The 48,914-nt window shown below is 65.2% G+C and carries 49 protein-coding genes; 31 read left to right on the top strand and 18 right to left on the bottom strand.

Translation table 11 applies throughout. The features are described from left to right. Window positions 1-94 precede the first annotated feature (94 nt). Complete coding sequence (locus OXC99_09535; GenBank protein MCY4625223.1) at window positions 95-454, bottom strand: MmcQ/YjbR family DNA-binding protein; 360 nt, start codon at window positions 452-454, stop codon at window positions 95-97. Window positions 455-631: 177 nt separating this feature from the next. Here OXC99_09535 and OXC99_09530 point away from each other — a divergent pair, with 177 nt between their 5' ends. Beyond that, complete coding sequence (locus OXC99_09530) at window positions 632-1,114, top strand: VOC family protein (protein ID MCY4625222.1); 483 nt, start codon at window positions 632-634, stop codon at window positions 1,112-1,114. 145 nt (window positions 1,115-1,259) lie between these two features. Continuing rightward, the gene (locus OXC99_09525; protein ID MCY4625221.1) at window positions 1,260-1,988 is read left to right on the top strand and encodes a M48 family metalloprotease; all 729 of its coding nucleotides are present in this window, start codon (window positions 1,260-1,262) and stop codon (window positions 1,986-1,988) included. 7 nt (window positions 1,989-1,995) lie between these two features. Here the strand turns inward: OXC99_09525 and OXC99_09520 are convergent, their stop codons facing one another. The 3 genes from OXC99_09520 to OXC99_09510 form a co-directional block, all read right to left on the bottom strand. Beyond that, window positions 1,996-3,741: a DNA methyltransferase gene (locus OXC99_09520; GenBank protein ID MCY4625220.1), complete on the bottom strand. Its 1,746-nt coding sequence runs from the start codon at window positions 3,739-3,741 to the stop codon at window positions 1,996-1,998. An 82-nt stretch (window positions 3,742-3,823) separates the two neighbouring features. Beyond that, on the bottom strand, window positions 3,824-4,087 hold the full coding sequence (locus OXC99_09515; protein ID MCY4625219.1) for a hypothetical protein: 264 nt from the start codon (window positions 4,085-4,087) through the stop codon (window positions 3,824-3,826). Window positions 4,088-4,104: 17 nt separating this feature from the next. Continuing rightward, window positions 4,105-5,409, bottom strand: coding sequence for an MFS transporter (locus tag OXC99_09510; GenBank protein ID MCY4625218.1), 1,305 nt, complete (start codon window positions 5,407-5,409; stop codon window positions 4,105-4,107). Window positions 5,410-5,605: 196 nt separating this feature from the next. On the opposite strand from OXC99_09510, the gene OXC99_09505 reads away from it, so the two are divergent. The 15 genes from OXC99_09505 to OXC99_09435 all read left to right on the top strand — a co-directional run bounded on the left by OXC99_09505 (window position 5,606) and on the right by OXC99_09435 (window position 19,830). Continuing rightward, a complete protein-coding gene (locus OXC99_09505) occupies window positions 5,606-6,343 on the top strand; it encodes a helix-turn-helix transcriptional regulator (GenBank protein ID MCY4625217.1) in 738 nt (245 codons plus the stop codon). A gap of 125 nt (window positions 6,344-6,468) precedes the next feature. Continuing rightward, window positions 6,469-6,837 carry an NADH-quinone oxidoreductase subunit A gene (locus OXC99_09500; protein MCY4625216.1) on the top strand — a complete coding sequence of 123 codons (369 nt, stop codon included), beginning with the start codon at window positions 6,469-6,471 and terminating at the stop codon, window positions 6,835-6,837. 80 nt (window positions 6,838-6,917) lie between these two features. After that, window positions 6,918-7,514 (top strand): NADH-quinone oxidoreductase subunit B, encoded by a 597-nt coding sequence (locus OXC99_09495; GenBank protein MCY4625215.1) that lies wholly within the window; start codon window positions 6,918-6,920, stop codon window positions 7,512-7,514. Then, window positions 7,426-8,004, top strand: a complete 579-nt coding sequence (locus tag OXC99_09490; GenBank protein MCY4625214.1) for an NADH-quinone oxidoreductase subunit C — start codon at window positions 7,426-7,428, stop codon at window positions 8,002-8,004. Before OXC99_09495 ends, OXC99_09490 begins: the two co-directional genes overlap by 89 nt. A gap of 211 nt (window positions 8,005-8,215) precedes the next feature. Continuing rightward, window positions 8,216-9,991, top strand: coding sequence for a 2-oxoacid:acceptor oxidoreductase subunit alpha (locus OXC99_09485; protein MCY4625213.1), 1,776 nt, complete (start codon window positions 8,216-8,218; stop codon window positions 9,989-9,991). A 12-nt stretch (window positions 9,992-10,003) separates the two neighbouring features. Further along, window positions 10,004-10,891, top strand: coding sequence for a thiamine pyrophosphate-dependent enzyme (locus OXC99_09480; protein MCY4625212.1), 888 nt, complete (start codon window positions 10,004-10,006; stop codon window positions 10,889-10,891). A gap of 137 nt (window positions 10,892-11,028) precedes the next feature. Continuing rightward, window positions 11,029-12,144 (top strand): NADH-quinone oxidoreductase subunit D, encoded by a 1,116-nt coding sequence (locus OXC99_09475; protein MCY4625211.1) that lies wholly within the window; start codon window positions 11,029-11,031, stop codon window positions 12,142-12,144. Then, window positions 12,141-13,301, top strand: coding sequence for an NADH-quinone oxidoreductase subunit NuoH (gene nuoH / locus OXC99_09470; protein ID MCY4625210.1), 1,161 nt, complete (start codon window positions 12,141-12,143; stop codon window positions 13,299-13,301). The genes OXC99_09475 and nuoH overlap by 4 nt, the downstream gene beginning before the upstream one ends. Next, a complete protein-coding gene (locus OXC99_09465; GenBank protein ID MCY4625209.1) occupies window positions 13,294-13,872 on the top strand; it encodes a 4Fe-4S dicluster domain-containing protein in 579 nt (192 codons plus the stop codon). The genes nuoH and OXC99_09465 overlap by 8 nt, the downstream gene beginning before the upstream one ends. Beyond that, window positions 13,872-14,381 (top strand): NADH-quinone oxidoreductase subunit J, encoded by a 510-nt coding sequence (locus tag OXC99_09460; GenBank protein MCY4625208.1) that lies wholly within the window; start codon window positions 13,872-13,874, stop codon window positions 14,379-14,381. Before OXC99_09465 ends, OXC99_09460 begins: the two co-directional genes overlap by 1 nt. Before the next feature lie 2 nt (window positions 14,382-14,383). Next, window positions 14,384-14,689, top strand: a complete 306-nt coding sequence (nuoK, locus tag OXC99_09455; GenBank protein MCY4625207.1) for an NADH-quinone oxidoreductase subunit NuoK — start codon at window positions 14,384-14,386, stop codon at window positions 14,687-14,689. A gap of 98 nt (window positions 14,690-14,787) precedes the next feature. Beyond that, on the top strand, window positions 14,788-16,665 hold the full coding sequence (gene nuoL, locus OXC99_09450; protein MCY4625206.1) for an NADH-quinone oxidoreductase subunit L: 1,878 nt from the start codon (window positions 14,788-14,790) through the stop codon (window positions 16,663-16,665). Beyond that, complete coding sequence (locus tag OXC99_09445) at window positions 16,662-16,790, top strand: hypothetical protein (GenBank protein ID MCY4625205.1); 129 nt, start codon at window positions 16,662-16,664, stop codon at window positions 16,788-16,790. Before nuoL ends, OXC99_09445 begins: the two co-directional genes overlap by 4 nt. Then, a complete protein-coding gene (locus OXC99_09440) occupies window positions 16,787-18,340 on the top strand; it encodes an NADH-quinone oxidoreductase subunit M (protein ID MCY4625204.1) in 1,554 nt (517 codons plus the stop codon). The genes OXC99_09445 and OXC99_09440 overlap by 4 nt, the downstream gene beginning before the upstream one ends. Continuing rightward, a complete protein-coding gene (locus OXC99_09435; GenBank protein ID MCY4625203.1) occupies window positions 18,337-19,830 on the top strand; it encodes an NADH-quinone oxidoreductase subunit N in 1,494 nt (497 codons plus the stop codon). Before OXC99_09440 ends, OXC99_09435 begins: the two co-directional genes overlap by 4 nt. A 185-nt stretch (window positions 19,831-20,015) precedes the next feature. Here the strand turns inward: OXC99_09435 and OXC99_09430 are convergent, their stop codons facing one another. Then, window positions 20,016-20,471: an aspartyl protease family protein gene (locus OXC99_09430; GenBank protein MCY4625202.1), complete on the bottom strand. Its 456-nt coding sequence runs from the start codon at window positions 20,469-20,471 to the stop codon at window positions 20,016-20,018. A gap of 2 nt (window positions 20,472-20,473) precedes the next feature. Beyond that, entirely contained in the window at window positions 20,474-20,746 is a 273-nt protein-coding gene (locus tag OXC99_09425; GenBank protein ID MCY4625201.1) for a hypothetical protein, read from the bottom strand. 630 nt (window positions 20,747-21,376) lie between these two features. Between OXC99_09425 and OXC99_09420 the strand changes: the two genes are divergently transcribed. Next, complete coding sequence (locus tag OXC99_09420) at window positions 21,377-21,973, top strand: thioredoxin family protein (GenBank protein MCY4625200.1); 597 nt, start codon at window positions 21,377-21,379, stop codon at window positions 21,971-21,973. A 181-nt stretch (window positions 21,974-22,154) separates the two neighbouring features. Here OXC99_09420 and OXC99_09415 read toward each other — a convergent pair whose 3' ends face one another. The 3 genes from OXC99_09415 to OXC99_09405 form a co-directional block, all read right to left on the bottom strand. Beyond that, window positions 22,155-22,586 (bottom strand): hypothetical protein, encoded by a 432-nt coding sequence (locus OXC99_09415; protein ID MCY4625199.1) that lies wholly within the window; start codon window positions 22,584-22,586, stop codon window positions 22,155-22,157. Window positions 22,587-22,671: 85 nt separating this feature from the next. After that, entirely contained in the window at window positions 22,672-23,157 is a 486-nt protein-coding gene (locus OXC99_09410) for a hypothetical protein (protein MCY4625198.1), read from the bottom strand. 81 nt (window positions 23,158-23,238) lie between these two features. Then, window positions 23,239-24,291 (bottom strand): phosphotriesterase-related protein, encoded by a 1,053-nt coding sequence (locus tag OXC99_09405; protein MCY4625197.1) that lies wholly within the window; start codon window positions 24,289-24,291, stop codon window positions 23,239-23,241. 133 nt (window positions 24,292-24,424) lie between these two features. Between OXC99_09405 and OXC99_09400 the strand changes: the two genes are divergently transcribed. After that, window positions 24,425-25,558: an LLM class flavin-dependent oxidoreductase gene (locus tag OXC99_09400; GenBank protein ID MCY4625196.1), complete on the top strand. Its 1,134-nt coding sequence runs from the start codon at window positions 24,425-24,427 to the stop codon at window positions 25,556-25,558. A 156-nt stretch (window positions 25,559-25,714) separates the two neighbouring features. Here OXC99_09400 and OXC99_09395 read toward each other — a convergent pair whose 3' ends face one another. Beyond that, window positions 25,715-26,464 carry a glycosyltransferase family 2 protein gene (locus OXC99_09395; GenBank protein MCY4625195.1) on the bottom strand — a complete coding sequence of 250 codons (750 nt, stop codon included), beginning with the start codon at window positions 26,462-26,464 and terminating at the stop codon, window positions 25,715-25,717. Between the two features lie 162 nt (window positions 26,465-26,626). Between OXC99_09395 and OXC99_09390 the strand changes: the two genes are divergently transcribed. Both OXC99_09390 and OXC99_09385 read left to right on the top strand, forming a co-directional pair. Continuing rightward, the gene (locus OXC99_09390) at window positions 26,627-27,034 is read left to right on the top strand and encodes a CoA-binding protein (GenBank protein MCY4625194.1); all 408 of its coding nucleotides are present in this window, start codon (window positions 26,627-26,629) and stop codon (window positions 27,032-27,034) included. 53 nt (window positions 27,035-27,087) lie between these two features. Next, window positions 27,088-27,957 (top strand): tetratricopeptide repeat protein, encoded by an 870-nt coding sequence (locus tag OXC99_09385; GenBank protein ID MCY4625193.1) that lies wholly within the window; start codon window positions 27,088-27,090, stop codon window positions 27,955-27,957. An 84-nt stretch (window positions 27,958-28,041) separates the two neighbouring features. Here the strand turns inward: OXC99_09385 and OXC99_09380 are convergent, their stop codons facing one another. After that, window positions 28,042-28,377, bottom strand: a complete 336-nt coding sequence (locus OXC99_09380) for an iron-sulfur cluster assembly accessory protein (GenBank protein ID MCY4625192.1) — start codon at window positions 28,375-28,377, stop codon at window positions 28,042-28,044. A gap of 125 nt (window positions 28,378-28,502) precedes the next feature. On the opposite strand from OXC99_09380, the gene OXC99_09375 reads away from it, so the two are divergent. Beyond that, a complete protein-coding gene (locus OXC99_09375; GenBank protein ID MCY4625191.1) occupies window positions 28,503-29,219 on the top strand; it encodes an HAD family hydrolase in 717 nt (238 codons plus the stop codon). Here OXC99_09375 and mfd read toward each other — a convergent pair. Continuing rightward, window positions 29,216-32,857 carry a transcription-repair coupling factor gene (mfd, locus tag OXC99_09370; GenBank protein ID MCY4625190.1) on the bottom strand — a complete coding sequence of 1,214 codons (3,642 nt, stop codon included), beginning with the start codon at window positions 32,855-32,857 and terminating at the stop codon, window positions 29,216-29,218. The genes OXC99_09375 and mfd overlap by 4 nt on opposite strands. 52 nt (window positions 32,858-32,909) lie before the next feature. Between mfd and proB the strand changes: the two genes are divergently transcribed. From proB to OXC99_09340, 6 genes are all read left to right on the top strand, one after another. After that, entirely contained in the window at window positions 32,910-33,779 is an 870-nt protein-coding gene (proB, locus tag OXC99_09365; GenBank protein ID MCY4625189.1) for a glutamate 5-kinase, read from the top strand. 10 nt (window positions 33,780-33,789) lie between these two features. Continuing rightward, a complete protein-coding gene (locus tag OXC99_09360) occupies window positions 33,790-35,067 on the top strand; it encodes a glutamate-5-semialdehyde dehydrogenase (protein MCY4625188.1) in 1,278 nt (425 codons plus the stop codon). Between the two features lie 140 nt (window positions 35,068-35,207). Then, the gene (locus tag OXC99_09355; GenBank protein MCY4625187.1) at window positions 35,208-35,516 is read left to right on the top strand and encodes a hypothetical protein; all 309 of its coding nucleotides are present in this window, start codon (window positions 35,208-35,210) and stop codon (window positions 35,514-35,516) included. Window positions 35,517-35,562: 46 nt separating this feature from the next. Then, window positions 35,563-36,351 carry an SDR family oxidoreductase gene (locus tag OXC99_09350; protein ID MCY4625186.1) on the top strand — a complete coding sequence of 263 codons (789 nt, stop codon included), beginning with the start codon at window positions 35,563-35,565 and terminating at the stop codon, window positions 36,349-36,351. A 92-nt stretch (window positions 36,352-36,443) separates the two neighbouring features. Continuing rightward, the gene (locus tag OXC99_09345; GenBank protein MCY4625185.1) at window positions 36,444-36,890 is read left to right on the top strand and encodes a DUF2177 family protein; all 447 of its coding nucleotides are present in this window, start codon (window positions 36,444-36,446) and stop codon (window positions 36,888-36,890) included. A gap of 67 nt (window positions 36,891-36,957) precedes the next feature. Next, window positions 36,958-37,941 carry a hypothetical protein gene (locus OXC99_09340; protein MCY4625184.1) on the top strand — a complete coding sequence of 328 codons (984 nt, stop codon included), beginning with the start codon at window positions 36,958-36,960 and terminating at the stop codon, window positions 37,939-37,941. A gap of 24 nt (window positions 37,942-37,965) precedes the next feature. Here the strand turns inward: OXC99_09340 and OXC99_09335 are convergent, their stop codons facing one another. Both OXC99_09335 and OXC99_09330 read right to left on the bottom strand, forming a co-directional pair. Then, a complete protein-coding gene (locus tag OXC99_09335; protein ID MCY4625183.1) occupies window positions 37,966-39,078 on the bottom strand; it encodes a PQQ-binding-like beta-propeller repeat protein in 1,113 nt (370 codons plus the stop codon). Further along, complete coding sequence (locus tag OXC99_09330; GenBank protein MCY4625182.1) at window positions 39,066-40,412, bottom strand: GTP-binding protein; 1,347 nt, start codon at window positions 40,410-40,412, stop codon at window positions 39,066-39,068. The genes OXC99_09335 and OXC99_09330 overlap by 13 nt, the downstream gene beginning before the upstream one ends. A 251-nt stretch (window positions 40,413-40,663) precedes the next feature. Here OXC99_09330 and OXC99_09325 point away from each other — a divergent pair, with 251 nt between their 5' ends. Next, a complete protein-coding gene (locus OXC99_09325; protein ID MCY4625181.1) occupies window positions 40,664-40,945 on the top strand; it encodes a hypothetical protein in 282 nt (93 codons plus the stop codon). Between the two features lie 23 nt (window positions 40,946-40,968). Here the strand turns inward: OXC99_09325 and OXC99_09320 are convergent, their stop codons facing one another. After that, the gene (locus OXC99_09320; protein MCY4625180.1) at window positions 40,969-41,115 is read right to left on the bottom strand and encodes a hypothetical protein; all 147 of its coding nucleotides are present in this window, start codon (window positions 41,113-41,115) and stop codon (window positions 40,969-40,971) included. A gap of 123 nt (window positions 41,116-41,238) precedes the next feature. On the opposite strand from OXC99_09320, the gene OXC99_09315 reads away from it, so the two are divergent. Further along, complete coding sequence (locus OXC99_09315) at window positions 41,239-42,114, top strand: hypothetical protein (protein MCY4625179.1); 876 nt, start codon at window positions 41,239-41,241, stop codon at window positions 42,112-42,114. 42 nt (window positions 42,115-42,156) lie between these two features. Here OXC99_09315 and OXC99_09310 read toward each other — a convergent pair whose 3' ends face one another. After that, on the bottom strand, window positions 42,157-42,684 hold the full coding sequence (locus OXC99_09310; protein MCY4625178.1) for a VOC family protein: 528 nt from the start codon (window positions 42,682-42,684) through the stop codon (window positions 42,157-42,159). Between the two features lie 147 nt (window positions 42,685-42,831). Here OXC99_09310 and OXC99_09305 point away from each other — a divergent pair, with 147 nt between their 5' ends. Further along, window positions 42,832-46,476 (top strand): NHL repeat-containing protein, encoded by a 3,645-nt coding sequence (locus OXC99_09305; protein ID MCY4625177.1) that lies wholly within the window; start codon window positions 42,832-42,834, stop codon window positions 46,474-46,476. A gap of 85 nt (window positions 46,477-46,561) precedes the next feature. On the opposite strand, the gene OXC99_09300 is transcribed toward OXC99_09305, so the two are convergent. Then, window positions 46,562-48,082 (bottom strand): 4-hydroxyphenylacetate 3-hydroxylase, encoded by a 1,521-nt coding sequence (locus OXC99_09300; protein MCY4625176.1) that lies wholly within the window; start codon window positions 48,080-48,082, stop codon window positions 46,562-46,564. A 55-nt stretch (window positions 48,083-48,137) separates the two neighbouring features. After that, entirely contained in the window at window positions 48,138-48,638 is a 501-nt protein-coding gene (locus OXC99_09295; protein ID MCY4625175.1) for a flavin reductase family protein, read from the bottom strand. Window positions 48,639-48,914 lie beyond the last annotated feature (276 nt).

Below are 48,914 nucleotides of genomic sequence, written 5' to 3'. Positions count from 1 at the left end.
TTTGAGATGTTGGCTACCTCTCCCGCCCTGTTCTCCCCCTGGCCGCGCGGCGGGGGCGAGGGAGGAGGGGGGGGGGGGGGGTCACGATCCTACCCTACGCCTCCCTCGCGTCCAGCTCTCGCACGAGGGTCTTGGGCGCGATGGCGCGGTAGCTCTCCTCGACGCAGTCGAGCAGCAGGTCGATTGGCGGGGCGTCGTCGTCGGTGAAGTGCATCTCGACCCAGCCGCTCTTGCCGAGGTTGTAGCCGGCGGGTCGGGCGAAGGGCATCGTGAGGAGGGCCTCGGAGGACTGGGGCAGCTTGACCGACATGCCGAAGCCCGTGCCGGGCACGCCGAAGAAGGCGAAGACCTTCACCCCCACCTTCGCGGCGCTTTCGCCCCAGGGGTGGTCCTCCCACGCGCCGGGCAGCGAGAGGGCGAAGTCGCGGAGCTGGTCCTTCAGGCCGTCGGCCACGGGGTGCGCCTCCGTATTGGGGTGTTGCGTTTCGGGAGGATAGCACTGGACTCGGCGGGCAGCCAATCACGGCTGCCGTTGACGACGGGCGTCGTCGAGGCTACGTTACACCCATCGCCATATATCATCGTCGACACTGAGCCAACGCGCCGACAGTGCGCGGCAGAGGAGGGCACAATGCCAAAGGTGACATCGCTGGGCCACATCGGCCTGCACTGCTACGACTACCCGAAGATGCTGGACTTCTACACGCGCGTGCTGGGGTTTACGGTGACGGATGCCTTCCCCAACGGCAACGCGTGCTTCCTCTCGGCGCGGCCGGCGGAGGAGCACCACGAGATCCTGCTGACCAGCGGCCGGACGGCGCCCGATGACGTCAAGCTGGTGCAGCAGATCTCGATGCACGTGGGGAGCCTGGAGGACATCAGGGCGTTCCACAAGCTCTTCCAGGAGGAGGGCGTCAAGGAGGAGCGGATCATCACCCACGGGAACACGGCGAGCATCTACTTCCGCGACCCGGAGAACAACTACCTGGAGGTCTACTACTCCATCCCCGTCGAGTTCCCGCAGCCCTTCGGCGAGCCCATCGACCTGGAGCTGGACGACGAGGCGCTGCTGGCGCAGATAGCGGAGATACGGGCGGCGAGCGGGAAGGGGTAGTGGGTGAGTCAGGCAGATTCCCGTAACGGTTCTCCCGCCTTGCCTTCGACTGTCAATGCAAGCATAGGGTTGATGATGAATTAGTTGAATTCAAGTCTATTTCCCTGCTAGAATTTGTATTGCGAGACTCTAGCAGGAATTAGTTGTGACCTACTCGGGATTGCTGACATTAAGGATTAGTGCTTTGGTAGGGCTTGTGGCCCTTACCATAGCCATTGCATTCGGCCTGGCATGGCTAGCGTCCATAAGCGGCCCTGTTTGGATCTTGCTATTGCCCTTCACCATTACCCAATACGCACTTCAGTTCATTCCCAAAGACCTCCGCAATATGTTGAGACTCGTTCGGCCAAAAGAGGTGCGAGTTCCTTCGGCAGTGGTTGAAGTTGCACAACGCCTCAACGTGCGTCCCCCCAAAGTAATGAAGGTAGTGGAGGGGGGGCACATCAATGCATGGGTGGGCAGCCAAGGGCTCTACATCACTGAAGGCCTAAACTCGTGCCTCTGGACCCGGGCGGGCAACGCGGTAATAGCACATGAAATGGCGCACTTGGCATGTAAACACAATCTTAAGAGCGTGGTTGTAATGATGACAGCACTTTTCGGCGCTATGACTATTGCCGCTGTTATGGGAGACCCCATTTTGCTAATGCTCGTGGCCGCTGCCCTCACGATCGTTCCGGTGGCAAATCCACTTTTGTCTCGCCATTTTGAGTTCGAGGCTGATAGGCGCGCAGCGTCCGTTGTGGGGATAGAGAGCATGTCCCACGCCCTTCAGGTAGTGGCTGAAAGGTCGGAATGGGGAGAGGAAAGAGACACCCATCCGAGTATTGAAAGAAGACTAGAGAGGCTTCTTTCGTCGAGGGGGAAGAGTTGATAGGGGGTTATGACGACTCCCCAAAAGACGCTTGGCGTCCCTGTTTGCGACGCACCCGCTGCGCTGGCTGGTACATAGACGGAAGCTGTGGAGGGAGTTCAAAGCCCTGACCTGTCAGGAGCTGTTGAACGGTACGAATCTGAATCTTCGGGTAATCCTTCTGCCAGAGTTCCGAGTGGAAGAAACCGGCGGCTATGGCCTCCGTTTGCATGACACTGGTGGGCTCTTCAAGGGTGATGAACAGACCTAGGGATGCCTTCTCCCGTTCAACGACACCCTTGAGGTCTCTTATTTGCGGGGCCGAAACGTGGCCGCTCTTCACCTGCACGATTGCTTTGTTCTGCGTGCGCTGCTTGCCATCAATGAAACTAAGAACACCGTCAATGCCGCCGTCCGGCCCCTTCTTGCCCTCCTCGCGTGGGAATGCCTCCAATAGCGATAGTGCCCAGAACTGGAATTGAAAACGGTCCTGCTCCGCTAAGGCTTGGGCGCTGCCGACGTCTACTGGCTCCCCGATCACTGTGTAGTCCTTGCCAGCTTCCAAATTGAAGGCTGTACGTAGGCGATTCTTCATCAAAGCTACTGCAAGATGCGTGATGTCAATGCCTATCCACTGGCGACCCAAGGCCTGCGCAGCTGCAATCGCGGTGCCGCATCCACAGAATGGGTCTAGCACCATTTGGCCTTGGCTGGTACTTGCCTTTATCACTCGTTCAAGGAGAGCCTGGGGCTTTTGTGTTTGGTAACCTAGCCTTTCCTTGCCACCCTGCCTAGGAATCCAGCGGACATCCTCATCAATTGCGCGTTCATCCCCGTATAGGACGCCTCGGGTGTACGGCTGGTACGCCCAAAGATCCTGAAGCGGTGAGCCAGGCAGATCCTTAAGGTATTGTCGGAAAGTCGGTAGGGCATCGCTGGCTTTTGTGGGAAGGTCAACATATCCAGCCTGATATAGCTGCTCCAGCTTTTCATGCTGTGATATTGTTGCGTCGATTCCTAGTTCGGCTACTAAGTTCCCTGGAACAGCCCAATGCCTGTCATGGGGAGTGGGGTCATATCCCCTCCATGGTTGACCTGATTCTCCATTTCGCGTGCCAGCCCCGGTCAACGCGTTGGTCCAATACTTACCCTTGTCGTCCTCCTGTCGGAAATACCCATCAACGTGTCCTTTCGCGACAGGCTGGAATTGTACGTCGAAAAGGTAATTGTCAGATTTGGTATAAAACAGGATCACATCATGGATTGGACCAAAGCGCTTATTTTGATTGTGCGACCCCGTTCGGCGCCAAACTATCTCATTTCTGAATTGGTCCTTTCCAAACACCGCGTCCATGAGGATTTTCAGATAGTGGCTAGCTGTCGGGTCACAGTGCAGATACAGGCTGCCAGTTTGCTTGAGTACCCGTCGCAACTCCACCAGGCGGGGGGCCATCATCACCAGATAGGCCATCATGTCATTTTGGCCGATGAACTTCTTGAACGCGTCGACCATGTCCCTAACGGCAACTGGAACGGCAGGATTTGCAATGATGTCCTTCTCAAACGCCCATTGAGTGTCCTTTGTCCACTTCCATGTGTCTGTAAATGCCTTGAATTGAGCAGCAGATTCCTCTCCTGTCTTCTCTTTGAAAAGTACATTGTAGGAAGCGTTGGAGTTGAAAGGAGGATCTAGATAGATGAGGTCAACTGATTCGTCGGGGATGTGCTCGCGAAGAACAGTTAGGTTGTCGCCGTAGTAGAGAGAGTTCTGCATAGTGCGGGTATTATCCCCTAACTATTGGTGCCGGACAACGCGGCACCCTTCGACAGGCTCAGGGCGAACGGATGGTGAGGCTCTAGTTCCGCCGTAGGAACCGGGTGAACTCGTCCTGGTCCACTTTGCGGTTCTCTTTGATGCAGAGGATGGCGTATTGGATGAACATGCGGGCGAGGCCTGCGTGCTGGAGGGCGTCGGCGCCCATGAGGACGCGCGGCTGGGGGCCGGTCAGGATGACGTCAACGTCGCCGGCCTGGACGTGGTCGAGCTCCAGCGACACGTCGACGCCGGTGCTCTCCTGGATGCGCTGCCGCATGCGTTGGATGAATTCGTTGTCGTCCATGGTTTGTGCGTGAGGGGCTAGGCCGCCGCGGCCGGCGCTCGCGCCGACAGGGGGACGCCCTGGAAGTAAATGCCGCGGAGCGCCGCTATGAGCAGGCTCGCCGTCACGATGCCCGCGAAGCCGAGGCCGAGGAACACCAGCACCGTCTGCGGCCCGATGAAGTCGACGGCAAAGCCGTTGACGAGGTTGAACACGGCCATGGTGCCGCCCAGGTTGATCTGGTTGAGGCCGCTGATGCGCCCCCGCATCTCCTCCGGCGCCAGCGTCTGCACCATCGCGGCCAGCAGCGCCATGAAGCCCGCTTGCGAAGCTCCCATGAGGGCCGCGGCCGCCACTGCCGTCGGGAGGGAGGTCGCGGTTGCCAGCCCCAGCATGGAGATGCCGCTCACGACGCCGGAGACCAGCAGGATGCGGCCTCGCATTCGTTCGGCGCGCACGCCCGCAATGAAGATGGCTGAGACCAGCCCGCCCGCGCCCACGGCCATCATCAGGTAGCTCACCCCCGTCCGCCCCGTGTCCAGCACGTTCAGCGATATGGCGGGGAAGATGGCCTCGAAGGACATGGTCATGGCGCAATGGAAGGCCACGATGCCGAAGAGCACCCGGAGCTCCGGGTGCCGGTAGACGACCCCCGCGGCGGAGCCCAGACTGCTGAGGAGGTTGGAGCCCCGGCCAAGGCCGCCCGACGAGCGGGTCTGGATGCGGCTGATCATGACGACACCCAGGGCGTAGAAGGCCGTGCAGCCGACAAAGGCGGCGTCCGGCCCGTAGATGGCCAGCAGCGGCGCGATCAGCCCCGGCCCGATGAGCCGCGACCCCTGTTGTGTCGCCGAGTTCAGCGACACGGCGTTCAGCAGCTTCTCGCGCGGGACCAGGTTCGGCACCAGCGAGGCGGTCGCCGTCATCTGGAACGTGCGCGCGGTGCCGTTCAGGATGGACAGGGCCAGCACGTGCCACAGCTCCAGCGACCCGGTCAGGGCCAGCAGGGCGAGGACGCCGTTGTTGACGGTGTTCGCCCAGTAGGCGGCGGCCAGGACGTCGCGGCGGTTGAAGCGGTCGGCGAGGTAGCCGGCGAGCGGCGGGATGAGGAAGCGCGGGCCCATGGCGGCGAAGGTGACGATGCCCACCCACGCGGAGGAGTCGGACATCTCCAGCACGAGGATGCCCCTCGCGACGATGAGCGCCCAGTAGGCCGACGCCCCACCCATGGCCGCGATCCACAGCCAGCGGTAGTCGGCGTAGGCCAGCGCCGCAAAGTAGCGGGACCCGATGCCGGAGAGCGCGTTCGTCACATGCCGCCCCTGCCGGAATAGTTGCGCCATTCTAGCACAGGGGAGGTAGGGGGTGGGGTCACCCTCCGGCGGGTCCTGTGCGAGACCCTTTCGCCGGGGCTCAGGGCGAACGGCGGAGTCAGGTGGGTGAGAGATGACGGCTCATAGACATGGACTATGGAGGTATTGCGTGAACCCATTTATCAATCCTGTTGATGAATTCTACAGAACTGTATATACTTGTAACATGCCGACGCCAAAGACTGGTTCGTACCAGTTCCTGAAGGAGAGTTTGATAGAAACTCGTCGACAGTTGGGCCTTTCACAGTCGCAGATGGCTACCAAGCTGGGCGTTCTCCAGAACTCATTGTCGCGCTGGGAGACTGGATCGACTACGCCGGATGCCAAGTGGCTAGCAAGAATCTACTCCGTTGCTATGGAAGGAGGCTACATGCCTACGTTCTTTGCCCCGGTCAGACAGAAGGCAAAGGTTCGTGACAGTGTTCTAGTGTTTTGGGACGGGCTAAGCGTCGCTCCTATGTTCAATAACGGTGATCAAGCTTCGCGCTGGATCGTTGATGAGGCCAAGCGCCTTGCGCCGAACGTAAAGCACCTGCGACTCAAGGCTTTCCTCAATCCCTCTCAGCAGCAACTTGCATCGGAGCTTGAAGCACAAGATTGGCGCATCTGGCAGGACGATGGGGACTGGTTCGAGTACATTTTCTCGCAAGCTGCCTCAGACTCCGGGCAGGACCCTGATGCGACGGTGGTATTGCTAATCACTGTGGATCCGGACTTTTCGGAATTGATAAAGGAGCTGCATAAGAAAGGCGTGCAAGCATATGTCATTACACCTTCCCAACCTTTTCTGACTGACAGGCGATTACATGAAACCGTGCGCGAAGGGCATGTAATCACCCCGCCAATTCATCTATTGAGCGAGAATCCTCGGCTCCTCTATGACAGGTCCAGGCAGATGGGCTAGGGCACCACCTTCCCCTTGTGATGTCAGGTTGACCTACACAGCGTTCCCGCTGTAGGGCAGGGGAGGGGCGCGCCCATGACGACGCCAATGCCGCCGTGCTATAGTGGTGCGCGGAGGTCTTTGCCATGCCGGAGGGGTATGCCCTGAACTACACCGCCGTCGTCATCGTCGGGGCCGTGGGGCTGCTGGCGATGGGCGGCATGCTGGCCGCGAGCTTCTTCCTCGCGCCCAGGCGCAAGTCGGCAATGAAGGAGCTGCCCTTCGAGTGCGGCATCCCGCCGACGCCCTTCTCGTGGTCGCAGATCCACGTCCGCTACTACATCTTCGCCATCCTCTTCCTGCTGTTTGACGTGGAGGCTGTCTTCCTCTTCCCGTGGATCCTGATGTTCCTCGATGGCGCCTCCTGGGTCTTCTACGAGATGATCCTGTTCATCGCCATCCTGCTCTTCGGCGTGCTGTACGGGTGGCGCAAGGGGGTCCTGCAGTGGCGGTAGAGAAGGACAAGCCCACGTGGGGCATTAGCCCCGTCGTGCCGGGGTGGTACCAGAAGTGGGAGCGGAGCAGCAGCATGGACCTGCCGCCGTCAGAGGCGGCGGAGGGGAACGTCGCGCCGGCCGCGCCCTACCGCAGCGGCGCGCCGGGCGTCATCACGGCTCCGCTGGAGGACCTGCTGGCGCTGGCGAGGAAGAACTCGCTGTGGCCGCTGACCTTCGGGCTGGCGTGCTGCGCCATCGAGATGATGTCGACATACATGGCCAACCACGACCTTGACCGGATGGGCATCGTGACGTGGCCGTCGCCGCGGCAGTCGGACGTGATGATCGTGGCGGGCACCGTGGTGAAGAAGATGGCCGAGCCCATCAAGCTGCTGTACGAGCAGATGCCGGAGCCCAAGTGGGTCATCGCGATGGGGAGCTGCGCCACCAACGGCGGGCCCTACTATCGCTCCTACTCCGTGGTAATGGGCGTCGACCACATCGTGCCGGTGGACGTGTACATCCCCGGGTGCCCGCCGCGGCCGGAGGCGCTCATGGACGGGCTGCTGCGGCTGCAGGACAAGATCCAACACGACGCGAGGCGATATGGAGGAAGTAACCCCCCAGCCCGACCAGGAGAGCACGCCCTCCCAGGAAGCGAGCTCTCAGGAGACGGCGCCGGCGAGAGCGCCTAGGCAGGCGGCGCCGCCCCCGATCGGGCTGGACGACCGCGGCGAGGCCCTGAAGGCGCTGCTGCCCGGCCCGCTGGCCCCCTTCGAGCCGGAGGTTGACACCGCGCTGGACGAGGTGGTCGTGACCGTGGCCTCTGCGCGGCTGCTGGACGCCTGCGCGACGCTTCGCGGCGACCCCTCGCTCTCCTTCGACTACCTGCGCTGCCTCTCCGTCGTCGACTACGAGGACCGCTTCCAGGTGGTGTACCACCTCTGGTCGCGCGAGCACCGGCACAAGCTGACGCTGAAGGTGGACACGTCGCCGGAGACGCCGTCGGTGCCCTCGGTGACGGGGGTGTGGCGGGGCGCGGACTGGTTCGAGCGGGAGGGGCACGACCTCTTCGGCGTCGAGTTCCCCGGACACCCGGACCCGCGCGTCCTCATCCTGTACGAGGAGTTCGAGGGCTTCCCGGGGCGCAAGTCCTTCCCCTTCCACGATTACCAGGAGTGGTAGGCGGCCAACTCGTAGCGGCCGCTTGACGGCCCAGCTTGCAACGACTAGGGTGTGGCGTATAGCTCAACCTGTCACTATAGAGTGTTACTATAACCACATACGGCCACCTGGCGGGCCAAGCCGAACAAATAGACGCCCGTAAAGTTTGCCCGTATACTGCGCTAGTCGTGTCGGCCTATGTCGACACCATTGTGTATTGAGGAGTTCGACCATGGCCGGGAGTTTCGATTTTGCGTTGGCAATCGGCGGTGAGGCGGGACAGGGCATCGCCACACCGGGCAACATTCTGACGCGACTGTTCATTCGCAGGGGTCTCTACTTCAACGCCTACAACGCCTACCAGTCCATCGTCCGCGGCGGCCACATCTTCCTGACGGTCCGAATCAGCGACGAGCCCGTGTACACGCACGGCGACAAGCTGGACCTGCTGCTCTGCCTGAACCAGGACACCATGAACCGGCACCTGGGCCTCATGGGCGAGGGCACGCGCGCCATCTTCAACAGCGATTCCATCAACCCGGGCAACCCGCGGCAGGGCGTGGAGCTCTGCCCCATCCCGGTGTCGCAGGTGTCCGGGAGCCGCAACCGGCTGGTGCAGAACACGATCGCCGTCGGCGCCACCTGCGCGCTGCTGCAGCTCGATTTCACGATCCTCGAGGACTCCCTGAAGGTGCGGTTCGCGCGGCAGGGGCAGTCGGTGGTCGACGAGAACGTCGGCGTGGCACGGGCGGGGTACGAGTACGCGCAGCAGAATTTCACTCCCTTCCCGACGGCGCTCCCGGAGACGGACCAGCCGAAGGCCCAGTGGGCGGGCAACGACGCCATCGCCATGGGCGCGGCGGCCGCCGGCGTCAAGTTCTACGCCGCCTACCCCATGAGCCCCTCGACCGGCGTGCTGCACTGGATGGCGCAGAACGCCCGCGACCTGGGCATCATGGTGCGGCAGGTGGAGGACGAGATCGGCGTTGCGAACATGGTGATGGGCGCGGCCCACGCGGGCGCACGGGCCATGTGCTCGACGTCCGGCGGCGGCTTCGCGCTGATGACCGAGGCCGTGGGCGCGGCGGCGATGATGGAGATCCCCGTCGTCCTGGTCGACGTGCAGCGCGCGGGCCCCTCGACGGGCGTGCCGACGAAGACCGAGCAGGGCGACCTGTGGCAGACGCTGGGCGCCAGCCAGGGCGACTTCCCCCGCATCATCGTCGCCCCGACAAGCGCGCTGGACGCCTACAACACCATCCCCGAGCTGTTCAACCTGGTCGACCACTACCAGTGCCCCGGCCTGGTGCTGTCCGACCTGCTAATCTCCGAGGGCACCTTCAGCGTGGTCCCGGACGACATCGACATGAACCCCGCCATCAACCGCGGCAAGATCATCACCGATGCGGGGACGGGCAACGGCTACCAGCGGTACAAGGACACCGAGGACGGCATCTCCCCGCGGGCGCTGCCCGGCACGGAGGGCTACGTCCACGTGATATCCACCGACGAGCACGACGAGGACGGCGGCCTGATCAGCGACGAGTACACCAACCCCTACAAGCGCCGCGCCATGGTGGAGAAGCGGGCCCGCAAGTTCAACGACCTGGAGGGGCGCGTCGCCTCGCCGGCCCTGGTGGGCCCAGCCGACGCCGACGTGACCCTCATCGGCTGGGGCTCCTCGGAGGGCGCCATCCGGGAGGCCGTGGAGCAGCTTGCGGAGGAGGGCATCACCGCCAACCGCCTGCAGGTGAAGTGGATCGTCCCCTTCCACGCGAACGCCATCACCGCGGTGGTGAACGCGGCCAAGAAACCCATCATCGTGGAGAACAACTACTCGGGCCAGTTCTACCGCTACCTGCGGAGCGAGACCGGCCTGACCATCGACAGTCACATCCGCAAGTACGACGGCGAGCCCTTCATGCCCCACCACATCGCCAACGGCGTGCGGGAGATCCTGGCCGGTAAGGCGGACGTCTTCGTCCCCTACCAGGAAGTCAACGTTTAGGGAGGAACGGTCATGACCACTGGCAGTGCACAAATGACGGCTGCAAACTTCCGCTCCGGGATCAACCCGGACTGGTGCCCGGGGTGCGGCGATTTCGGGGTGCTCAACTCGCTGCAGCGGGCGTGCGCCGAGCTGGGCCTGCAACCGCACCAGATCCTGACGGTGAGCGGCATCGGCTGCTCCTCCAACCTGCCGGGCTACATCAACGCCTACGGCGCGCACACGCTGCACGGGCGCTCCCTCGCGGTGGCGTCCGGCGCGAAGCTCGCGAACCATGACCTGACGGTCATCGCGACGGGCGGCGACGGTGACGGCTACGGCATCGGTGGCAACCACTTCACGCACACCGCGCGCCGCAACATCGACATCACCTACATCGTCATGAACAACCAGATCTACGGCCTCACCACGGGCCAGATCTCGCCCACCAGCCGGCTGGGCATGAAGACCAAGAGCACGCCCTTCGGCAACGTCGAGACGCCGCTCAACCCCCTGACGCAGGCCATCATGAACGGTGCCACGTACGTCGCGCGCGCCTACAGCGGCGACATCCGCCACACCACGGCCCTCATCCGGGGCGCCATCGAGCACAAGGGCTTCGCGCTGGTGGACGTCTTCAGCCCCTGCGTCACCTTCAACCTCGACAACTCGCACGACTTCTTCAAGCAGCGGGTCGTCAAGCTGGAGGAGCAGGGACACGACCCGCAGGACTGGAAGTCGGCCTGCGAGCGCGCCATGGAGTGGGGCGACACCATCAACGTCGGCCTCTTCTTCCAGGGCAACGACATCGAGACGCTGGGGCAGCGGGAGCCCGTGCTGGAGAAGGGCGGCCCCATCGCGCACCGCGACCTGGCCATCACCGACGAGCAGCGCGAGAGAATTGTCCGCCGGATGATGTAGGTTCCCCCGGCCTCAGGCCGGAGGCGACTGGCAACGGCACTTCTTTAGACAACATACGTCGTGCGAGGGCACGGCAGACCACGCGACGGGGCGCCTTTTGAGACGCCCCGTCGGGACGCAAACCCGGTGGAGAGGGCATGACGGAAGCCCAACGCCTGGAATCCGTAGATATCCTCGTGAACATGGGGCCGCAGCACCCGTCAACCCATGGCGTATTTCGTATGGTGCTCTGGGTCGATGGCGAGCGCATCGTCGACTGCGACCCCCACATCGGCTACCTCCACCGCGGCTCCGAGAAACTCTCCGAGGGTGAGCTCTACTCGCAGATCATCACCCTCTTCGACCGGATGGACTACATCGGCAACTTCAACACGGAGCTGGCCTTCGTCGGCGCCGTCGAGAAGCTCATGAACCTCGCCGTCCCCGAGCGCGCCGAGTACATCCGCGTCATCCTCTGTGAGCTCAACCGCATCTCCAGCCACATGCTCTTCTACGGCACCATGGGCCTCGACGCGGGCGCAATGACGCCCATCATGTACGGCTTCCGCGAGCGGGAGCGCATCCAGAACCTCTTCGAGGCGGTCACCGGCGCGCGCATGATGCACAACTACTTCCGCATCGGCGGGCTGCGCGAGGAGCCGCCCGACGACTTCGTCGCCCGCGTGCAGGGCGTGCTGCCCGCCATCGAGCAGGGCATCGAGGAGGGCGACCGGCTGCTTACGTACAACGAGGTCTTCCTCGCCCGCTCCCGGGGCATCGGCGTGCTCAGCGGGCAGGAGGCGCTCGACTACGGCCTGACGGGGCCGTCGCTGCGCGCGTCCGGCATCCCGGACGACATCCGCGCCGTCGAGCCGTACTCCATCTACGACCGCTTCGACTTTGACATTCCCATCGGCGAGAACGGCGACACGTGGGACCGGTACGCGATGCGCGTAGAGGAGATGCGGCAGTCGGTGAAGATCGTGAAACAGGCGCTGGAGCAGATGCCGGAGTCGGGGGCCATCAAGGCGCAGGTGCGCGGCATCCCGCGCCCGCCCAAGGGCGAGGCCTACTTCCGCGCCGAGAACCCCCGCGGCGAGATCGGGGTCTACCTGGTCAGCGACGGCGGCGACAAGCCGTACCGGCTCAAGATCCGGCCGCCGTCCTTCGCGAACCTGCAGGCGCTGCGGCCCATGCTCCGCAACACCTACGTGGCCGACGCCGTCATGGTCCTCGGCTCCCTGGACATCGTGCTGGGGGAGGTGGACCGGTGATCCTCCTCGTGGCCCTCGCCCTGGGCGTCATCGGCCTCGTCGCGCTGATAGCGCTCTCCGTGTTCTTCGGCGGCGAGGACGCGCTGCTGCTGGTCATCCGCGCGGGGGCGCTGCTCACCATCCTGAGCGTCGTCGTGCTCTCGCTGACGTGGCTGGAGCGGAAGTCGCTGGGGCGCATCCAGCAGCGCATGGGCCCGATGCGCGTCGGCCCCTTCGGCGTGCTGCAGCCCGTGGCCGACGCGATCAAGCTGGTGGTCAAAGAAGACATCATGCCCTCATGGGTGGACCGGCCTATCTACTGGCTGGCCCCGCTGGCCGTCTTCATCCCGAGCTTCCTCGTCTGGGTGGCCGTGCCCTTCAGCTCCGACCTGGTGCTGCGCGACATGGACCTGGGTGTGGTCTACATCCTCGCCATGTCCGTCCTCTCCATCATCGGGCTCATCATGGCCGGCTGGGCGTCCGCCAACAAGTACGGCATCATGGGCGGCCTGCGCAGCGCGGCGCAGCTCATCAGCTACGAGATCCCGCTGCTGGTCATCGCTATGACGATCGCGATGCTGGCGGGCACGCTGAACCTGACGGCCATCGCCGAGGGGCAGGGGTACCAGTGGTACATCCTGCTGCAGCCGATGGCCTTCGTCGTCTTCCTGCTGGCGGGCCTCGCCGAGGTCGGCCGCAGCCCCTTCGACATCTTCCAGGCGGAGTCGGAGCTGGTGGGCGGGCCGTTCATCGAGTACAGCGGCGCGCACTGGTCCATCTTCTTCCTGGCCGAGTACATCAACACGTTCCTCATCGCCGCGCTGGTGACCATCTTCTTCCTGGGCGGCTGGTCCGGGCCCTTCCTGCCGGAGGTGCTCTGGTTCCTCATCAAGTGCTACGCCGTCATCCTGCTCATCTTCTGGCTGCGGGGGACGCTGCCGCGGCTGCGCATCGACCAGCTCATGGCCTTCGGCTGGCAGGCGCTGGTGCCGCTCTCCTTCCTGAACTTCGTGATGGTCGCCTTCGTGCTCTTCTACGGCTGGCCGGTCTGGGTGCACACGATTCTCGGAGTCGTCACGCTGGCAGGCGCGGCCGTTTTCATCTACACCCGGCAGGCGTCGCAGAAGAACCGGCCGAAGGTGAAGCTGGTGTCCGCGCGGGAGGTGCGACGTGTTTAACGCGCTCAAGGGCATGCTCGTGACCCTGTCGACGACGCTCCGGAAGCCGGTGACGGCGCAGTACCCCAAGCAGCACCTGCCCCTGCAGGAGCGGCAGTGGGGTTTCCCCGCGCTGACGTGGGACGGCGAGGTCGGCGAGCCCTACTGCGTCGGCTGCATGGTGTGCGTGCGCATGTGCCCGACGCAGTGCATGTCCGGCACCATGGTCGACAACCCCAAGCACGCCGAGGGCGAGAGCACACGCCGCAAGATCATCGGGGACTTCGAGATCAACCTCGGCCGGTGCATCCTGTGCGGCATCTGCGTCGAGGTCTGCAACTTCGACGCCATCGAGATGAGCCACGAGCACGAGATCAGCCACTATGCCCGCAACGGCCGCCGCGTGGACCTGCCGATGCTGCTCGACATGGGCGTCAAGTACCAGCACGAGTCCAACTGGATCCCGCCGACGAAGAAGAAGGCGGCCGTCGCAGCAGCGGCCAAGGCCGCCGCTCCCGCCGTCGAGGGCGGCGCCCCGGCAGCCGAGGCGGAAGCCGGTGAGGACACCGCCGAAAAGGAGAGCGAGGCCTAATGGACGCGCAGGCGGTCGCCTTCGCCATTGTTGCCGTCGTGGCTCTGGTCAGCGGCATCGGCGTGGTGACGACGCGCAACGTGGCCCACGCGGCCCTCTTCCTGCTGGTGAGCCTCGCCTCCGTGGCCGGCGTCTTCATCCTGCTCGTCGCCGAGTTCCTTGCGCTGGTGCAGGTGCTCATCTACGGCGGCGCGGTGACCATCGTGCTGCTCTTCGCGCTGATGCTGACGCGCGCCGAGGAGTTCTCCAACGTGCGGGCCAACCCGCAGTGGCTCGTCGGCGCGCTGGCCGCCCTCGGCGTCTTCGGCGCGATGGGCGCCGTCATCCTGAACGACCGGCTCGACACGCAGGCGCTGCAGGGCCCGAGCCTGCAGGAGCTCGGCGGCGAGCTCTTCACCAACTGGGTCGTCCCCTTCGAGATTGCGTCGCTGGTGCTGCTGATGGCCCTCATCGGCGCGATCATCCTCGCGCGGGCATCGGACAACGACGCGCCGGGGAGCGGGGGCTAGGCGTGGAGCTGTACCACGTCGAGCTGCTGAGCGCCGCGCTGTTCGCCATCGGGGTGTACGGCGTGCTGGCGCGCCGCAACGCCGTCATGGTGCTCATGGCGGTCGAGCTGATGCTCAACGCCGCGACCATCAACGCCGTCGCATACGCGGCCTTCTTGGACCCGGGACGGCTGGTGGGCCAGGTGATTACCGTCTTCATCATCACGGTGGCCGCGGCCGAAGTCGGCCTCGCAATGGCCATCATCCTGCGGCTCTACCGCGTCCGCGCCACGGCCAACGTGGACGAAGCGGACTCGATGAAGGGGTAGGACGCGGGCGGCGGGGTTCCCGCCTGCGCGGGAACGACGGACTACGTTTTGGAGGACTTGGTGACAGGTACGCGAGCACATAGGGCGGAGGCTGGCCGATGATGGAGTGGGCGTGGCTCATCCCGTCGCTGCCGGCGATCGCCTTCGCGCTCATGGTGGCGCTGAGGCGGTGGTTGCCGAACTGGGGCGCCATCCTGGCCACGGGCTCCATGGCCGTCAGCTTCGCGCTCTTCTTCTTCGTCTTCGCCGACTGGTTCGGGCAGAAGTCGTTCCCCGGCGACTACACGTTCATGTACAGCATCGACTGGCTGCGGGCCGGCGACGCCGTGCTGACGTGGGGCATGTGGATCGACCCGATCACGCTGACGATGCTGGGCCTCGTGACGGCGGCCGCGCTGGGCATCCAGGTCTACTCGTGGGGCTACATGGCCCACGAGCCGCGCTTCACCTGGTTTTTCGCCGTCCACTCCCTCTTCGCCGCTTCCATGCTCGCCCTCGTGATGGCCGACAACCTGCTGCTGCTCTACATCGCGTGGGAGCTGGTCGGCATCTGCAGCTACCTGCTCATCGGTTTCTTCTACGACCGGCGCTCGGCGGCCGAGGCGGCCAAGAAGGCCTTCATCACGACGCGCGTCGGCGACGTCGGCCTGCTCATCGGCATCCTGCTGCTCTTCGTCGAGACCGGCACCTTCGAGCTCTCGGCCATCTTCGCCGCGCTGGCGAACGGCGAGCTCTCCGAGGGCGTGGTCACCGGCGCGGCGCTCCTGATGCTCATGGGCGCCATCGGCAAGTCGGCGCAGTTCCCGTTCCACGTCTGGCTGCCCGACGCGATGGAGGGCCCGACGCCCGTCAGCGCGCTGGTGCACTCAGCCACGATGGTCGTTGCGGGCGTGTTCCTGGTGGCGCGCGTCTTCCCCTTCTTCGAGGCCTCGGACACGGCGTCGCTGGTGCTCCTCTGCCTCGGCGCGGTGACGGCCCTCGGCGCGGCCGCGATGGCGCTCGTGATGACCGACATCAAGCGCGTGCTCGCCTACTCGACGCTGACGGACCTCGCCTTCATGATGCTGGCCCTCGGCGCGGGCAGCGTGACGGCGGGCATGTTCCACCTGCTGCTCCACGGCTTCGCCAAGGCGACGCTGTTCCTCGGCGCGGGCAGCATCTCCCACGGCAGCGAGCAGACCGACATCCGGCAGATGGGCGGGCTGCGGCGGCGGATGCCGTTGACGGCGCTTGCCTTCGGCGTGGCGGCGCTCTCTCTGGGCGGCATCCCGCCCTTCGGCGGCTTCTTCAGCAAGGACGAGGTCACGCTGGCCGCCTTCCACGGGCAGTTCGGCTGGGTCTTCCTCATCGTCGCGCTGACAGTCGGCTTTATGAAGGCGCTGTACATGGGCCGCGTCTTCTTCTCCGCCTTCCTCGGCAAGCTGAAGCCCGAGAACGAGCACGCCCACGAGTCCGGGCCCTCCATGCTCGCACCCATGCTGGTCTTCACGACGCTCGGCGCATTGGGCGGCCTGCTCGCCTTCGGCTGGACCGACGGCTATGGGGGCTTCGGCTACTTCGTCTTCGCCGGCGACCACCAGGAGGCCTTCCACCTGAACGTGGGGATCGCGGTCGCGTCGGCGGTGCTGGCGCTCGCCGGCTTCGGCATCGCGTGGCTGGCGTACGTGACGGGCAGCCTGAGCACCGAGGGCATCATCGCGAGGGTGCGGCCCGTGCACACGGCCGTCGCCAACAAGTTCTACGTCGACGAGGTCTACCAGTGGACCATCGACACGGTCGTGCTCACGCTGGGCAACGCCATCGCCTGGGTTGACCGGGCGCTCGTGAACGACGTTGGGGTGAACGGCCCGGGCGTGGTGACGGAGCGGTCCGGGCGGGTCCTGCGGCTGGTGCAGACGGGCAAGCTCTACAGCTACGCGCTGGGCATGGTGCTCGGCTTCCTGGCCCTCGCCGTCGCGTGGTGGGTGGCGCAATGATGACGATGTGCATGACGGCCTCCCCGCACCCCTGGATTCCGGCTTTCGCCGGAATGACGAGAGGGGGGCTGGGCATGGCGCTCGGCTTCCTGGCCCTCGCCGTCGCGTGGTGGGTGGCGCAATGAGCAGCATGGAAAGCGTCCTGCTCTTTGCGCTGATCGCCGTGCCCTTCTTCGGGGCGCTGGTGATGGTCTTCTTCCCCGCCGACAAGCACAGCCTCATCCACTGGTACACGCGCGTCATCGCCTTCGCGGGCCTCGTGATGGCGGTGTGGCTCTTCGTGACCTTCGACACCGACGGCGACCTGTCGAAGTACACCGTCGACTTCGAGTGGCTGCCCGCGCTGGGCATCCGCTATTCGCTGGGCATCTCGGGCATCACGACGCCGCTGGTGCTGCTGAACGCCATCATCTTCATGGCGGGCGTGCTGGTGTCGTGGAACGTGACGCACCGGCCCAAGGACTTCTTCATCTGGCTGACGCTGCTGGTCGCGGGCGTCTACGGCGTCTTCCTGGCGACCGACCTCTTCTTCCTCTTCTTCTTCTACGAGCTGGCCGTGGTGCCCATGTACCTGCTCATCGGCGTGTGGGGCAGCAGCACCGACTTCACGAAGCAGCCCGCCGTCGAGATCCCCGGGTACGGCGGCGGCGGCAAGTACGACCGCCCCAAGGAATACGGGGCGATGAAGCTGATGCTCTACCTGGTCGCCGGCAGCGTGCTCGTCTGGGTCGCCATCCTCGCCGTCTGGGCCGAGGCCCGCGCCGAGACCGGCATGGCGAGCTTCTCCATCGCGGCGCTGGCCGATGTAGAGTACTCGACAAACTTCCAGCGCATTTTCTACCCGTTCTTCATGGTCGGCTTCGGCGTGCTGGCGGGCCTGTGGCCTTTCCACACCTGGTCGCCCGACGGCCACGTCGCCGCCCCGACGGCCGTCAGCATGCTGCACGCGGGCGTGCTGATGAAGCTGGGCGCGTTCGGCATCCTGGCCGTCGGCATGGTCATCCTGCCCGAGGGCGCGAGCGACTGGGCGCCGGTGCTCATCGGCCTCGGCACGGTCAACGTGCTCTACGGCGCGGTCTCGGCGCTCGGCCAGCGCGACCTCAAGTACGTCATCGGCTACTCCAGCGTCAGCCACATGGGCTACGTGCTCATGGGGTTGGGGACGCTGGAGGTCATCGGCCTCAACGGGGCGGTCTTCCAGATGTTCTCGCACGGCATCATGACGGGCCTCTTCTTCGCCATGGTGGGCATCATCTACGAGCGGACGCACCTGCGCGACATCACCGTTCTCGAGGGCCTCGGCAAGCGCATGGGCGTCGTTGGCGCATTCCTCGCCGTGGCGGGATTGACGTCGTTGGGGCTGCCCGGGTTCAGCAGCTTCGTGGCGGAGCTGCTTGTGTTCATCGGCACCTTCCGCACGTACCCGATCCTGGGCGTGCTGGCCGTCATCGGCGCGGCCATCACGGCGGTCTACATCCTGCGGCTCATGGCCAAGGTCTTCTTCGGCCCCATCAGCGACCGGTGGGCCGACCTGGAGGACGCCAAGCCGCTGGAGGTGGCCGTGGGCGCGGCGCTGGTGGGCGTGCTGCTCCTGTGGGGCCTCTACCCCTTCCGCATCGTCGAGATCATTGACAGCGGCGTGAAGCCGCTGCTCGAAGGGATGGGCATCGCATGACGATGGACGTTCGTTTCGAGCTGCTCTGGCCGGAGTTCCTGGTCGCGGGACTGGCCTTCCTCGTGTTCACGTTGGACTTCTTCATCCGGCCGGTCAGAAAGGACATCCTCGCCTGGGTCTCCGCCGCCGGTCTCGCCGTCATCATCGCCTTCACCGTGCCCTTCCTGCTGAACGAGCACGACAGCCTCTTCGACGGCCTCTACCGCGTCGACAGCTACGCGCTCTTCTTCAAGGTGCTCTCGATGGGCATCGGCATCGCCGTCATCCTCGGCTCGCTGCACTTCGTGAACCAGCGCCTGACGCACCCCGGCGAGTACTACGCCATCATCATCGTGTCCGTGCTGGCGATGATGATGATGGCCGCGTCCGGCGAGCTCCTGACCGCCTACCTGTCGCTGGAGCTGCTGAGCTTCTGCCTCTACATCCTCAGCGGCTTCGCCCTGCAGGACCGCCGCTCCAACGAGGCCTCGGTCAAGTACGTGCTGCTGGGCGCGTTCTCGTCCGGCCTGCTCCTCTACGGCATCGTGCTGCTGTACGGCGCCCTCGGCACGACGCACTTCGCCGAGATGGCGACGGCGCTTGACGGCGCGGGCGGCGTCGAGGGCCGGCTGCTCATCGGCCTCGCGCTCGTGGTGGCCGGCCTCGGCTTCAAGCTCGCCGCCGTGCCCTTCCACATGTGGGCGCCCGACGTCTACCAGGGCGCGCCGATGCCGATAACGGCCTACATCGCCGTCGGCTCCAAGGCGGCGGCATTCGCGCTGGTGCTGCGTCTCTTCTACGAGGGACTCGCGCCCGCCTATGACCAGTGGCAGATGCTCATTGCGGGCATGGCCGCGCTGACGATGATCTTCGGCAACGTCGTCGCCATCGTGCAGACCAACGTGAAACGCATGCTGGCCTACTCGAGCGTCGGGCAGGTGGGCTTTCTGCTGATGGGAATCGCCGCCCTGTCGCCGCTGGCGTCCAACGGGCTCTTGGTGCACCTCGTCGGCTACTCGCTGACGAACTTCGCGGTGTTCTTCGCCATCACGGCCTTCTACAACGCGACGGGCAAGGACGACATCCCGGACTTCGCGGGCCTCGCCGGGCGCTCGCCGTTCCTGGCGGCCGCGATCACCATCGGCCTCTTCTCGCTGGCGGGCCTGCCCTTCCTGGCGGGCTTCGTCACCAAGTTCTACCTCTTCTCCGCCGCGGCCGCCGAGGACCTCCTGTGGCTGGCGGGCGTCGCCATGTTCGCGAGCCTCATCTCCCTCTACTACTACCTGCAGCTCATCCGGCAGATGTACATCGAGAAGGCGCCCGAGGACGAGGGCGGCTCCGTCGCCGTCGCGACGCCCGCCGTGCTCACCGCCGTCATCGGCGCGATGGCGCTCGGCGTCGTGCTCCTCGGCGTCTACCCCGATCCGGTCATGGCCGCTATTGAGGAGGCGACGCGCGCACTCCGCCCCGGCGACGGCGCGTGGATCACGCTTGGAGCAGCCGGGCGGTAGCCGACCGCCGTCTCTGGGGAGGATTACGCGTTCACGCTAGGAACACGAACTCACATCCCCTCTAGTCGCCAAGCATCCCTGTGCTCCAAAAGCAACAGCGGTCGTCTCTTGTCCGTGGGGTTGGCCTTCGACTCCAACGACCTCTCTACTTTCGCGGAAGGGCCTCGTGCGGCGGTGGCCGCATATTAAGCTCGGAAGTTGTCAAAAGTGAGGACGTTGGTCGGCGCATCGTATGAGATTGCCCAGTGATTCAGTACGTCCCGCCCAAGTAGCGAGGCCACACCCTGCATGGCCTTCTCTTTCTCTTCATCTTCGTTATGCAGCATGATGAGCAGCCTTATGGACAGCGGATACTCTTGGAAATGGTCGATGCCATTCTCTTGTACGATGTCCCATAGGCTGACCGTTGCTTCAACGATGGATACGGCTGCGGGGCCGCCAACGCCGCGAGCGCCGGGTGTTGGCGGCGGCAGCTTGTTGTATGGCAGCCCTAACCTGTCCCCGTCATCAATGAACAAGACGGTGTTGTCGGCCCCCGTGTCAACAAGAAAGTCGATGTGTCCAGAAATTGTCAAAGAGGGGATGCTAAGCCTTCCTCCTATCCTCGGAGCTTCTCCCTCGTCGAAATGACCTGTCGGCATTGCTACAGGATCAGGATGTCACGACGGGATGCCAATGACCTAATGAGAGCGGTGTCGCGCCGTTTCCCCTTAGCATCAAGTTCATTCAGGAGCGATGACAACGTTTCTGCGAAGAACCACTCATCGCCCTCTACGAAGGCCACCCACTCGTCCGGGTGGGTGGCCAGAAGCTCAGGGAGTCTTGCGTAAAAGATGGGGACACGCCTTTCAGTGTCGAAGATGTCCTTTTGAATTTTGTCGTTCGGAATTGTTGTCATTGCTGCCTTCCCCTTCATGTGTCTTGTGTGGAACAAAACACAAGCGGCCCGCACAAGGTATCTACTTCACGTCTTGTGCGTGACCGCTACGCTACCATCGTGGTAGTGTCTCCATCTGGCAACCTTGTTGCATATGGTCTATCGCACTTGACAAGGTCAAGCGATAGAGCGTTCTTCTAATAATTCTAAGTGCATGATGCACGCGCGACAATCCGTGTCAACCCTTGTACGCCCCAGGAACTGCCATTACGAATCAATAGCCGACCGCCCCGGCAAGGCCGTGACAGCCCCCGCCCCGTCGTGTACCATCTTCTTTGACAACACCGCCAGCCGTAGTCCAGCTATGTTCAGGAGGCCGCCATGGCGACAGTCCCCATCGTCTACATCCTGCGCACCTGACCCACGTGTGAGGCGCTGCGCGTTGCGTGGACCGAGCAGGGGATCGACTTCGAGGACCGGATGATCGACGACAACCAGACGTACATGGACGAGGCGCGCGAGTACGGCAGCGCCGTGCCCGTCATCGTCTACCCGGACGGCCGCGTGGAGGAGGGCTTCAACGGCGAGTCGGGCTGAGAAATCTTCTAGTACAGGCCCGCGTGACCGGGCCCGAAGACAGCAGGCAGGAGCAGTAAAAAGGAGGAAACCATGGCAGAGCAGACCAGCGTCGTGACCCAGGAGCGATACGGGCAGGGCTTCACCTACCCCGACTACATCGCGCAGATCAACGTCAACAAGGACATGTTCGAGAAGTACACCGAGACCGCCGCCGACTCGATGACCGCGGACGACGCCGCGTTCTTCAGCAAGGCCGCCAGCATGGAGGGCGGCGCGGCCCGCATGATGGTCATCGGCGAGGACTGGTGCCCGGACGTCTACCGCGGCCTCCCCGTCTTCACCCGCATCGCCGAGTCCGCGGGCATGGAGCTCCGCGTCTTCCCTCGCGACGAGAACCTGGACATCATGGACGAGTTCCTCAACCGCGGCGAGTTCCGCTCCATCCCCACCGTCGTCTTCTACACCAGCGGCGGCGACTACCTCTGCCACTGGATCGAGCGCCCGGCCATCGGCTACGCCGAGGGCGCGCAGTTCGTTGAGGAAGCTCGGAAGGAGCTCCCCGCCGACGCCGAGGAGGCGCAGGTCCGGCAGGCGGCCCGCCCCCGCACGCTCGAGCGCTACCCCGCCTGGCAGCGCGCCACCGTCGAGGAGATGCGCGCGATGCTCTCAGAGAAGCTCGGCATCTAGGCTGTCGCGTTAAGCGAAATGCGGAGGGGCCGGCATTGCGCCGGCCCCTTCTTCTTTCTGTGACCTCCCTTTTGCCAAATGCAACAGTGACAACTTGACTCTGGGCCAAATTGAGCAAAGGTTAGTTCGGGGTAGCACGCCACTAGTTGTGTGCCACCCCGTTGGTGACTAGGACAATACGCTATGTCACATAGTGGCAGTCGCCAAGTTTGACGGCATTGTTTTGCAGCCCGAAATTCTTGGCGAATGCGTCTTTCAGGAAGCCGTACACTTCGATGGTGTTACCTTTGTTCAATTGGCGAACCTGTTCGCGATTCTTGAATTCGCACTCTACGTAAGAATCCATCTCGAGTGCGGGCTTCCGCAGATGCTGCTGAACCTTGTTCTCATCGATATTGGTGATCACCAGTAGTATTGAGAAAAGCTGGCGTTCTTCAATCCTTAGTTGAAGACGAGTGGAGTTGCTGGCGTATTCGTCAGCAAGGAATTGGTAGAGGCCGTCCGCTGGTACTGAACGTGGAAGCTGCGGTGGTTCAGAGCGTCCGCAACCTTGAGAAAGGGCCAGTAGTGCCAGCAGCGCGACAAGCATGGCAAATACAAAACGACTATTCAATGGAGTCCTCCAATTCGGACTTCGTCGGCAAGATTGCAGCACAGTATTTGCAAGTGCCGGGAAAAGTGCGGAGTGAGGACTCGGCTTAGTTCAGCAGGGGATCGGCGCCGGCTAGTGCTGTGGAGGTGTTCGAAGAGATGCTACCCGGACGGCGAAGAAGCCAGAGAGCCGCTTGGGACTTCGGTGATGAAGCAAAAACTATGGGATACCTAGTTAGGTAGTTCCAGCTGAGGCTCTGGAGCAGACCGAAACAGAGGGAGGGCTGCAACACCCTGCTGAAAGCTGGTGGGAGGAGTGTGCCAAGAACACGTCCAAACGCAAGACTCGCAATTTGGGCTCCAAACCACACTGAGTACAGCTGTGTCACTATCGGAAGTAGCGGGTCCCTCACTTTCAATAGGGCATCAATGGCTTCGTGGATGCCTGATAGCCCGAGCATCTGCGCAGCCAGTGCTAAGAGCATAGTGGAGAAAACTAAGGCGAGAAATATGCCGGCAGTAATACTGACGAACAACATCCAGGCAATGGTCTTCAGGCCAAGCCCAAGCTCTCTGAATTCAATGGAACGCATGAAAACACTATAACATGGCAGGCGGCTCACCCCCGCACGCTCGAGCGCTGCGCCGCCTGACGGCGCGCCGACTTCTGGTGCCTACACCAGCGCCAGCGCCCTCGCCGGGTTGTCCACGGTGATGGCGTGAACCAGCTCTTCCGAAAACCCCTTGCGGCGCATCTTGGGCACGATGTTCTCGAGGATGTGGCCGTAGCCGTGGCCGCCGTACTGGACCAGCCGGTGCTTGTGGCAGATGTCCTGGCCGATGACGATTTTGTCGCCGTAGCCCGCGTCCGCCATGCGCCGCAGGAACCCCAGCCGCTGCGCGTCGCTCGGCATGTCGAGCTCCGCCAGCGGGTAGTACGACCCCTCGTTGCCGAACAGGTCCCACTCGAGGTAGCAGCCTGTCGCGGCGACGGCCAGGAGCCCGTCGGACTCGAAGATGGTACGGTCCAGGTGCCCCATGATGACGCGGGACAGGTCCGCGCCGCCGTCCGCCAGCACGTTCAGGATCTCCATCGGCGCGTCGGGGTCCCTGCCGGGGTGGATGAGGACCGCCGCGCCCGTCTCCTGCTGCGCCATCGCCGCCGCCGTCAGCGACTTCCGCTCATTCGCCGCCAGCGGCCACGTGCAGCCGATCTCGCCGATGATGCCAGCCCGGACGCCCGTGCCGTCCACGCCCTCGGTGACGTCGCTGACGATGACCCGCGCGATGTCCTCCGCAGTGCGCTGGTCCATGTCCGCCGGGTGCACGGCCGCGACGTAGTGGCCCGCGCCCATGACGACGTGGACGCCCGACTCCCGCGAGATCCGCGCCAGCGCCTCAGGGTTGCGCCCGATGCCCAGCGACGTCGCGTCCACGATGCCGCCCCCGCCCAGGTCGCGGAACTTCTTGACCTCTGCGATGGTGGTGTCCAGGTCCATGAGGGTCAGGTTGAAGTGGTTGCTGTAGTAGTTGCGCCGCACCCAGCCGAGGTTGTCCAGCGCGATGGCCGCGTCCGCCAGCTCCGGGCGCGGCGAGTCCTGCGCCGGGCGGTACATGAACGAGAAGTCGATGTACAGGTGCTCATGGGTCGTCGTGGGCCCCAGCTCCGACGGCGGCACGGGGCCCAGCACGGTCTGGACGAGCCCCCGGTTCTCGCCTGATGGCATGTTGCCTCTCCTTGCGGTAATCTGGCGCAATGTATCATCAACACATCCGAGGGGCAAAGCTGCGGCCCTGTCCGTTCCTTGTCCTCGACATAATGCGAACGTTCCCACGCTCAGGCCATGGGAGGGCGAAGGCATGAAGTTCGCGGCGTTCACAACCGTTGCAGCGTCGGCCGGAGAGGCCACCAACGCCGCGCAGATGATCGACAACATTCGCCGGCAGGCCGTCCTTGCCGAGGAGCTCGGCTTCGAGGCCATCTGGCTTGGCGAGCGCCACTTTGGCCCCTACGCCGCCGGCGACCTGCCGAACCCGATCCTGCTCGGCGCGGACCTCGCGGCGCGCACGTCGAGGATTCGCATCGGGCAGATGGCGAACATCGCGCCGTGGTGGCACCCCATCCGCCTCGCCGAGGACATCGCCATCCTCGACAACATGACCGGCGGGCGCGTGGAGGTCGGCTTCGGCAGGGGCATCTGGCCGTACGAGGGCCCGCAGTTCCACCCCAACGCCGACCCGCGCAAGGAGGCCGAGAGCCGGGAGCTGTTCCGCGAGACGGTGGAGATCGTCCGCGAGATCTGGACCAATGAGTACTTCTCGCATGCAGGGGAGAACTACACGTTCCCCGTCGACGACACCGTCTTCTCGCACCCGAAGTTCCCGTCCAACCCCGCGTGGCAGGAGGGCGACCGCGTGACGAGGCTCAGAGTGACGCCAAGGCCCTTCCAGCAGCCGTACCCGCCGCTCTGGATGACCGTCTCCACCGACCGCTCCGTCTCGACGGCGGCCGAGATGGGGCTGAAGGCCTGCTACTGGCAGCCCCCGCCGCTCCGCGTCAGGCAGCGCATGGAGCTCTACGCGCAGATCAGGACGGAGCTGGAGGGGCGCACGTTCCGCATCGGCGAGGACCAGGGCGTCATGCGCTCCACCTACGTCGCGTCCTCGATGGAGGAGGCCCGCCGCGACGCGGAGGAGGGCATCATGTCCGCCTTCATCTTCAACGACCCGTTCCGCGGCCGGCAGGTCTTCACCAACCCGGACGAGGAGCTCGACCCGAGCGTGAACCTCGACTGGGACTTCCTGGAGCCGCGCACGCTGCTGGTCGGCTCGCCCGACAACGTGATCGAGAAGGTCCACGAGCTGCAGGAGGTCTGCAACCTCGACTACCTGCTCGTGGAGTTCGCACACATGGGGATGCCGCTGAAGAAGACCCTCAAGAACCTGGAGGCCTTCGCCACCAGGGTCATGCCGAGGTTCGCCGACACACCCTGACACGGGCCCATTGCACGGACGCAAAGGTGACCGCTACCGTCGCCGCATGGAAAGCGCCCGTGTCCCGGCAATTGCCCGCTTGCGCGCGCCTGTGCGCTCGTCGCCGTGCCCCCTGCGCCGAGGGCGTGGTGGGGGTCGCACAGCCGGCCGCCGGCCCTACGGCAGCCGGGGGATGCCGCCGAAGCGCAGCCGCAGGAGGCCGCGGATGTCCTCCATCGCCGTCTTCACCACCCGCACCGTCGTGCCCGGGTCGTCGGTCCACGTGACGGGGACCTCGAAGATGCGCAGCCCGCGCTTCTCCGCGATGAGCAGCAATTCCGTGTCGAAGAAGAAGGCGTTGTCCCGCACCAGCGGGAGCAGCCGCTGCGCGGTCGCGCGGTCCAGCGCCTTGAACCCGCACTGGGCGTCGGAGAAGCGCGTCCAGAACATCGCCTTGATCAGCAGGTTGTAGCAGCGGGAGGTGAACTCCCGCTTCGGCGTGCGCTTGTAGACGCGGGAGGCCCGCGCCAGCCGCGTGCCGGTGGCGACGTCATAGCCGCCGTCCAGCACCGACGCGATGAGCGGCGGCAGCGCGCCCAGGTCCGTCGAGAGGTCTACGTCCATGTAGCAGACGGCGTCGGCGTCGCTGCGGAGCCACGCCGCGCGGAGGGCGCGCCCGCGCCCCTTCTGCGGCAGATGGAAGACCTCCACCTCGGGATTGGCCTCGGCGAGGGCATGCGCCGTCGCCAGCGTGCCGTCGGTGGAGGCGTTGTCCGCCACCAGCACGCGCCACGCGTACTGCGGCTGCCCGCGCAGGAAGGCGACGAGGGTCTCGACGCTGCGGGGGAGGTCCTGCTCCTCGTTGTAGGCCGGCAAGACCACCTCGACGAGGGGCTTGCCCGGTGGTTCGCGGTCGTCGGTCGTCATCACTTCAAGGGAAGCACATCGCAGGTGCGGTGTCCAGTTGGCGGGGGGCGTCGGGACGCGCCGTTGCGGCAACCATGTCACTCCATCCGCATAAATGGCGCGACAGCTACTTGACACATGCCTCACCTTGGGGGTATTCCGTAGGCGCAAAGGGGGGACGGGATGCGGAGCATTGAGGAGATCCTGCGCGAGTGCCGGACGGTGGCGGTGGTGGGGCTGTCTCCCAACCCTTCGCGGCCCAGTCATGGCGTCGCCGCCTACCTGCAGTCGAACGGCTACCGCATCGTGCCCGTGAACCCCATGATCGACGAGGTCCTGGGCGAGCGGAGCTACCCCGATTTGGAAGCAATCCCCTTCCATGTGGAACTTATCGATGTATTCCGACGTTCTCAGGAAGTGCCGCCTGTGGCCGAGCAGGCCGTCAAGGTGGGTGCGGGTGCGCTGTGGCTGCAGCTCGGCGTCATCCACCACGAGGCGGCCGCCCGGGCAGCGGAACACGGCCTCGACGTGGTCATGGACCGCTGCACGGCAATCGAGCACCGCGCGCTGGTGCGGCAGGGGAAGTTGTAGAGGCGGACAGGGGACTGGCGCCGCAGAGCGGGACGCCGTAGAATGCCCCTCCAATGCGAGGGTACGGAGCGCTGCACGTGGAGCATAGATCAAAACTGCAGAGAGTAAAGGCCAACGAGGCCATCACCCTGGCGACCCGGGGCAAGTGGCAGGACGCCGTGGTGCTGAACCGGGAGATCCTTGATCTCTACCCGGACGACGTCGAGGCGCTGAACCGCCTTGGCAAGGCGCTGGCAGAGACCGGCCGCTACTCGGAGGCGCGGGTTGCGCTGGGCCGCAGCCTGGAGATTGCGCCGACCAACGGCATTGCCCGCAAGAACCTGGACCGCATGGCGGGCATGGAGGACGCCCCCATCGTGGCGTCGGCCCGCCGCGTTGCGCCGCAGGTCTTCCTGGACGAGTCGGGCAAGAGCATCACGACGGCGCTGATCGGTCTGCCGTCACCGTCCGTGCTCGGGCAGGTGCACAACGGCGACGTGGTCCAACTCGAGGTGGACGGCCACACGGTTGCCGTGCTCAACCGCACGGGCCGGCAGTTGGGGCGGCTGGACCCTCGGCTCGCCGCGCGGCTCATCAGGCTGCAGGACGGCGGCAACAAGTACGTCGCCGCCGTGGCGTCCGTGTCCCATGACGGCATCTCCGTCGTGGTGCGGGAGACGTACCAGTCGGCGAAGATGAACGGCGTCGTCTCCTTCCCGCCGACGGGCAGCGCCGTCCCGGCCTACGTCGCCGACATGAACATGGGCCTCGACGAGGACGTTGAATTCGAATCCATGACGAGCTGGGCGCCGTTCACTGACGACGGTCTGGGCGGTGATGACGCCGGGGATGACCCGCCGGCGGCCGTGAAACCGCAGCGCCCCGCGCGCGCGCTCCACGATGAAGAGGTTGAGGACGAGGAAGACGAGGAGATCAGGGTCTAGTACAGGGCGAGGCAGGGGAAACCCGAAAGGAAGAGGCCCCGGCTTGCCCGGGGCCTCTTCCTTTGTTCGCTGGGAGTGTCGGGGCTAGTGGCCGCCGCAGGAGCAGTTGCCGCCGCAGCCGCACCCGAAGTCGGTGGCGACGTTGGGGTTGTTGATGGTGAAGCCGCTGCGCATCAGGTCCTCGACGTAGTCGATGCAGGCGCCCTGCATGATGGGGGCGCTGTCGGAATCGATGAGCACCCGGACGCCGTCGATGACGGTGAGGACGTCGTCCTCATTCTGCTCGGACTCCAAGGTGAGCATGTACTGTACGCCCTGCCCGGACGGGACCACGACCACGCGCAGCGCGGCCTCCTCGGCCTCCTCGTCCTCCATGATGGACTTCAGCTTCTCAACAGCTTCGGCGGTAACTTCAATCATCAGGGTCCTCCCCACAACTTCCGAGACGATTCGTGCCAACCGTGAGCGTACCATGCAGGGGGTGGGGTGTCAACGTGAGGGAGCAGGTGAGTAAACTATACGCACCCCCCTTTGCCGGAGGTCCCTTGCAACGCCCTGAAATGCCCCTGCGCGTGTCCGCTGTCATCTGGGACTTCGATGACACCCTCGTCGACTCCCTGCCCGTCCGGCTCAACGCCTTGGCGCAGACGCTCCGCGATGTCGACATCGCGGGCGTGGACGCCGGGCATTTCCTTCTCAATCTGACGGACATGACCCTCGGGGAGTCCCTTGCGATGCTGGCGGAGAGTCACGGCAAGCCCACAGACATCTATGACCGCTACAGGAGCATCTACAGCACGAAGGCCCCCGGGTTGGTGCAGATGTTCCCCGGCGTGGACGAGGTCCTCGGCGAGCTCGAGCGGCGCGGCGTTCCCATGGCGGTCGTGACCCAGAAGTACAGGTCCTATGAGGTTGACGGCGTCGTGGCCGGCGCCGCGGTCGAGATGGAAGAGCTGGGGCTCACCGGCCGCATTCCCGTGCTCATCGGCATCGACGACGTCACCAGGACCAAGCCGGACCCCGAGGGAGTCCTGAAGGCGCTGCACCGGTTGGGCGTCCCGCCTGAGCGCGCGCTGATGGTTGGCGACAGTGTGGCCGACATTAGGGCGGCGAAGGCGGCGGGATGCTGGAGTTGCCTCGCCACGTGGGGCATCCCCAACGGCGAAGAGAGAGTCAGGATTACGCGCCCTGACCTCGTAGCGGAGGCACCCGGAGACCTTCTGGAGATCCTCGGTTTCTCCGGCGGCTCGCGGCCGGCCTAACCCCCAGCCATCTCCAGCACGCGCTCCCGGAATGCCGCCAGGCGCTCCAGCGTCCACGCGAGCGTCTCCGTCCAGCCCTCCTTCACCTGCACCCGCACCAGCGCGTCGCCGACGCGGGCGTGCGCGCCCAGCTCGCGCTGCAGCAGCGGCGCAGCCCCGCCGACGCCGTGGCGCAGCCGCAGCGCGATGGAGCCGCTCTCGCGGGCCACGGTCTCGATGCCCGCGGCGCGGGCCAGCGCCTTGATGCGCACGGCGTACACCAGGTTCCGCACCGGCTCCGGTGTCGGCCCGAACCGGTCGCGCAGCTCCTCGCCGATGACCACCGCCTCCTCCGTGTCGGCGGCGCGCGCCAGCCGCCCGTACGCGCCGAGCCGCGACGGCAGGTCGGCGATGTAGTCCTCGGGGATGTACGCCTCCAAGGGCAGATCAACGGAGACCTGCGCGAGGTCCGCGCGCGGCGTGAAGGGCTGTCCCGCCTGCTCCGCCCGCAGCTCCGAGACGGCCTCCTCCAGCAGCCGCGTGTACAGGTCGAAGCCGATGGCGTGGACGTGCCCGCTCTGCTCCGCGCCCAGGATGTTGCCCGCGCCCCGGATCTCGAGGTCCTTCATGGCGATGCGGAACCCCGCGCCCAGCTCCTGGTAGGCCAGCATGGCCTTCAGCCGCTTCTGCGCCGCCTCCGTCATCGGAATGCCGGGGGTGATAAGGAAGTAGGCATACGCGTGCCGCGCACCGCGGCCGACGCGCCCCCGCAACTGGTACATCTGCGCGAGCCCCAGCATCTCCGGCCGGTGCACCAGGATGGTGTTGGCGTTGGGCAGGTCCAGCCCCGCCTCGATGATGGTCGTCGAGACGAGGACGTCCGTCTTGCCCTCCATGAAGTCGCTCATGACGCGGGCCAGCTCCTCCTCGTCCATGCGCCCGTGCCCAACGGCCACCTTGGCCTGCGGCGCCAGCTTCTGGATGCGGTCGGCCCACTCGTGGATGGTGCGGATGCGGTTGTGCAGGAAGAAGACCTGCCCGCCCCGGTCGAGCTCCCGCAGCAGCGCCTCCTGCACCACGCTGTCGCTGTACTCGCACACGAAGGTGCGGACGGGCTGGCGCTCCTGCGGCGGCGTGTGCACCGTCGTCATGTCGCGGACGCCGGCCAGCGCCATCGAGAGGGTGCGCGGGATGGGCGTGGCCGTCAGGGTGAGCACGTCCACCTCGCGCCGCAGCTTCTTGAACCACTCCTTGTGCACGACGCCGAACCGCTGCTCGTCGTCGACGACCACGAGGCCGAGCTTGCTGAACTCCACGTCCCTCGACAGCACCCGGTGCGTGCCGATGACGATGTCGACGGCGCCCGAGCGCAGCCCCTCGACGGTGGCCGCCTGCTCCGGCGGCGTGCGGAAGCGGCTGAGCACCTCGATGCGGACGGGGTATGGGCTGAGGCGATCGGCGAAGGTGGCGTAGTGCTGCTGCGCGAGCACCGTCGTCGGGCAGAGCACGGCCACCTGCAGCCCGTCCTGCACGGCCTTGAACGCCGCCCGCACCGCGATCTCCGTCTTGCCGTATCCCACGTCGCCGCAGACCAGGTGGTCCATCGGGTGCGGCGTCTCCATCGACGCCTTCACGGCGTCGATGGCCTCGAGCTGGTCGCGGGTCTCCGCGTAGGGGAAGGCGTCCTCCATCTCGTGCTGCCAGAGAGTGTCCGGCGAGAATGGGTGTCCGGGCAGCACCTGCCGCGCCGCGTACAGCGCAACCAGCTCGCCCGCCATCTCCCGCGCCGCCCGGTGCGCCCGCTCCTTGGCCCGCGACCACTCCTGGCTGCCGAGCCGCGTGAGCGTCGGCGAGTCGTCGCCGGGCGCGACGTACGGCGTGACCCGGTCCAGGTGCTCCGAGGGCACGTAGAGCTTGTCCCCTTCCGCGTACTCCAGCGTCAGGTACTCGCGCTCGCCGTGCTCCGTGGCGACCCGCCGCACCCCCGCAAACCGCGCGATGCCGTGGTCGATGTGGACGACGTACGCGCCGGGCACGAGCTCGGTCAGGAAGGCCTCGCGGCGCGCGGCGTGGCGCCGCAGCGTGCGGCGGCGCTTGGCGTGCCCGAAGACCTCCGTGTCCGTGAAGACCGTCAGCGCCCCGCCGTCGAGCTCCAGCCGCATGCCCTCCGTGAGCGGCGTTGCGGCGAGGGTGACGGAGCCGGCCGAGGGCGCGCTGTGCACGTCCGTCAGCAGCGCGGCGCCGACGTCGTAGCCGCGCAGCACCTCCTGCAGCCGCTCCGCGTGGTGCGAGAGCACGACGACGCGCTCCCCCGCCCGCGTACGGTCGGCGATGTCGCTGGCGAAGGCCTCGAGCCGCCCCCAGAAGCCCGGCGCGGGCACGGCCTGCAGCCCGCCCGCCCCGCCCGCCGTCGAGGGTGTCATCCACTCCAGGTGCAGCTGTGAGGCATGGCCCTCGATGCGTTCGAGCACCTCGCTCCACGGCCACCACGGCGAGACCCAACCCGCGGGCAGCTCGCGTCGTGCCACCTTCGCCGCCAGCAGCGCCGACGCCTGCTCCTCCAGCGCCTCGGCCTCCTGCGACACGCGGTCCGGCTCCAGCACGGCCACCACGGCCTCCGGCGGCAGGTAGTCGAGAGGGCTGCCGTCGATGAGGAATCCCGCGTAGAACGCCGCCTCGCCGATGCTCTGCCCGCTGCCCATGCGCTCGACGTCCTCCCGCATCCGCGCCAGCGGGTCCGCGTCGACCGCTTCAGGGTCGAGCAGCTCCTCTATGGCCTCCAGCGCCTCCGCGTCGACGGGGTGGTCGAGCGCGGGCGTGACGGTGACGCTCGCCACCGGCGCCGCCGAGCGCTGCGTCTCCGGGTCGAATGCGCGGATCTCCTCGATGACGTCGCCGAAGAGCTCGATGCGGAAGGGCGATGCCGCGCTGGGCGGGTAGATGTCGAGGATGCCGCCGCGCCGGCTGGCCGCGCCCGGCGTCTCGACGGTGGGCTCCATGACGTACCCCATCGCCGCCCACCGCATCAGCAGTGGGCCCGTCTGCACGCGCTGCCCCACTGCCAGCGTGTGCGTTGTGTCCTCGAACTGGTCCGGCCGCAGCGTGCGCTGGCACAGCGCCGCCACCGACGCCACCAGCACCAGCCCCGGCGACCCTTCGCCGCGGCCGCCGCCGTGGCGGCCACCCTCCAGCAGAGCCGAGAGCACGCCGAGCCGGTCGTGGGCGACGGCCTCGTCCTCCGCCAGCCGCTCGTAGGGCAGCGCCTCGCTCTCCGGCAGGCGCAGCACGGCGGGCGCGCCGTCGCCCTCGCCGAGGATCGTCGTGATCTCGTCCGAGATCCGGTCGGCGTCCTCCGGCTTGGCGGTGACGACCAGCATCGGGCGGCGCAGGCTGCGGCTCAGCACGCCGAGCGCCCAGCCACGGGCCGCATCCGGGGCTGTCAGGCGCAGCGGGGTGCGCGCGCCGCCGTTGTCGAGGGCGCGAAACGCCGCCTGCAGGGCCGCCGATTCGCCGAGGAGGTCCAGTATGCCGGTGAGTCCCATGCCTGCCTTCTCGATGTGGTGCGGACACGCCAATAGGGCCAGCGCGGCGGCGAAACGCCCGTCGAGCTGACCATTGGCGCAATTGTAGCACGGGGCGAGGATTGCGGAAATCGTCACACCGTAGCTGCCTGATGTATAATGTTCGGGCACATCCTCAAAGGGGCGTCCTATGGCAGACACGAACGGTGCGGGTTCCCTTCGGCCACTGGCCGAGGCGCGGCGCGTGGTCGTGAAGCTGGGGACGGCCCTGCTCTCGGGCGCCGTCGACCAGCTCGACCTCCCCACCATGGAAGACTTGGTGCGCCAGATCGTCGTCCTGCGCGACCGCGGCGTCGAGGTGGTCGTCGTGACCTCCGGCGCGGTGGCCGCGGGCCGCCAGGCGCTGGAGGAGCGGGACGCCTCCATTGCCAACCTCGACAACCCGGAGGAACGGACGCCCCTCCTCCGACAGGTATTGGCCGCCATCGGCCAGAGCCGCCTCATGCGGGTCTACGAGCGCTTCTTCGGCGCGCGCGGCGTCGTCATCGCCCAGGCCCTCCTCACGCGCGGCGACGTTGACGACGAGGAGCGGCGGCGCAACACGCAGAACACCTTCGAGGAGCTCCTGTCGCTGGGCGTCGTCCCCATCGTGAACGAGAACGACGTCGTCGCCAACGAGGAGCTGGAGGGCGTCATCATCGGCGACAACGACACCCTCTCCGCCGTGGTGGCCCGCATCATCGGCGCGGACCTGCTCATCATCCTCGGCGAGGTCGCCGGCCTCTACTCCGCCGACCCCAACGTGCACCCGGACGTGGAGCTCATCCCGGAGGTGCTGGACCTCGAGGCCCTCGCTGCCGAGGTCAGCGGCCCGCTGAGACCGACGGCCCGGGGCGGCATGACCACGAAGATCAGCGCCGCGCGGGACGCAACGTCCGCCGGCACCAGCGTCATCATCGCCGACGGCCACCTGCCGGACGTCCTCGCGAGGCTGCTCGCGGGCGAACCGCTGGGGACGTGGTTTGCGGTGGCGGAGAAGACCCGGGAAGCCCTCGGCTAAGGAGCAGGTCATGGCAACGGCAATAGCGCCCGAACTCGAAAGCAAGGGCCGCGCTGCGCGCGCCGCCGCGCCCGCCCTGGCGCGCACGCCGACCGGCGTGAAGGACCGCGCCCTGCTCGCCATCGCCGACGCCCTCGAGGCGCAGGCGGACCGCATCGTCGAGGCCAACGAGCGCGATCTGCAGGCCGGACGCGAGGGCGGCCTCTCCTCCGCGGTCATGGGCCGGCTCCTGCTCGACGCGCGCCGCATCACCAACGTCGCCAACGGCGTGCGGGCCATCGCCGCGCTGCCCGACCCCGTGGGGCAGGACTTCGAGAGCTACACGCGCCCCGACGGCCTGGTCATCACCCGACGCCGGGTGCCCCTCGGCGTCATCGGCGTCATCTACGAGAGCCGCCCCAACGTCACCGTCGACATCGCCGCCCTCTGCTTCAAGGCGGGCGACCCCTGCATCCTGCGCGGCGGCAAGGAGGCCGTGCACACCAACACCGTGCTCGCCGCCATCATTCGCGACGCCATCGAGGCGGCGGGCGGGCCGCCGGAGGCCGTGCAGTTCGTCGAGGACACGGACCGCGCGCTGGTGCTGCAGATGCTGGGGATGTCGGACTACATCGACCTGATCGTGCCGCGGGGCAGCGCCTCGCTGGTGAACTTCGTGGCGGAGAACGCGCAGATGGCGGCAATCACCGGCGGCATCGGCGTGTGCCACACCTACGTCGACGCCACCGCCGAGACGGAGACGGCCGTCGCCGTGACCACGAACGCCAAGGTCGCGCGGTTCTCCGTCTGCAACGCCCTCGACACGGTGCTCGTGCACGCGCAGGCCGCGCCGCGCGTCCTGCCGCTGCTGGCGGGCACGCTGGGCGCGGCGGGCGTCGAGATGCGCTGCGACCGCCGCTCCGCCACGCTGCTGGCGTCGCAGCCGGGCGCGACCGTCGCCGCCGCCACCGAGGACGACTTCGGGCAGGAGTTCCTCGACCTCATCTGCTCCGTGAAGGTCGTCGACTCCATGGACGAGGCGCTGGAGCACATCGCCCGCTACGGCTCCGGCCACTCGGAGGCCATCATCACGGAGGACTCGGAGGCGGCCGAACGCTTCCTCGACGAGGTGGACGCGGCCGCCGTCTTCGTCAACGCCAGCACCGGCTTCAACGACGGCTTCGAGTTCGGCCTCGGCGCGGAGCTCGCCATCAGCACCAACAAGTTCCACGCGCGCGGCCCAATGGGCCTGCGGGAGCTGACCAGCTACAAGTGGGTGGTGCGCGGCAAGGGCCACACCCGCCCGTAACCAGCGTGCCGTCATCCCGGCGAATGCCGGGATCCAGAGGGGTGGGCCTGCGGGGACGGCGCCAGCCCGTTCGCCCTGAGGGAAATCGAAGGGTGAACGGTGGGGTGTCCACACCGCAGACACGAGGGAAGGAGGCGGACGTGCCAGGCTTCTACTTTGAGCGCGAGGTCCGCACCGAGCACTCCGAGTGCTACACCATCCTCGAGGACGAGCAGCCCATCGGCCGCGTGGACATCCACTTCACGCCCGGCGTCGTCCACGCCACCCTCTGCGTCGCCGAGAGCCTGACGCAGGAGCACATCCAGGACCTGGTGGAGACCGTGGACGAGGAGCTCGTCGACGTCCTGGGCGTCGCCCGCGACGACTACATCGTCCACGTCCACCAGGGTGTGGACCTCGGCGTCTTCACCATCCCGGAGTTCGAGGAAGGCGAGGAAGAGGGCGCGTAGGCCCCAGCCCCTCGGCCCGACGGGACCACAACACCAAAGGAGAGCCATGAGCATTGCGGACTTCAGCCTGGAGGGCAAGAAGGCTATCGTCATCGCCGGCAGCCGCGGCATCGGCCGGGGCATCGCGCTGGCGCTGGCCGAGGGCGGCGCCGACGTCGCCGTCACCGGCATCACCGACAAGTACGCCGAGGGCGTGGCGCAGCGCATCCGCGAGATGGGCCGTCACTCCGTCGCGCTGGTCGTCGACGCCACCCACGGCGAGGACATGGACTTCCTCGCCAGCCAGGCCATCTACGACATGGGCCACATCGACATCGTCGTGAACGCCGCCGGCGACTCCATCCGCAAGCCGGTCTCGGCGCTCCCCGGCGTCGAGGGCGAGGGCATGACCTCCGCCGAGTGGCACAGCATCCTGAACATCAACCTTACGGAAGCCTTTGAGGGGTGCCGTGTCTTCGGCCCGCACCTGCTGGAGCGAGGCGAGGGCACGGTCATCAACGTCTCCTCGTTCGCCGCGCGGCGCGCCGCCGCCAACATGTCGGCATACGCGGCGGGCAAGGCGGCCTTGACCAGGTTCACGGAGTCCGTCGCGCTGGAGTGGGCGCCCTACGGCGTGCGGGTGAACACCATCGCGCCCGGACAGTTCCCGGACACCGACTTCATGACCGAGGAGGAGCTGGCGGAGCGCGACCAGCGCTCGGCGGCCCGCATCCCCCTCGGCCGCGTCGGCCGCCTCCGTGAGGTGGGGCTGATGGCCGTCTACCTCGCCTCCCCCGCCGCGTCGTACGTCACCGGCCAGACCTTCTACATAGACGGCGGCATGGTGCTGAGCTAGGGGCAGGAAGGGACTTCACGCGGGGGCTGTTGCCGTACCGCGCCGCGGATGGTATAAGGTGCGGCGGACGGTCAACCGGCAGCGAGGTGAGTATGCAGTACGTTAGGTACTTAGCGGCCTTTGTGGTGTACGCGGTGGTTGATGTAGTGTGGAACGTCTCGCCCATCGCGGTGAACATGTACAAGAGTCTCCACGAGGCGAGCGGCAGTAAGGAGATCCTCGACACCTTCGGCAAGCAGATGGAGACGTGGGGCGGCGGCGAGATGCTGGCCCTGCTCGCCTTTTTCGCGTTGATCGCCCTCGCAAACAGCTATCTGGCGATTGAGCCGGCGGTGAAGGAGAACAACCTGCGCAAGGCGATGCAGAACAGCTTTGTGCTGGGGTGCGCGGCGTACGCCACCTACATTGCGCCGATCTTTGTGACGTTTTCCGACTGGCCGGGGATCCTGGTGCCCATCGACATCCTCATTGGCGGGCTGCTGAGCCTGATAACATCGACGGCCGTGACGTACGTGGCGCTTCGGCGGAGCCGGGCCTAGCCTTCCACGAAGCGGGTTGCGGCGTGGCGGGGGACAGCGCACACCGCGCAGGGAAAGGACGTGTGCCATGGCGGAAGTGGTGTTGGGCATCGGGTCGAGCCGCAGCCCCATGACGGCGCTGCCGCCCGAAATGTGGCCCGCCCTCGGCGAGCGCGACAAGCTGAGCGCCCGCATCAAGGACCGCTACGGCGTCCCCACCAACTACGACGAGCTCCTCGCCAGGGCCCCCGCCTCCGTCGCCGGCCACCTCACCCCGGAGGTCATGCGGGCCAAGCACGATGCCGTCAAGCGCCACATGCAGACGCTCGTGGACACCATCGCCGAGGCGAAGCCCGACGTCGTCGTCATGATGGGCGATGATGAGGACGAGAACATCGCGGGCGACAACCGCCCCGCAATGCTGGTCTACTACGGCGACTCCTACCACCTCATCCCGCGCGCAACGCCGCCCGGCGCCGGCGAGATGGCGCGGCTGTCGGCGGCGGCATGGGGCGACGAGGAGGGCGACCGCCCCACCCACGCCGCCATGGGCCTCCACCTCGTCGAAAGGCTCATCGAGGCCGAGTTCGACATCGCGTCGGCGAACGTGCAGAAGGCGGGCGAGGGCATGGCCCACGGCTTCGGCTTCATGCTGGACCGGATGATGCCTGGCATGTCGGTGCCCTTCGTGCCCATCATCCTCAACGTGCACACGCCGCCCAACCAGCCGACGCCCAAGCGGCTGTACGACTTCGGGGTGGCGGTGCGCGACGCCGTCCGCGTCTGGCCCGGCGACGAGCGCGTGGCCGTGATCGCGTCGGGCGGCCTCAGCGTCGGCATCGTCGACGAGGAGCTGGACCGGCTGGCGCTGGCGGGCATGGCGGAGCGCGATAGGGCCAAGCTCGCGTCGCTGCCCCGCACATGGATGCAGGGCTCGCAGGGCGAGGTGCTGTGCTGGACCGCCGCCGCCGGCGCCTGCGACCACCTGACGATGGAGCTGCTGGAGTACATTCCCGGCTACCGCTCGCCGGCGGGCACCGGCTGCGGCCTCGCCTTCGCGCGGTGGCGGTAGCAGGAGATGCGCCCTTCGACAGGCTCAAGGTGAACGGCGCGCGCCCGTCCCGACCTCTCCCCGCGCTTGGCGTGAAAGTCTAATTCTGCCCTCGGCTTGCTCTATTGACCAGACCGTCACGCCACCCCGGGCGTCCAGGGCGGCAAGCGCGCGCCCGTCGGGCCGCCAGTATAATTGGGCGACCGGGGCCCCAAGGTCCTCCGCCCCTACCGGTCTGCCCCTTCCATTTACCTTCAGCATCCACACAACCACTGCGCCATCGCGCCCCCCCGATGCCAGTCGCATCGCGCCGGGAGCGAAGGCGAGCGTCGAGACGGGTTGCTCATGAAACTCCAGGACGCCGGGCCGCGTGCCTTCGGGGCCCTTTTTCCGGAAGCTCCAGACCGTCACGGCCTCACCGCCTCCGGTGGCCAAAACGGTGCCGGAATCATCAAAGGCCAGGGCCGACGGCTTCGCAGGATATCCCCACATCTCGGAGTCCTGCCCCGTGGAGCGGCGCCAGAAGTGCACCGAGTTGTCCTGGCTGCCGCAGGCCACGATGTCCCCGTCCGGGCTCAGGACCATCGACACCAGGGATCCCTGCCACTCCAGCGTCTGGCGAGCCTTGCCGGTGGCCGCGCCCAAGAAGGTCACTCGACTGTAACAGGCCGTTGCCAGTTCCCCTCGACGTGACCAAGCGATGGCGCTGACGGTGCTGGGATGACTATCGGACTGCCAGACCTCCTCTCCGTCCTTGTCATACGCGTGGACCCGGCGGGAACTGGAGGCCGCCAATCTCTGGCCGTCCTTCGACCATGCCACGTTTTCCACCCAACCGCTTCCGACCTCGATAGCCCGGGTTACCTGACCCTCGGCGGCATCCCAGATCAAGACTCGTCCGTCCTGGCCGGCCGTAGCGAACACGCTTCCGTCTGGGTGGACTGCCACCGAGAGCACACCGCCGTCATGGACCCCGCGCCGCTCCCAGGCGGTCTCGCCGGACTCGCCGTCAAAGGCGTAAACGCCACCCTCGGCATCGCCGACCACCAGCGCTTCACCGCCCCGGCTCCACCCCCCGGCCATAGCGTAGTCGCCGACCATCGCAGACCAGCCCCGGCCAAGAACGCCCAGCGGACTGCCGACATCTATACTAGACATGCGTCGAATGCCTCCCGGATAGCCTGGCCATCGAGGTTGCGGCCAATGAAGACGAGCTGATTGCGGCGGGGCGCATCTCCCCATTCGCGCTCCGGCTGGCTGCCAAAGAGCATGTGGACCCCCTGGAAAACGTGGCGACGCGACTCCCCCGCGAAGCTGAGAAAGCCCTTCATTCGGAAGATGTCCACCCCACGCTCCTGGAGCAGGTGGATAAGCCAGGAGTTGAGCTTTTCGGGGTCTACGTCGCCGTCCTTCTCGATAGCGATCGAACCCACCGTGTCGTCGTGCTCGTGCTGTGCGACCCAGGTTCGCTCGACTTCGGCGGGGACCACTGCTCCATCCGCGTTCCTCAGTTGGAAATCGAACTCCTCCGAGAGATGCTGGGTGTAGAGGCCGACCTGCACATGGGCATCGAAATCCAGGAAGAACGACTTGCGTCCTGGGGAATCGAGCTGGAGGTTCACATGCCTTCCGACAGGAATCTCTCCCCCCGGGTGGATGATTTCCACAGGTTCAGCGTACTGCCGGACACACCACTCCGCGCGAACACGCAGGGCAGCGTCATCGGCGCCCTGGTCGGGCACGACGATCAGCGACATCGACGGATCAGGTCCGTCGGTGAGGCTGAATTCGTACCGGCCGGCATCGAGGGAATAGACTCCTGTCCATTCGAAGGGATACTCCGGCTCGAGGAAGGTGGGACGACGCTCGAGCACCTGGTCCAAGTTGAAGGCGGCGAGGTCGAGTACAGTTTCTACTGGTACGTCCGCTTGCTGGGTGCGCACGACTCGCGCCATCCGGTTCATGCCCCGGAGCCGAGCCTCCAGGCCGTCAAGGGCCTCGCCGTTGACGAGGTCGGTCTTGTTGAGGACCAAAACGTCTGCGAACGCGATCTGCTCCGTGCTCTCGTCGCTTCTGCCCAGCTGCTGCTCAATGTGGGCTGCGTCGACCAGCGTGACGATCCCGTCAAGCGAGTATTCAGCGCGAAGCTCTTCGTCCATGAAGAACGTCTGGGCGACCGGACCGGGGTCGGCGAGGCCCGTGGTTTCCACCAGCACATAGTCGAACTTGTCCCGGCGCTTATTGAGATTGTTGAGCACACGGATCAGGTCTCCGCGCACCGTGCAACAAATACAACCGTTTGACATCTCGAAGACCTCCTCGTCAGCGTTGATGACGAGGGCCTGATCGATGCCGACCTCCCCATACTCGTTCTCGATCACGGCAATGCGCTTGCCGTGCTCCTCAGTCAAGATCCGGTTGAGAAGGGTGGTCTTGCCAGAGCCGAGGAAGCCGGTGAGGATGGTAACAGGCACTTTGCGCTGAATGTTCATATAGGACCCTCCTTTAAATTTTACTGAGATAAAGTATTGATTATAGATTGCAACCAGCCGAGGGTGTCGCAATCATGATGGCGTATTTAATAAACAATGGCAATTATCCGACGAATGCAAACATCCAACGTTGGTATAAATGAGATAAAGTACCAACTGGAAAGCATACACCGGCTGCGCTGTCATTGTCAATCAGGTGCATGGGGACAAGACATATCGGACACGGCCTCCTTTCCCGCAGGGTGGGTGGCGTGCCACCGCTGATAGAACTGGTCCGGGGTCAGATACCCCAAGGCCTGGTGGGGCCGGGCGGTCTCATAGACCCGGTTCCAGGCAGCCAAGGCGTGAGCCAGCCCGCGCAAGTCTGCGGGCTGCCCCGCACATGGATGCAGGGTTCGCAGGGTGAGGTGCTCTGCTGGATCGCGGCCGCCGGGGCCTGCGACCACCTCAACATGGAGCTGCTGGAGTACATCCCCGGCTACCGCTCACCGGCGGGCACCGGCTGCGGCCTCGCCTTCGCGCGGTGGCGGTAGGCAGCGGCGGCTGGCGGTAGGCCTTACCCCGTCCGCACCGCGCCCTCGACCTCCGGCTGCCAGTCGGCGTAGTGCGGGCCGTCGCCGCCGCGCCACTCGCGCAGTTCGATGGCCCGACGGCGGGGGCAGCGGCTCCAGCAGGATGTCGCTGGTCGGATTACAACGCCCATGCCGGAGTACAGTTGGATGCGTCCTGTATAATGCCGGATGGAAGTGAAGATGGTCCTTGCTCCATGCTGTGTGAAAGCCCGGAGCAGCGGGGAGGGTGGCAGGACCACTGGAGCCGTCAAGCTATGACCCCCGCGAGCCGCTTTACGAACACCTATCGTTGGGAGCTGGTCCTGCTGGTGGCGGTGCCCGCTGCCAGTTTCATAGCGGGCTACCTGTCCACCATCGTAAGCGCCAATTTGTGGGACAGAGGCTTGACAGATGGGCGCTATTACTACTTCGGGAATGGGGCTGCAGGGAGCCTTGTCGCTGCGGTATTGTTGGGCGTCTTCTATGCGCGAGTGCGCCGCCTTGGCCGGGAGTTTCTGACGCTGGTTTGGGGCTACGGACTGGCGTCGCACGTTGTCGGCGCCGTGCTCTTGTTCGCGTTCCTCGTCGTTGCGCCGTTGTTCGTGGACCCCCAGGAGAGAATAAGCGAGTACCTGCTATCGTTCTCCGGATTCGGGCTGGTGGCCTGGCTGGCGCAGCTTCCCGTACTGGTAGTGTTCGCGCGACGGGCATCCGGGATCAGCCTTGCGCATGCGTTCTTCCTGTTCCTGGTTAGCCAGAGCTACGCACTGCCAGGCGCCATGGTGGAAAGAGCTATCAAGGATGCACTTGATTCGCCCTCGGCGGGCATGGCGGCCCTCCTTGCAATTCCAGTAAATGCGGGCATCGGCCTCGTGACAGGGTGCGTGCTCGCATGGCTGCTCGGCAACTTTGCATCGCGCCAAGCCGTGTTCCGCAGGCGGGTGGTTCTTGCATTGCTGGCGGTGCAAGCAACGCTGGTGGGTGTATGGATGCTGTTGGCTTGGCCCTCCCTTTGGGCATTGGAAGTGACAGCCGTGACGTTTGGAATGTCCCTCATCCTCCCCTTGGCGCTCATCTATCTGGCCCGTGTGCGTCAGCCTACCACTACTTCACTGGAGCCTCCGGCGGCCGGTAATCCCCAGGGCCGATAGTTTGATAGGGCCTAGCCCGACGCGCGTCGCCCAACCGCACCCTTACCCCGTCCGCACCGCGCCCTCGACCTCCGGCTGCCAGTCGGCGTAGTGCGGGCCGTCGCCGCCGCGCCACTCGCGAAGCTCGATCGCCAGGCCGCTGGGGTCCGTGACGACGGCCGTGACGCCGTAGAAGGAGAAGCCCGGCCGCGGCTGCGTCGTCACCTCGACGCCCTTCGCCTCCAGGTCGGCGATGACGGCGTCGACGTCCGTCACCGTCAGCGCCAGCGGCCGCTGCGCCGTCCCCACGACCTTGTCGACGCCCGGCGGCGGGGGCAGCAGCTCCAGCAGGATGTCGCCCATCCCCACGTACGCAAGCTCCCGCCGGTTGTCCTCCGGCCCGAACTCCACCCGGCGCAGGAAGTGGAAGCCCAGCACGTTGGTGTAGAAGTCAATGCTCTTGTCCATGTCGAACGTCGTGACGTGGACATGGTCGATGCCGGTGATCATGGCGTCCTCCTCAATGCGGCGATGGGGGGATGATACACCCTGGGCGGGGGCGGTGGAGACAATCTCCGGGTCAAGGGGCATTACAACCCCATGCGTCGACTTCCAGTGCAATGCGCGGTACGCTTGGCCGGGGCATTCTGAGAGAGTCATGCCTTGCGGGGTCTGATGTGACCGGATGACGGCTGTAGTGTTGGCGATGAAATGAACTGCGTTTCCCGGAAACTCCCCTTGGGACTTGCGGCAGTTCTTCTGTGCTCGTTTCTTGCCACCGTCGTTCTGTCGGCGCTCATTGTGGGGGGCGATTTGGGGTTCATTGTGCGTGCGCAGGAGCTGCATCCCGCAATCCACTCGGTGGCCCCTGAGCATCCCGGTTGCATCAACCTCAACGCTGAGGACACCAGCGAAAGGACATTGGTCATTACGGGGGAGAACCTTGCCCCCACTTCCAATGGCCGACTGCAGTTCCGACGGATATACGCCCGGGAATTCACGGTCCTCATCGACGACGAAGTCAACTGGGAGAGCTCAGAACGAATTACCCTGGACACAGGACTGATTCAGGAGCAACTCCAAGAGTTTCCATTGATGTTCTTCTGGGTACGCATAGCGGATGCGGAAGGGAACGGGCTGTCCAATTGGTCCGCGCGCGTCAACGTGGCAAGGGGAGTCAACGCGTGCACGGTGGAACAGCCAGCACCCATTCCAACCCCCTCACCGGGCTCGTTTCCGCCAACGGCGCCGGTCCGAGGTATCGCCGGTGATCTGTGGGCGGACGTGATTATTGGGGAGCGTGACTTTTCGCAGATTGGTGAGAACAGAGTGGTCCCGTTCAAGGTCTTCAACCCAGGTGGCGTTGTCGTAGACCGCACCACTGAATCTGAAACCGCGTATGTCTGGGACTCTGGGAACAGTCGCATCCTGGGGATTGACCTGGCGAAGTGTTACGAAGGCATTGGCCCTTGCACCGCCGACATCGTGATAGGACAGCCGTTTGGATATGACTACTCGGCCTGCAACGGTGATAGCAGTGTCCAGAATTTCCCTTACCGAGCAGTGGCAACAGCAGAAACGCTTTGCGGGATTCGCGACATTGCACTCAGCCCCGGCGAAACGCATACGTTTGTCACCATGGCTGTCGACAAGGACGGAAGCCTTTATGTGCCTGACTCGGTCAACAACAGGATATTGAAATACAACAGTCCGATGGCAGAGGACGCAGTCGCGGACCAGGTCTGGGGGCAGAGGGACTTCTCAGGCATGGCGTGTAATCAAGGAGCAAGGGAAATTCCCTCTGCCTTTACCTTGTGCTTTCACTCCCCCTCAAATCAGGGCTATACCAACTGGTACGGCAACGGGGTGGAAATCGATGCGCAGGGCAACATGTGGGTGGCAGATGGCGGCAATAATCGCGTTCTCCGGTTTCCGGCAGAGCCTGGGAGCGGAGAGATAGCCGGAACCGCTGACCTGGTCCTGGGTCAACCCAATTTCCGAAGCGCAGCGCGTCGAGATTCGATGGATGGATTGCATGGGCCGTCTGCTGTCAGGTTCGGCGAAAACGGATGGTTGTATGTGGCCGACACGATCAACGACAGGGTCTTGATTTTCAAGCCGCCGTTTGTCTCCGGCATGCGGGCGGCCATGGAGTTTGGCTCGAATTTCCACAACCCTACCTCGCTGGAGATCGATCCCCTGGGCAGGGGGGTTTGGGTAGTTGACGCGGGCAACCGCATGATTGAGCTATGGGACCATGAAGGCGCCTCCGTGCGTCACGTCTTGGGGAAGGACTCATACAGGCCGGTCCACGAGTGCGGCGAGCGCCTATTTCAGTTACCTGAGAACCCAAGCATGTGCTGGTTGGCAGGCAGTGTGGGAATCGACGGAACCGGTCACGTCCTTGTTCCTGTTTATCTCAATTATGCGGAGGTCATTCGGTTCCCTCCTCCTGAATTCAGCCCTGGAGAGGAATGGGTTGGTGCAGCTGATAGGCGTCTCTTCTACCCGCCAATCAAGCCCAATCTCAAGGATAAAGGCGGCATACACTCCGCCAGAGGGATTGCAGTGTGGCAGGACCAGCTTGTGGTGTCCGACATTGGCAGGCTCTTGTTCTGGAATGGGCTGGAAGACCTGTTCAATGGGCGACCGGCCGACGGTGCGGTTGGCGAGGAGTCTCACGATGAGGAGTGGAAAGACTGTTGCGGCAGAATCAAGGTTGACACAGCCGGAAGACTGTGGGTGCTGGGATTTGAAGGAAGAAGATTCCTTGAGGTCTACCAGCTGCCGTTAACGGAATTCTCCGTACCTTTGCACACAACATGGAGGGAGAGAGCTTCCTTCCCAGTGTTAGGTACGCAGCAAAGGGTCACTCTTGGGCACCGCATTTTCGGGATCGCCCCGGAGGGGAATGGCGAATTCCTCTGGTTGAGCGATACGGACAATCATCGTGTCGTTCGAATTCGCGATCCCTTGATCAACCCTGTGGTGGACGTGATTCTGGGTCAGTGGGATGCCACTGGCGCCCTGTGTAACCAGGGACGATTTCCTCCGGACCATAGGCCTGCGATTGACAGTGACAACCATCTGGACGTCCTGTGCTCCCCGGGAGCTTTGTCCTTCGACAGGAAGGGGAACCTCTACGTCTCCGATCACGGGCTGGAAGTTGAAGGTAACAAACGGCTCCTGATATTCCCGCCATTTCCAGGTCACGCAGCGAACTCACAGGCCATATTTGACCCACATGCGAAGAGTGTCCACACCTACTCAGCTCCGATATCCAGTCGACTCTCGATAGGCTCAATTTGGGACAGAGAAATCATTGGCACGTCCTCATGGTTTGTCTTCAAAGCGGCCACTTGGGAACCGGCATTCGACAGTACGAACAGAATGGTGGTCGGATACAACGCCTACTTGGCCCCCCGATTTGCGGGCGTCTACGACGACCCACTAAAGCCCAAGTCCCTCCCAAATGCGTATCTGTATGATTTCGGCTCAATGTACTACTCTGCTGCCTTTGACGGCAATGACAACCTGTATATGGGTGACATAAACCGGAGCCGGGTGCTCGTTTACCGCAATCCGTTCAACAATCCGCCGCCGCCATCAACGCCGACGATGGCGCGAGACGACGCACCTCTACCGGAGTACCCAGTCACCATCGAGTCCGTCAGTCCCGGGCCGCCATACTGCATGTCCCGCAATGCCCAGGGCAGCTACGAGACCACTTTGGACCTCAAGGTGGAGGGTCTGACCGACTGGAGCAACTTCACCTTGGTGTTTCGCAAGGTTGCGTCTGCACATCGCGAGTTCCTGGATGTACGCGTAAGCGACCACGGAGGACATATTGAAATCAATCAACCCTGGTTCTGGCAGAAGATTTGGCCGCACATTGACAGGGTCACCCTAATGGTCAGGATTCTTCAGGGTGGGCACAATGGCCAGCCAATTTCCAACTGGTCTCCGGCATTCCTCTTGGCCAACGATGCTGCCGCATGTGGCATTGCGCTGCCGACGCCTACTCCGACGCCAACGCCGACCCCCACCAACACACCAACGCCGACACCGTCGCCAACCCCTACCAATACGCCTACCCCAACGCCGTTGCCCACCCCTACCGAGACGCCCACCCCAACGCCGTCGCCTACCAACACGCCTACTCCATTGCCAACGCCCGTGCCCACACCAACGTTCACCCCTGTTCCGGCGCCGCCGCCGACGGCGACTGTTGCCCCCGTCCCGACTTCACCAGGTGACGTGCCATTGGCTCCGTCATGGACTGCTTCCTCATGGGTCTGGGTTGCCCCGGCCGCCGTCGCGTTGCTGGTCCTGGCGTTTGTTGGACTGATTGTTCTGAACAGGAAACGCAGGAATGCGCAATAAGCGTGTCTACAATGTGCGGCGCGGACGGCAACTCCGACGGCACAGCGCTGAGGGCGCCGCAGGCCAACCCTGCGTCCGCGAGGGCCTACATCGGCCGCGACAGCAGTTCGTTGATGCGGTCGACCACCTGGCCGCGGTTGTAGCGGCCGTAGAGGTTGCTGCGGTTGCGCGTCACGTCGCCCCGGTGCCAGTACTCGTAGATCTCCTGGCGCGTCGCGAAGGCTGACATGCACACGTCATAGGCGAGGCGGAAGAGGCGGACGCGCTCGGGCGTGTCGAGGCCGTTGCTCGGCAGCAGCTTGTCGAGGTACGGTCGGATCTCCTCGTTGGCGAGGTCCTTTTCGCTCGGCTGTGAGACCAGCTCCATGCCGCCGATGATCTGCAGCACGTCCAACACCCGCTTCGAGATCTGCGCCGCGAAGATGCCGAGGGAGAAGCCGTCGCCGGGCAGCATGAGGCCGCCGTCGCTCACCTGCGCGTCGGCGTCCATGCCGCGGATGGCGAGCCGGATCATCTCGGCGTAGGCGACCAGCTCGCCGAGCATGTCCCGCACGCCGCGAATCTCGTCGATCTCGTTGGCCTTGGCCAGCATCGTCACCACCGCGACGAAGGTGCGGATGCGCTCGTAGAGGCGGATGTTGCTGCTGTACCCTGCCAGTGTGTTGATGCGCCCCAGGTAGCGGACGGCGGTCGGCGCGTCGTAGAGCATGACGACGTGGTCCCACGGCACCAGCACGTTGTCGAAGAACATCATGGCGTCCTGCTCGTCGAAGCGACCGCCGAAGGGGTGGCCCCAGCTTCCCGGGAAGACAGAGAAGGGCTCCCGGCAGACGGTGACGAGGCCCGGCGCGTTCATGGGCACCGAGAACCACTGGACGAACTCGTTGTTGGCGCGGTTGGAGAAGGTGGCCGAGAGGTAGACGAGGCACTCGTTGGCGAGGGGCGCCAGCGTCGCCAGCTGCTTCGCGCCCCGCAGCACGATGCCCTCCCGCGTCTCCTTGACGACGTGGAGCGCCGTGGCCTCGTCGTCCTCCGGGTTCTCCATCGCGTAGCCGCCCACGCCGGCCCACGCGTTCCCCGGCGCCTGGTTCTCCCCCGCGACAGTGCTCGTCCGGTCGACCTGCGGGTCGCCGATGGCGTGCGTCATGGCGACGTCGTGCTCGGCGGCAAAGCGCCAGAAGCGCTCGGCGTTGCCGGCCAGCTTCGGCGTGACCTGGTCGAGGATGTGGCGCATGTCGTACCAGCCGCACACCACGGAGGAGCAGAAGTCCGGCGTCCGGCCGAGCTGCCCAAAGCTCTCCTGCATCCAGATCTCGCTGTTGCGCTTGCGGGCCATCAGCTCCTCGTACGTTCGCGGCAGGCTGTAGGAGTAGCTGATGCGGTTGCCCGTCTCCGGCGATTCGTAGGTCATCAGGTCGCGGAGCTCGTCCGTGTACTGCAGGTCGTAGATGCGCGCCATCTCCTGCACCATGCCGGAGAAGGCCGGGTGCGTGGTCACGTCGTCGACGCGCACCCCGTCGAGCCACACCTCGCGGCCGTCGCGCAGGCTCTCGATGTAGCCCTGGCCCGTCTTGGCGCCCTTTGCCGTGCTGATGTCTATGGACACGTCCTCAGGTCTCCTTGTCAGCCGATGGGTTGTTCAGACGGCGGGCGGCGAGCAGCTAGCCGCCGGCCCAGTCCCGAATTCCGCGGAAGCCGCCCTTGTAGTACATGAGCGGCTCCCCGTCCGTGGAGCCGGCTTCCACGACGTCGCCGACGAAGATGATGTGGTCGCCGCACTCGAAGGCATGGGCCACGGTGCAGTCGAAGTGGGCCAGCGAGCCCTCGAAGATGGGCGCGCCGGTGACGGCGGTGATGGACGCGAACTGCGGGAAGGAGCCGTCCTGCAGCTCCAGGCCGCTGGTGGCGAAGTGGGAGGCGATCTCCCGCTGTTCCTCTCGAAGGACGCTCACGGCAAAGCCCCCAGACGCGTTGATCATGCCGGTCACCCGGCTGCCGGTGCGCAGCGAGACCAGAATCTGCGTGGGGTCCAGTGACACGGAGGCAAAGGCCGAGACGGTCATGCCGTGTACCTTGCCGTCCTCCATTGCGGTCACCACCGTGACGCCCGAACCGAAGCTGCCAGCCGCCGCCTTGAAGGCATTGGGGTCGACGCCTGCCATACGATATCTCCCCAAAGAAACCTGAGTATTGACGGGGCAAAGGATACAGAACGCAGGGAATGTTGGCAAATCTGGGAGAGTAGTTGCGGCAATGGGATATGCGCGGGCGCCTGGGGCACGCTCAGCTAGCCCCCGCTACCACCAGATCTTGCCCTTGACCCGGCTTTCGAGGTCGCCGTAGTCCGTCGTCCAGAGGTTCGTGCTCAGGTACTTCCACCCGCCGTCCGCCAGCAGGCACACGATGTTCCCCTGCTCCATCCGGTCCGCGATCCGCAG

The organism is Chloroflexota bacterium, assembly GCA_026713825.1.
Lineage (GTDB): Bacteria > Chloroflexota > Dehalococcoidia > Lucifugimonadales > UBA1127 > UBA1127.
The sequence above is the reverse complement of the archived record's forward strand: the minus strand, read 5'-3'. Positions and strand labels throughout refer to the sequence as shown.

Coding starts and splice junctions, on each gene's coding strand:
- OXC99_09530 (MCY4625222.1), top strand. CDS start 632: ATGCCAAAGGTGACATCGCTGGGCCACATCGGCCTGCACTGCTACGAC.
- OXC99_09520 (MCY4625220.1), bottom strand. CDS start 3,741: ATGCAGAACTCTCTCTACTACGGCGACAACCTAACTGTTCTTCGCGAG.
- OXC99_09515 (MCY4625219.1), bottom strand. CDS start 4,087: ATGGACGACAACGAATTCATCCAACGCATGCGGCAGCGCATCCAGGAG.
- OXC99_09510 (MCY4625218.1), bottom strand. CDS start 5,409: ATGGCGCAACTATTCCGGCAGGGGCGGCATGTGACGAACGCGCTCTCC.
- OXC99_09505 (MCY4625217.1), top strand. CDS start 5,606: ATGCCGACGCCAAAGACTGGTTCGTACCAGTTCCTGAAGGAGAGTTTG.
- OXC99_09500 (MCY4625216.1), top strand. CDS start 6,469: ATGCCGGAGGGGTATGCCCTGAACTACACCGCCGTCGTCATCGTCGGG.
- OXC99_09490 (MCY4625214.1), top strand. CDS start 7,426: ATGGAGGAAGTAACCCCCCAGCCCGACCAGGAGAGCACGCCCTCCCAG.
- OXC99_09485 (MCY4625213.1), top strand. CDS start 8,216: ATGGCCGGGAGTTTCGATTTTGCGTTGGCAATCGGCGGTGAGGCGGGA.
- OXC99_09480 (MCY4625212.1), top strand. CDS start 10,004: ATGACCACTGGCAGTGCACAAATGACGGCTGCAAACTTCCGCTCCGGG.
- OXC99_09475 (MCY4625211.1), top strand. CDS start 11,029: ATGACGGAAGCCCAACGCCTGGAATCCGTAGATATCCTCGTGAACATG.
- OXC99_09460 (MCY4625208.1), top strand. CDS start 13,872: ATGGACGCGCAGGCGGTCGCCTTCGCCATTGTTGCCGTCGTGGCTCTG.
- nuoL (MCY4625206.1), top strand. CDS start 14,788: ATGATGGAGTGGGCGTGGCTCATCCCGTCGCTGCCGGCGATCGCCTTC.
- OXC99_09445 (MCY4625205.1), top strand. CDS start 16,662: ATGATGACGATGTGCATGACGGCCTCCCCGCACCCCTGGATTCCGGCT.
- OXC99_09440 (MCY4625204.1), top strand. CDS start 16,787: ATGAGCAGCATGGAAAGCGTCCTGCTCTTTGCGCTGATCGCCGTGCCC.
- OXC99_09435 (MCY4625203.1), top strand. CDS start 18,337: ATGACGATGGACGTTCGTTTCGAGCTGCTCTGGCCGGAGTTCCTGGTC.
- OXC99_09430 (MCY4625202.1), bottom strand. CDS start 20,471: ATGCCGACAGGTCATTTCGACGAGGGAGAAGCTCCGAGGATAGGAGGA.
- OXC99_09425 (MCY4625201.1), bottom strand. CDS start 20,746: ATGAAGGGGAAGGCAGCAATGACAACAATTCCGAACGACAAAATTCAA.
- OXC99_09420 (MCY4625200.1), top strand. CDS start 21,377: ATGGCAGAGCAGACCAGCGTCGTGACCCAGGAGCGATACGGGCAGGGC.
- OXC99_09410 (MCY4625198.1), bottom strand. CDS start 23,157: ATGCGTTCCATTGAATTCAGAGAGCTTGGGCTTGGCCTGAAGACCATT.
- OXC99_09405 (MCY4625197.1), bottom strand. CDS start 24,291: ATGCCATCAGGCGAGAACCGGGGGCTCGTCCAGACCGTGCTGGGCCCC.
- OXC99_09400 (MCY4625196.1), top strand. CDS start 24,425: ATGAAGTTCGCGGCGTTCACAACCGTTGCAGCGTCGGCCGGAGAGGCC.
- OXC99_09395 (MCY4625195.1), bottom strand. CDS start 26,464: ATGACGACCGACGACCGCGAACCACCGGGCAAGCCCCTCGTCGAGGTG.
- OXC99_09390 (MCY4625194.1), top strand. CDS start 26,627: ATGCGGAGCATTGAGGAGATCCTGCGCGAGTGCCGGACGGTGGCGGTG.
- OXC99_09385 (MCY4625193.1), top strand. CDS start 27,088: ATGCGAGGGTACGGAGCGCTGCACGTGGAGCATAGATCAAAACTGCAG.
- OXC99_09380 (MCY4625192.1), bottom strand. CDS start 28,377: ATGATTGAAGTTACCGCCGAAGCTGTTGAGAAGCTGAAGTCCATCATG.
- proB (MCY4625189.1), top strand. CDS start 32,910: ATGGCAGACACGAACGGTGCGGGTTCCCTTCGGCCACTGGCCGAGGCG.
- OXC99_09360 (MCY4625188.1), top strand. CDS start 33,790: ATGGCAACGGCAATAGCGCCCGAACTCGAAAGCAAGGGCCGCGCTGCG.
- OXC99_09350 (MCY4625186.1), top strand. CDS start 35,563: ATGAGCATTGCGGACTTCAGCCTGGAGGGCAAGAAGGCTATCGTCATC.
- OXC99_09345 (MCY4625185.1), top strand. CDS start 36,444: ATGCAGTACGTTAGGTACTTAGCGGCCTTTGTGGTGTACGCGGTGGTT.
- OXC99_09340 (MCY4625184.1), top strand. CDS start 36,958: ATGGCGGAAGTGGTGTTGGGCATCGGGTCGAGCCGCAGCCCCATGACG.
- OXC99_09335 (MCY4625183.1), bottom strand. CDS start 39,078: ATGTCTAGTATAGATGTCGGCAGTCCGCTGGGCGTTCTTGGCCGGGGC.
- OXC99_09330 (MCY4625182.1), bottom strand. CDS start 40,412: ATGAACATTCAGCGCAAAGTGCCTGTTACCATCCTCACCGGCTTCCTC.
- OXC99_09320 (MCY4625180.1), bottom strand. CDS start 41,115: ATGGGCGTTGTAATCCGACCAGCGACATCCTGCTGGAGCCGCTGCCCC.
- OXC99_09315 (MCY4625179.1), top strand. CDS start 41,239: ATGACCCCCGCGAGCCGCTTTACGAACACCTATCGTTGGGAGCTGGTC.
- OXC99_09310 (MCY4625178.1), bottom strand. CDS start 42,684: ATGCCCCTTGACCCGGAGATTGTCTCCACCGCCCCCGCCCAGGGTGTA.
- OXC99_09295 (MCY4625175.1), bottom strand. CDS start 48,638: ATGGCAGGCGTCGACCCCAATGCCTTCAAGGCGGCGGCTGGCAGCTTC.